Source organism: Mesorhizobium waimense (genome assembly GCF_003601975.1).
GTDB lineage: Bacteria > Pseudomonadota > Alphaproteobacteria > Rhizobiales > Rhizobiaceae > Mesorhizobium > Mesorhizobium waimense.
Genome location: NZ_QZWZ01000035.1, coordinates 1 through 56,014, shown reverse-complemented (window position 1 = coordinate 56,014; position 56,014 = coordinate 1). Strand labels below are relative to the sequence as shown.

Here is a 56,014-nt window from a genome sequence, read left to right as displayed (position 1 = left end):
TCTTCGCCGCGAGCGATCAGAGCGGGATCCGGTTGCGTCGACACTACCGGCGCAGGCAGAGCGGAAAAATGCCGCGCGAGATCGCAAAGGAGTGCAGGATCGACTGCCGTGGCAGCAAATGGCGATTGGTGGAAGCCCCGCCAACCTGCGAGTTTCGTTTCGCGAGCGGTGCATTTGCCGGAGGGTGAGTCGCCCGAGGGGTCGCTGATCGTTGTAGAACTGACCAGCAAGATCCTTTGAAAATTGCTACGTCTGACGGACCAAAGTCACTGCCGCTCGACCCCCAACGGCTGGGCGTCTGAAAAAACCAGGATGAAACCGTTGTCGTGCCGGGCACGCAGGACAGGTTTCGCGAAGCCGATATGGAGGCGATCGACGACGAGATCATCGCATTCCTCGCTAACCAAGAATGTTGCCGTGCCCGCGAACCCGTCTCGCCAGATTGCCGGTCCGGCGCCGATCCTGATCTTCGAATGGAATCAGCGCCGGGTAAGATCTCCATGCCTACTGCAACTTGGCCTGCAGCGCGTTGACGTCGTCGGTCGTCATTTCGCCGTCGGTCGTCACCTTGCCGTCGACGATCTTCCACAGGCGGAACGGGCCGGTGATGTCGCCGTATTTGTCGAAGGCGACCGGACCGATGACGCCTTCGTAGCGGATCGGCTTGCCGTCCTTGATCAGGCCGAGCGCCTTGGCGAACTCTTCCTTGCCGGCAAAGATCGGCGTGCCGGCCGGGTCGACGGCCTTGTACATCGCGTCCTTGATCTTGGCCGGATCCTCGGAGCCGGCAATGGCGATGGCCAGGCCGACGATGGCGCCGGCATCATAGGACCGGTCGGCCGCCGGATTCGACGGCTCGATGCCGGAAAACTCCTTGTAGTTCTTCATGAAATAGTCGGTGGAGGCGGTCGGGCTGGTGCCCGACGAAGTGCCATAGGCATCCTTGAGATAGTCGGCGCCGACGGATTCTATAAAGTCCGGGCTGTTCATGCCGTCATTGAGCAGGAACTTCTGCACGCCGCCTTGCGAAATCCAGGTTCGGGCGACGGTTGCGCCATCGACGGGCGTGCTGACGAGATAGAGCCCGTCCGGCTCGCCGGCCATGGCCGCGGTGACTTCAGAGGCATAGCTCGACTGCTTTTCATTGTAGGGCGTGTCGGAGACGATTGTGCCGCCGAGCGCTTTGTAAGCGCGCGAGAATTCGGCCACCATATTGACGCCGAAATCGTTGTTGACGTGGATGACCGACAGTTTCTTGAAGCCCTTGTCGATGGCGTATTTGGCGGCGGCGACGCCCTGCAGCGCATCCGAGGTGATGGTGCGGAAGAAGATGCCGTTGGTCTTGCCGTCGCGGCCGAGCGCTGTCAGCGTCGGCGAGGAGGACGCAGGCGAGACCTGGACGATCTTTGCCGGCGCGGTGACCGAGGTCAGGATCGGGATCGACACCGAGGAGATGATGCCGCCGATGATCACCGGCACCTTCTTGACCTGCACTAGCTGGGTCGCGGCGTCGACCGCAATGTTGCCCTGGCTCTGGCTGTCGCGCGTGTCGGTGGCGAGGTCGCAGCCGCGCACGCCGCCGGCGGCATTGATGTCGCGGAACGCCATCTCCACCGACTTGGCGCCGGCCTGGCCATATTCGCCGGCCGGACCGGTCAGTTCCATGACCAGGCCGACGGTGATCTTGCAGTCGGCGGCCTGCGCTGCATCGACTGCCGTCAGCAAAGCGAGCGCGGTGGTGATTTGAAGTAGTGTCTTTGTCATTGTTGTTCCCCTTTCGTTACTCGACTCTGATTTCGTCTCTGGAGCCTGTTCAGCCTTCCGGCACCTGCAGCCAGGTTTCATGCAGATGTCGCCATTCGACGCCGTTGGGCGCCGATGAACTGGTGGTGAATACCGCGCTGGACTGGCGGCGGCTGTGCTTGCCGCCGCGCAGCTGCGCCTCGATGTAGAGGACGATGATCGTATCGGCGGTTTGCCAGCCGGGACGGATGTCCTCGATTGAGATGGCAAAGCCATCGTCACAGGTGGCGCGGCTGTCCCTGACATGGTCGATAACCGCGTCGCGATCGAGGATCTGGCCGCTCGGCGCGATCATGCTGAAGCCTTCGCCCATGACGGTTTCGAAGCGGCTGAAATCTACTTTGCCGGCGCGCGCCTCGACGAACCAGTCGACGAAGAAGCGATGCAGATCGACGACCTCGGCACTGGCGCGTGAAAACAGGGAAGATTGTGCGCTCATATTCGGCCCGCGTTCAAATTGTAGTGCATGATCGAACCGTGGCGGCCATGACGGTCGCGCTCCAGCGTGTAGACGTCGCCGTGGGGGCCACCGCTTTGTGCGATGACGGCGGCAATCCGCGCCCGGTCGCCGGCGTCGAGCGCAACGTCCATGATCCCGGCGTTGGCAAGCGCATGCGCCTGGTTGCGGGCGCCGACAATGACGGCCGCCACGTGCGGCTGTTCGAGCACCCAGGCACTGGCGACGGTGGCGATGTCGACGCCATGGCGGTCGCCGACAGCCTTCAATGCGCCCAGCAGCGCCTGGAAAAGATCCCAGCCGCCGAAGTCGTCGATGATCAGCTTGTATTTGACCAGCGAGCGGTTTTCGAGCGGCGTCTGCGGCTCGGCGACACCAAGCCATTTGTCGCTCAGGAAGCCGCCCGCCACCGAACCGTAGCAGAGGAAACTGATGCCGTTCTGGGCGGCGAGTGCGGCAAGGCTGCCGGCCGGCCGCTGATCGAGGACGGAGTATTGCAACTGCTGGCTGACCAGCGGCACACCGGCCGCCAGGATCTCGGCAAGGCGTGGCGTGTCGAAATTGGTGGTGCCGATATTGCGCACCTTGCCTTCGAGACGAAGCTCGTTCAGCCAGCCCATGGCATCGACATAGCGAGGTTGCGCATAGTCCCACCAATGGAACTGCACGAGATCGAGCCGGTCGGTCTTCAGCCGCCGCAGCGACTGGTCGACGATGCCCCGGATATAGTCGCGGCTGATGCTGGCAAGCCTTTCGAGATCCGGCACCAGCTTGGTGTGCACCTTCATCTTGGCGGCGGCGTCGAGACCGCGCTCGCTGGCCAGCCGCAGGCGCGCTGCCCCTATCAGCTCCTCGACACCGGTGTAGATATCGGCGCAATCATAGGTCCGGATGCCGGCATCGAAGGTGGCTATCAGATCCGTCACCGCCTGTTCGCGGTCGATGGCGCCGTGCCCGCCTGCCAGCTGCCAGCCGCCGCGAATGACGCGCGAGATCGTGTAGCTCTGGCCGAGTTCGAAAGTCTGAGCGGTCATTTCCGGTCATCCTCCTTCGGCAGCGGCACTGCCGTCGTCTCGGCATGGCTGAACCGCCGCTTGCCGGTCCTGACGATTCTCAGCCGGCTGCCGCAGTTGGGATCGGGACAGGCGATTTCGGCGTCGGACGTCATCCAGTCGTTCTTGTGGGTTGGGCGCTGCTTGGCCGCCAGCAGCGGCAACACGGCCGCGATCGAATAGATCGAAAAGCCCTGCCCCGCCGGCATCGACAGCATCTCGCCCTTGAGCTCGAAATAGTCGCCAACCCTGGCACCGCAATAGATCGGCTTGCCCTCGGGGACGACCGCCTCGACGCGGAGATCGAAAAGTTCGAAACCGTCGTCGGCCACTCAGACCTCCACCAGGCTGAACGTGACATCGCAGGCACCGTTGCGGCGGATGACGCCGCAGGCGGCCGCCAGGTGCTCGCGCTCGTCGGGAAGCACCTGGGCGACGACGCTGCCTGCCAGCCATCCGATCGGGAACAGAAGGCGCGCGCCAGGCCCGTAATAGAGGCCGATATCAAAGATCGCATTGGGCGTTCCGGCCCACACGCGCGGCGGCACGTAGGACAGCACGATGTCACCCGGCTGCGGCGTCAGCGTCGCATTCTCCGCGGGCAAAGGCCGGGCATAGGCCTGGCCCTCAAGATCGGCAACGGGAACCGGACAGGAGATTTCGGGACCGGTCCACATCGCATGGATGCCGGCCACGAGGCGCGGCTTGTCGAGATAGGCCAGCAGGAAGGCGGCGTTGTCCGGCGCTTTCTCGGGCAGCAGCAGCGCCGTCACGGAAAGCTTTGAGCGCGGCTCGGTGATCCTGATGGCGGGCTTCGTCATATCGGCACTCAGCCTTTCGCGGCAGCGGACTGGAGCTTGTCGCGCAGGAAGGCGAAGGGCCGGCTGATGTCGGCCACCAGCGCCTCGCGCGCTCCTTGCGCATCCTGCCTGGCAAGCGCTGCGACGATGCGGCGGTGATAGTGGGCGGTATCGACCTCGCCGGCTTCCGAGAAGGCATAGATGGCGACGCGGATGCAGGGTCCGGATTGCAACCAGAGGCTCTCGATCATCGGGATCAGCACGGCCGACCCGCAGCAGCGGTAGATTTCGAAATGGAAGCTCTGGTTGAGTGTGGCTTCGCGGTCGATATCCTTCTTGTGCTTCAGCGCCCGCATCTCGTCCCACTCGCCGAGCATGGCTTCAATAGTGGCGATCTGGCGCGGGCCCATGCGTGTGGCGGCAAGCGCGATCGCTTCGCCCTCGATGAGCGAGCGGGCGCGCAGCAGATCGTCGATGCGCTCCAGGGTAATTGGCGGCACGCGCACGGAGCGGTTGGGCAGTGCTTCAAGCGCCTTTTCGGTGATCAGCCGGCCGAGCGCCTCGCGCACCGGCATGGTGGAGGTGACCAGCGCGTCGGCGAGGCCGCGGATGGTCAGCACCTGACTCGGCTCGAAAAGGCCGCCGATCAAAGCCCGGCGCAATTCCGAATAGACGCGATCCTGCACGGTCTCGCGGCCGACCGGAGTGAGCTGGGCTGCGATCGTTTCGTTGTTCCGCTCGATGGCAGCCTTTTGCATGGCATTCCCGGTCTGGCCCGTTTTCGGCTTGCGGAGAAAATTAAAGCCGATTAGCGTGATCAACGCAAGTGTGATCACAAATCAAAAATCAGAATGCGGCAGCGACCGCTCGGCCAGGGATGCATGAGCGAGACAATCGAACGGCAGGACGAGATTCGTGCAGCTGTTCTGGCGGCGAAGAACGTCGTCAGGCGTTTCGGCGGGCTCGTGGCAGTCAACGATGTCTCGTTCGACGTCTGGCCGGGCGAGATCCTCGGCCTGATCGGGCCGAACGGCGCCGGCAAGACGACAATGTTCGACCTCCTCGCCGGCAGCATCCTGCCGACAAGCGGCGATATTTTTCTCAATGGCGTCCAGGTGTCGGGCGAAGCGGCGCACCGCCGCATCGAGCGCGGTCTTGGCCGCACCTTCCAGATTCCCCGGCCGCTGCCCAATCTGACGCTGATCGAAAACGTCATGCTGGCCGCGCAGGGGCAGGCTGGAGAAAAGTTGCTCGCCAACTTCCTTGCGCCGCGCCGCGTCGCCGCTGAAGAAAAGGCCGGCGAGAAAAAGGCCTTGGAGCTGCTCGAGCTGGTCGCGCTTACCCATCTTGCGCATGAACCGGCGCGGGTGCTGTCCGGCGGCCAGCGCAAGCTGCTCGAGCTCTCCCGCGTCATGATGGCCGATCCGGCGATCATCCTGCTCGACGAGCCGGCCGCCGGCGTCAATGCGAGCCTGCTCGAAGTCATCATCGACCGCATCCGCGACATCAACGCGCGCGGCATCACCTTCCTGCTGATCGAGCACAATATCGATATGGTGACACGGCTCTGCCACCGCGTGCTGGTCATGGCGAGCGGCCAGCTTCTGTGCGAAGGCACAGCGGACGAGGTGGCGCGCGATCCACGCGTCATCGGGGCCTATCTTGGAGGCGCGGCATGAGCGAGGCCGTTGTCGAAGTCCGCGACCTCGAAGCCGGCTATGAGCCCGGCGTGCCGATCGTGCGCGGCGCCTCGATCACCGTCGGCAAGGGCGAAATCGTCGTCGTGCTCGGCCCCAACGGCGCCGGCAAGTCGAGCCTGATCAAGGCCATCGCCGGGCTGGTCCCGATCACCGGCGGCACAGTGCTGCTGGACGGCAAGGATATTACCGCTGCACCCGCCCACACCATGGTCCGCCTCGGCCTCGCCTTCGTGCCGCAGACCGAAAACATCTTCCCGCTGATGTCGGTCGAGGACAATCTCAAGGTTGCCTGCGGCATCATCGAACGGCGTGAAATCCCTGCCCGCATCGAAGAGATGTATGCGGCCTTCCCCGACCTCGTGCGCCAGCGCCGGACCACCGCCGGCAATCTGTCGGGGGGGCAGCGGCAGATGCTTGCCGTCGCCCGGGCACTGATCGTCCATCCGAAGGTTCTGGTGCTCGACGAACCGTCGGCGGGCCTATCGCCGAAATTCGTGGCGATGGTGTTCGAAATGCTGGCCGGCATCCGCAAATCCGGCGTCACAATCCTTTTGGTCGAACAAAACGCTAAGGCAGCGCTTGCCATTGGCGATCGCGCCTATGTGCTGGTCGAGGGCAAGGACCGGCACGAAGGCATCGCCTCCGAACTGTGGAACGATCCGGTCGTCGCCGAACTCTATCTTGGTCAGCGGTCCCGGCGCACAGGAGGCGCCGCATGAGCCTACAATTTGTCGTCGACGGACTGCTGGCGGGCTCAATGATCGGCCTCGGCGCCATCGGCGTGACGCTGACATATTCGATCTTGCGCTTTTCGAACTTCGCGCATGGCGACTTCATGGCCTGGGGCACTTATGCGACGCTGGCCGTCGTCGGCGCCATCGGCGCCATGTTCGGAAAGATCGCGCCGATCGCACCGCTGTCCTTCGGCTGGCCGCTGATTGTGGCGCTCATCCTCGGCGTGGCCCTCACCGGCCTTCTGGCGCTGCTGCTCGACTTTGTACTGTTCGCGCGGCTGCGGGCGAAGGGCCAAGCGATCATTGTGGTGATGGCGAGCTTTGGTGCTTCGATGGCGCTCAGAAGCCTGCTCGAATTCGTCTTCACCTCGCGCCCGACGTATTTCAGCCGCGCCATCCAGATCGCCATGCCGGTCGGCTTCGGTATCCGCATCACCCCGGACCAGATCGCCCTGCTGCTGCTGACCTCCGTGCTCGTTCTCGGCGTGCATCTGCTGATGACGCGCACGCAGACCGGCCGCTCGATGCAGGCGTTGAGCCAGAATGCGGCGCTCGCTCGCATTGTCGGCATAGACGTTGCCAGCGTGGTGCGCTTCACCTGGATCATCGGCGGGGCGCTGGCCTGCATTGCCGGGGTGATGATCGGCATCCTTATCCAGATCCGGCCGTTCATGGGCTTCGACATGCTGCTGCCGATGTTTGCCGCCGCCATCCTGGGTGGCATCGGCAGCGTGCCCGGCGCCGTTCTCGGCGGCCTGATCATCGGCCTCGCCGAAGCCGGCGCCGTGCAACTGATCGGCGCCGAATGGCGCGCGGCCGTCTCCTTCATCATCCTGATGGCGGTTCTTTTCGTGCGGCCCATCGGACTTTTCGGAGTGAGGGAACGCTGATGGATCTGCTCGGCTATGGCGCGTTCTTCCTGACCACGGCGCTGATCTTTTCGCTGGTCACGCTCGGCCTCAATCTGCAATGGGGGCTGACCGGGCTGTTCAATGTCGGGCTCGCCGGCTTCGTCGCCATCGGCGCCTACACCTCAGCGCTGCTGACCACGCCCGACGATGCCGCGCGTCTTGGCGGCTTTGGCCTGCCAATTCTGATCGGCTGGCTCGGCGCCATGATCGTCGGCGGTGTCGCTGCCGCGCTTACCGGCATCGCCACGCTGCGGCTCAAGTCGGACTATCTGGCGATCACAACCTTTGGCGTCGCCGTCATCGTGCAACTCGTCGCGCTCAACGCGCAGAAGCTGACCGGCGGCCCGTTCGGCATCGGCTTCATTCCGCGCCCATTTGGCAGCCTTGCCGAAACGCCGCTGCTGTTCAACTTGTCGAACCTCGCCGTTGTCTCAGCGGTCACGCTGATCGCCTATCTTGCCTTGGAGCACCTGTCGCGCAGCCCGTGGGGCCGGGTGCTGAAGGCGCTGCGGGAAGACGAGCGGGCGGCGATCTCGCTGGGCAAAAGCGCGCGCTTTTACCGTGTCCAGGCTTTTGCCGTCGGCGGCGCCATCATGGCGCTGGCCGGCGCGCTGCAGGCGCACTTCACCGGCTTCATCGCGCCGGACAATTACCTGCCGATCCTGACCTTCCAGGTTTGGGTGATGCTAATCGTCGGCGGCTCCGGCAGCAATCTGGGCGCCGTCGTCGGCAGCATCCTGGTCTGGGCGATATGGGTCGGGTCGGGCACGTTGACCAGCGTGCTGTTCCCACCCGAACAGCAGGCACGCGCCGCCTCGCTGCAGATCGTCGCCATCGGCGTGATGCTGTGCATCATCCTCCTGCTCAGGCCGAACGGCCTGTTCGGCGACAGGCCGTTGCATGTGCGGTTCGGAAAGCAGGCGAAGGTTGTCGCGGGCGAGAGCAGCCCCGGGTCATGAATGCTTTGGTCCGGCAGGAAGCGCATGGCGCTTCGCTCTGGCATGCCGCCAGTCGCAATCGCCGCGACCGGCCCGCACTGCAACGCAGCCTCGACGTCGACCTTGCGATCGTCGGCGGTGGCTTTTCCGGCCTCTCGACCGCGTTACACGCCGCCGCGAGAGGGCTTTCAGTCGCCGTTCTCGAGGCCGAAATCATCGCCTGGGGCGCGACCGGCCGCAATGCCGGCTTCGTGGTGCCGAACTTCGCCAAGATGGACCCGGTCGACATCAATGCCCATCTCGGACCCGAGCGTGGCGAACGGCTGATCGATTTCGCCGCCGGCAGTGCCGACCTCGTCTTCGGCCTGATCAAGCAACACGGCATCGAATGCGACGCCTTGCGGAGCGGATGGATACAGCCGGCGCATTCGCCGGCCGCTTTCGAAAAGGTCAAATCGCGCGCCAGCCAATGGGCGGACCGCGGCAGACCGACTGTTGCGCTGGACAGCCGGGAGACCGAGGCCCTGACGGGCGCTCGCGGCTATGCCGGCGGCTGGATGGACCGCTCGGGCGGCGTGCTCAATCCGGTGGAGTACGCGCGCGGACTGGCCGATGCGGCGGAGAAGGCCGGGGCGCTCATTTGCGAACATTCGCTGGTCACCGCGATCGATCGCATCGCGGACGGCTGGATGGTGAGGACGGCTTCAGGGTCGGTGCGCGCCGGAAAGGTGCTGATTGCCACCAACGCCTATGGCGGACCGCTGAACCCGACTCTGCAGCGAACCTATTTTCCGCTGAAGGTCTTCCAGATCGCGACGGCGCCCCTGCCGCGCGACGTGCGCGCGCGCCTGCTACCCGGCGGGCAAGGCGTCGGCGACACCAGACGCAATCTCTTTACATTCCGCTTCGACGGCGAAAACAGGCTGATCAGCGGCGGCATGCATGTTTTTGGAGCCGGCGCCGACGCGCGGGTGCCGCGCACAATCCGCCAACGGCTTGCCAGGCACCTCGATCTCCCGGAAATCCCGCCGCTTGAATACAGCTGGTCGGGAATGGCTGCCGTCGAGCCCGATTTCCTGCCGCGCCTCGTTGATCTCGGGCCGGGCCTGATCGCCGGCTTTGCCTGCAACGGCCGCGGCATCGCCATGACGACGGCCATGGGCAAGGTGCTGGCGGATTGGGCTGGCGGGACCGAACTCAGCGATCTGCCACTTCCGTTCGCGCCGCCTTCGCCAATTCCCTTCCATGGCCTGATGCGGCACGCACCGAACATGCTGCTCGCCTGGAGCACTTTGCGCGACCGGCTTGAGCAGGGCAGGCCAAATTAGTCCCAAAATTGACAGATGGGGATCGGTCGCAAAGCAACTCGTCCGTTGGGTCCGGGTTTTGCAAATGAATTCGCATGGGGTTGGGCCCTTGACAGCTTTAGTGCTTCGCAGAAAGTTGTTGGCCGTCGAGATGTCAGCGGAGCCGGTCGTAGCTTTTCCGCAAGGCGACACTGGCCGTTCGAGAAGCGTCTAGAAGGTTCGCGTCGCCTGCCGACTTCAATGAAGTTCTCCGCGGAATTTTGCTCTGCCCGACGGCGCGACGGCCAGGGACAATGCGGCGCTCGTAGCCGCGACCAAACGCGTCCTGACCGCTTGCGGTGTCAAGACCGCCCAAGCTGATGACTTGCGCGCCGCTTGGTCGATCCAGCGCTGACCCTCGCCCTCGTACCTTTGATGGAGGTCTTGACCGCACGCCATTTCCACAAAGTCCTGTCGATCCCGCTTGACCTTCCAGCAACTGGAACGCTTAGCGTTGGGGAAGGTCATTTGGCGGGGCCTTTCCATCGACATCGAGGAGCGAAAAATGCATCGACGCGGTTTTCTGGCGGCAGGCCTGGCAACGGTTCTGGCGGGCCCGCGCGCGCTGGCGCAGATGAAGATGGACGACATGTCCGGCATGGACCCGATGCCGGGCATGAGTGGTCACGCCGGCCATGACATGGGCGCCACGTCGCAAGGTACGACCTTGCTGCCCGAGGGCGCGGCGCTGCGCGAACTGCCGCTGTTGGCCAACGAGGCCAGGCGTCCTGGCCTGTTCAAGGCGAGGCTGACGGCCGAGCCTGCTGTCGCGCGTTTTGCCGAGGGACAGGACACGCCGATCCTCGCCTATAACGGCCAGAGCCCAGGCCCGCTGATCGAGGCCTTCGAGGGCGACCGTGTCGAGATCACCTTCGCCAACCGCATCGGGGAGGAAGCCAGCACCATCCACTGGCACGGCATGCCGGTGCCTGCCGACCAGGACGGCAACCCGATGGACCCGGTGGCAGCGGGCACTGACCGCATCTACGCATTCGTCCTGCCGGAAGGCAGCGCCGGCTCCTACTGGTACCACCCGCACCCGCATGGCAAGACGGCCGAACAGGTCTATCGCGGCCTCGCCGGCGCCTTCGTGGTCAAGTCCAAAGTCGATCCGGTTCCGGCCGAATATGGCGATACTGTGCTAGTGCTGACCGACCTTCGGCTGGCCGCCGACGGCTCGATGCCCGGCAACACCATGAGCGACCTGATGAACGGCCGTGTAGGCGACCATGTGCTGGTCAACGGCCAGAAGAACCCGCAGCTTTCGGTGGCGGAGGGCGCCAGGCGGCGGCTCAGGCTCTACAACGCCACCAATGCGCGCTTCCTGAAACTCGCCTTCGACGGCGCGCCGATGACGATCATCGGCGCGGATGGCGGGCTGATCGAGGCGCCGGTGGCGGCCGAAGACATCCTGATCGGCCCGGGCGAGCGCATCGAGCTGGTCGTCGCCTTCGACAGGCCCGGCCCCGCCACCTTGAAGACGCTGCCCTATGATCGCGGCTGGATGGGCCCAGGCCGCCCGGCCGATGCCGGACTGACGTTGCTTACGGTCAATGTCTCCCAGACACCGGCAGAAGTGCTGCCGCCGCTGCCCGAGCGGCTGCGGCCGATCGCGCCGCTCCCGGCCCCGGCCCGTAGCCGGCGCCTCGTCTTCACCGAGACCATGGCGATGAATGCCAGCGGCATGGAGATGGGTTTCCTGATCAACGGCAGGGCCTTCGACATGGCGCGCGTCGACATCGTCACCAAGGCCGGCGAGACCGAACTCTGGGAGATCGTCAACCAGGCCGACATGGACCACCCCTTCCACGTCCACGGCACGCAGTTCCAGGTGATCGCGCACGAGCGCGACGGTACGGTCTCGAAGCCGCGCTACCTTGCCTGGAAGGACACCGTGAACGTGGCGCGCGGCGAGACGGTGCGGCTCCTGCTGCGCCAGGAGCGGCCGGGGCCACGTATGTATCATTGCCACATCCTCGAGCACGAGCAGCTCGGCATGATGGGCGTCCTCGACGTGCAGGCATGAGGTTCGGCGCGGCGTCTGGAGTGGCCGTGTTGGCGCTCGCGCTCGCCTCACCGGTTGTCGGGGCGGAAAGTGCCATCGTCGCCGCGCGTCAAGCCTCGATGAAGGAGATGGCGGCGGCGGCGAAAACCGTTGCCGAGATGTTCGATGGCAAGCGCGCCTATGACGCCGCCGGCTTCCGGGCGGCGGCCGCGGCGCTCAGCGCCCACACCGGCCCTGCCCTGATCACCGAATTTCCCGAGGGCACGGTGGGCGCACCGTCCGGCGCCAAGGTAGAGATTGACCAGGCCCGGCCGGAATTCGAGGCGCTCGCTCGCCATATCGGCCGGCTCGCCGCAGCACTCGCCGCCAAGGCCGACAAGGCGCCGGCCGAAATCAGCGGCGACATGCGGATGGGGGCAGGCTTGCCGATGGATGGCGGCAGCCTGCTCGGCAAGCGGCCGAATGCGGAGGAAGCCGATCCGACCAAACTGCCGGCGGAGCATCTGTTGCATCTCATCTTGCAGGACTGTTCGAGCTGCCATTCTAAATTCCGGCAGAAGAAGTGAGAATTGGCGCGATCGCACCGGCCCGGCTCTAAGCCGCGATGGAAGGAGAAACTGACCACGCGCACCTCGAATTCACCGCTGCGACCAAAGCATCTTCCCCTTAACGGCTCGGCTGGTGTTCCATCCCAAACTCCGGGCTCGGCAGTTCTGAGGCTGCCTCCAGCCAGGCCATCATATTGTTCCGGCCTGTGGCTCGCCCGTCCCGGCCTGCGGACTCCAGCGAACACTCAGCCGCGCCGCGGCTTGCTGCGCAATATCTGCCCAAAGCGGAGTCTCCTGACGCGACTGCAGCAGCGGATTGTGATCCGCAGGCTCAAATTACAGCTCGATGTAGCGCTCTCCCGCTACCAAAACTCCTTAAACTATTGAAATATTAGCTGCAAAGCGCTCGCCCATGGGGTTGTTCATCTGCGCTACGCTGTCACGCCTCACTGATGCAAATGCTTTCTATTTGGCGGCGGCCTTCGTAAAGCGTTGCCGCCGCAAATGAAAGTAAGTGGGCCTACCTGCAACCCTGTCCGCGCCTCAATTGAGCGTCGCGGAAGAAGCCGCTGTCAATGTCAATATTGCTTTCGCTTGTACCTACAGAGGCAGTGCAAATTGGATCGCCTGATAAAAGCGAGAGCTCACGTCCACTTCCATATTGTCAATCACGCAACCACGGTTGAGAGATGCTCATGCCTCACAGCATCGTCGGGGTCTTCCGAACCTAAAGCTACGGTCGGTGAGAGGCCGAGCTATCAGAATCATGAAGTTGCTCCGTCGTTTTTTCCAACCGCTGGCGGCTGGACCTTGGGCGTGGCTTGCTTGGGCTGCTGCAGCTTGACAATATGGATTTCGTCGCCTTCTGCCAGTCCGTCAGGCGGAGTGGCGATGACCTGGTCGTCGGCAGCGACGCCCGAGCCCAGTTCGATCTCGTTGCCCAGGTCGCGGGCGATCGTTACCGTCTTGAAGGCGACGCGATTGTCCTGCGCAACGGTGGCGACGCGCAGGCCCCTCTCGTCGAAGATGAGCGCGCTGACGGGAATGCGGAACGTGCCCGCCACCCCGGCAAGATCCACCTTCACATTGGCATAGGCGCCGGGCATCAGCTCTCCCTTGGCATTGTCGACGGAAAGCTGCATCTGCGTCGTACCGGACGTGATGTCGACTGACCGAGCCGAGGCGACGACGGTGGCCGGGAAGCTGCGGCCCGGATATTCCGGCACAGAGACAGTGGCCTGCGAACCCAACTTCACGTCCGGCGCGTAGTTCTGCGGCACGTTGATATAGACGCGCAGCGTATGTACATCCGACACCACGAACATCGCCCGCCCGGCGCTCGAACCGGCCGATATAAGCGAACCGATATCGGTGTTGCGCGCAGTGATGAGGCCGTCGAACGGCGCGGCGACCGTCTTGTAGGCGGACAGCACCTCAAGGCGCTCGACATTGGCCTCGCCGGAATTCACCGCGGCCTGCTTGCTGGCCAGGTCCGCCACGCGCTGGTCGATCTCCTGCTGCGCGACGGTCTGGGATTCGAGCAGCGGACGCTCACGCTTGAGGGTGACGTCGGCCAGGACCTCGGCCGATCTAGCGTTGGCGAGGTCGGCCTTGGCCTGCAGCAATTGCTGGTCCTGGTCGGGGGCCTCGATCTCGGCCAGGGTCTGCCCCGCCTTGACGCTGGCGCCGATATCGACCTTCCAATCCTTCACATAACCGCTAACGCGGGCATAGATCGGTGCGCTGTCGTTGGCCTGGAGCCGTCCGGGCAGATTGAGGCTGACGACGCCAGGCTTGGCGTTGAGCGTCACCAGTGTAACGCTGGGTATCGCCTGCGCCTCCGTCCATTGCTGCAACTCGACCGCGCTCTTTTGGCGAGCGCTGATGCCGGTGTAGACCAGGGCCGCGGCACCGGCGATGGCGACGACGCCGAAAATGCCGAGCCCTACCCGTGAGCGGCCGGGCTTGCGCTCGGAGGACGTCACCTCGGCTGTCCTAGCCGTGTCGAGTGACTTGGCTGTGTCAGGTATCCTGGAGGCTTCATGCCCGTTGTTGGCGTCGTGCTCCGGCATGGGAGCTATTTCGGCGGTGGTGTCGAGATTCTGCGTGGTGTGCTCAAGCATGATGCAAGGTCTCCGAAGGCGCGGCAGCCGGCTTGGCTTCTCGCTTGTGGACGAGGCTGAAGACAACGGGCACGAAGAGCAGCGTTGCCATGGTTGCGAAGATGAGGCCGCCGACCACGGCGCGCCCGAGCGGCGCGTTCTGCTCGCCGCCCTCGCCCAAGCCGAGAGCCATCGGCGCCATGCCGATGATCATGGCGAGTGCCGTCATGCAGACTGGCCGGAAGCGGACGAAGCCGGCTTCGAGGGCGGCGGCGATGGGGTCGCCCAGTTCCGCCAGGCGTTCGCGGGCAAAGCTGATCACGAGCACGGAGTTGGCGGTCGCCACGCCCATGCACATGATCGCGCCCGTGAGGGCAGGCACCGACATCGGCGTCTGCGTGACAAACAGCATCCAGACGATGCCGGCAAGGCCGGCCGGTAGCGCCGAGACGATGACGAAGGGGTCCGACCAGGACTGGAAGTTCACGACGATGAGCAGATAGATCAGCACGATGGCGCCGAGCAGGCCGAACAGCAGGCCGGCGAAAGCGCTGTTCATGGTCTGCACCTGACCGAGCAGGGAAACGGAGCTGCCCTTCGGCAAGTCGGTGGCGGTGTCAGCAAGGATCTTGTTGATATCGGTGGCGACGGCTCCGAGGTCGCGCCCCTGCGTGGTGGCGTAGATCTGCACCATCGGCACGATGTTGTATTGCGAGACGACTGCATTGCTGACCGTGCGCCTCACATTGGCGACGCCGCCGAGGATGGGCAGCGTCCCGATGCCGGCCGCGGTGATCGGCGTCGTCTGCAGGGCGCCCAGCGTATCCACCTGATATTGCGGCGTCTGCATCACGATCGGATAGGACACGCCGTTCTTGGGGTCGAGCCAGTAGGTCGGCGACACCTGGCTCGAACCGGCGAGGTCGACGACGAGGCTGTTGGTGACGTCCTTCTCGGTAAGGCCGATATATTCGGCCTGGGTGCGGTCAACATCGACGTTCAGTGTCGGATTGGCCTGCGATTCCTGGATGCGGGCATCGGCAACGCCGGGAATGTGGCGCAGGCGACCCAGCACGAGACTGGCATATTTGAAGTTCGCCGACAGATTATTGCCGCGCACCTGGATATCGACAGGTGCTGGTGCACCGAAATTCAGGATCTGGCTGATAATGTCGGCCGGCAGGAAGGCGAAGGTCACGCCCGGGAACCGGCGCGGCAGCTCCTCGCGCATCTTGCGGACGTATTCATCGGTCGGTCGGTGGTCTTGCGACAGCTTGACCTGGATGTCGCCATCCTGGGAACCGATCACGCCTGTGTTGTTGTAGGCCAGATTGATGCCCGAGACCGGGACGCCGATATTGTCGACCAAAGTGTCGAGCTGGTCGGGCGGAATCAGCTGGCGGATTGCCTTTTGGATGTCGGCGAACTGGTTAGCGCTCTCCTCGACGCGGGTGCCGATGCTAAGGCGCACATGCATCAGGATCTGCCCGGTGTCGACAGCGGGGAAGAAATTCCGTCCCAGATAGGGCGTTAGCAGGAAGGACGCCATGACGCAGGCCATGAAGCCGGCAACGAACACAAAGCGATAGCCGAGCACCAGCTCCAGCAGGCCGTGATAACCGACACGGATGCGTTCGAACGTCGCCTCGAAGCCACGCTGGAACAGCACCAGCGGGTTGTAGCTGCGCGGCTTGCCATGCACCCCGTGATCGACATGCGGCTTGAGCAGGTAGTTGCACAGCGTCGGGACGAAGGTGCGCGAGAGGATGAAGGAAGAGATCATCGCGAACATCACTGCCTCGGCCATCGGCACGAAGAGGAAACGAGCAATGCCGTCGAGGAAGAACATCGGCACGAAGACAATGCAGATGCACAGCATCGAGACGAAGGCCGGCGTCACGATCTGCTGGGCACCGTCGAGGATCGCCGTCCGTACGTCCTTGCCGTGTTCGAGATGCCAGTTGATATTCTCGATGGTCACCGTCGCATCGTCGACGAGGATACCGACGGCGAGCGCCAAGCCGCCAAGCGTCATGATGTTCAGCGTCTCGCCGGTCATCGACAACGCGATCACCGAACCGAGGATCGCCAGCGGGATCGACGCGGCAATAATGATGGTGGAGCGCCAGCTGCCGAGGAACAGCAGGATCATGATGCTGGTAAGTGCGGCCGCAATTACGCCTTCGCGCGCCACGCCGGTGATGGCGCCGCGGACAAAGAGCGACTGGTCGCCGAGCAGCGACACCTGAAGATTGTCGGGCAAGCTCGCTCGCAGCAAGCCGAGTTGATCCTTAATGCCCTGGATGATCGCGAGCGTCGAGACCGATCCATTCTTGAGAACCTGAAGCAGGACCGAGCGGGTGCCGTTGACATGCACGATGTTGGTTTGCGGTGGATTGCCGTCGCGCACCGTCGCCACGTCCTTCACATAGACAAGCGCCCCGTTCGCCGACTTGATCGGCAAATCGGCGAGGTCGGTCAGCGAAGATGGAGCATCGTTGAGCTGCACCGAATATTCGTAGCGACCGATCTTTTCGGTGCCGACCGGTGTGATCAGGTTCTGGGCGGCCAGCGCATTGGCGACGTCCTGCCCCGACAGACCCCGTGCCTGCAGTGCGTAGGGGTTAAGGTCGATCTGCACCTGGCGGGTCTTGCCGCCGAACGGATAGGGAATGGCGGCGCCCGGCACCGTCGTAAGCGGCGTGTGGATGGTCTGGAGGCCAAGGTCAGCCAGGGCCTGCTCGGTCAAGCCCTGCCCCGAGAGGGCAATCTGCAGGATCGGTACGGTGGAGGCGTTGTAGTTGAGGATCAGGGGCGGTGTTGCACCGGCCGGCATCTGCTTGAGCACGGTCTGCGCCACCGCGGTGACCTGCGCATTGGCTGTGCGGATGTCGACATTCGGCTGGAAGAACACCTTGATGATGCCGAAGCCGTTATAGGAGGTGGATTCGATATGCTGGATGTCGTTGACGGTGGTGGTCAGCGAACGCTGGAACGGCGTTGTCATGCGGCCCGACATCTGATCGGGCGGTAGGCCTGTATATTGCCAGATCACGCTGATCACGGGGATACGGATATCGGGGAAGATGTCCGTGGGGGTGCGCAGGGCCACGAGCGGGCCGATGATCAGGATCAGCAGCGCCAACACGATGAAGGTGTAGGGCCGGCTGAGGGCAATGCGGACGAGTGCAATCATGAAACAATGCCTGAGGCGAACCAATGACGCGCATAGGTCGCCTCAACCCTTCAGGTTTTCTTACTCGCGCCATTTGGCAACCGGTCGTTTGCCTTGGCCGGTTCAGTGTAGATGCCACCCGGCGGAAGGGCCTTGAGCTTGGTTTCGTCGTATGTGTCGCCAAACGCAACGTAGAAGGTTCCCGACAGGATCGTCGCGAAGCGGGAATCGGGGTGCGACAGCGGCATGATGCGTTTGTGCGGCTCGAGCCGCAGCAACACGGTATGCAATCCAGGCTTCGTCGGATCCACATGGAGCACCGAGGCGCTCTGGCCGCTGACCTGGGACATGCCGGTCGTCTCGGATGCGCTCCGGGTGATGGAGAGTTGCTGGGGCGTCGCAACAAAGAGTGGCATTGGGGCGTCCGCTGCCTGGACTGCATCCATTCCCGCTAGCGACAGCAAGACCGCGGCGAACATCAGGTACCGGAAAGCCGACTTCATCGATCACTCCTTGGTCGAAAGGCAACTCTTACGGGAGCCGACCAACTCTCTATTCAACTTCGCCTGGGCAAGCAGTGCCTTCTGCCTGCCAGCCCGAATATCGACATCCGCTCCAGCGTGGGTCCGATCGCGCGTCCCGACAGCCATCGATGTCTGCTCATCGATCGGCAGGCACGCAGCCCGCGCACCGGTTCCACATGGTGGCGTTAAGAGCAGAGGCGTTCTGAGCGAACCATCACCCACAAGGTTGGACGCGTCTAATTTGGAAACGCTGGAACTCTCATCACCACGGTGAATAATGTGCGGCTTCACCCTCAACTGGGGTGGTCGGTCTTCTAAGCCAATATGCTGAAGCGGAACGCCACTCGCGTGCGCAGGGCCGTGAGCGGGCCGATGATCAGGATCAGCAGCAGGAGGGCTCTCCTCGCTCAGCCACAGTAGCGAAGCCGGAACTGGTAGTTTGATGAGTGTGGGGAAAGGCGGTAGCGCTCTCCCGCTACCAAACTCCTTAAACCATTGAAATAGATGAATAATTTATGCGCAAGGATAGCGCTTCCGTTTGAAATTGAACAATAATTTCAATGCGGCACCCCTAGTTTCCCCGCGCGCAAGTAATTTCAGAGGCGCTGAAGAGCAGCGCATGTTTCTTCCTGAACGCCCGCGCAATCTGATCACCGGGGGTTTCATGAGATAGGGAAGCGTTGTGGGACTGCTGGTCGAGAGGACAACCTCCACCGGCGTGCCGACAGGCAAGTCCGGCAAGGCAAGCCTGCACGACGATCAGCTCGAGACGCCAGCGGGCCAGTTCTGTTGCTTTTCACTTTGATCGGCCATGTCTTTGCCGCGTGCGACAAAGCGGCGCCAGCCGCCGAATGAGGAGATGTCGGAGGCACCGTCCAGGCCCGCGGTTTCGACCAGAAAACCCTTGGCAGGGGTGCCGTCGTCGAGCTCAATCGTGCCGATGCCGAGCGGCGGCGGGATGGCGGCGACGAAACGCCCGAACGCGTCCGGTTCCAGCCGCCAGACCTCGACGTCGATCCGCATGCCGCCATCGGCAACGCGGATCAGGCCGGGCTTGGGCACGGGCTGGCCGGCCAGCGCATAGAGCTTGTAGGCGGCGGCGGTCCTGGTCGCGCGCAGGAAATGCGCGCCGAGCTGGTTGAGCTGGCCGTTGAGCGGCATGCCCGACAGATGCGCGCCGACCACCACCAGGTCGATCATCCCATCGCGGGCAGGCTGGGCGGCCGGCTGCAGGCCGGGCTGCGGCCAGCCCGTGGCGCCGAGCGGAAGGCCGCTCGCCGCATGCAGGTCGCGGGCGAGCATCGCCGAGAGCGCATCGCGGCCTGCCGGCGCCAGCAAGGTGACGCTCATCGGCAGGCCGTCGCCGCGCCTGCCGGTCGGTACGGCGATGCCGCACATGTCGAGCAGGTTGACGAAGTTGGTGTAGGTGCCGAGCCGGCTGTTGGTGGTGATCGGATCGGCCAGAACGGCGTCCAGCGCATAATGCGTCGGGGCGGTCGGCACGCAGAACAGGTCGACCGAGGCGATGACCGGGGCGAGCTTCGCCTTGTAGGCCTGCAAGGCGTAGAGGCCGCGGAAGGCGTCTGCCGCCGACAGGTTCCTGGCGCCGCCGATGATCTTGCGCGTCACCGGATGCAAGGCCGCTTCGTTGATCTCCATGAAATCGCGGATCGCCGCATAGCGCTCAGCCACCCAGGCGCCCTCGTAGAGCAGGTTGGCGGTGGCGTAGAAATCGCCGAAGGGGATTTCGACCAACCGGCAACCGAGCCGCGATAGCATGGCAAGCGAAGCGTCGAAGCCGGCCTGCATCGCCGTATCGCCGAAGAATTTCAGGTCGGCCTTTGCCGGGATACCGACGCTCAGCACCGGCGGGCGCATGGCGAGCGGCTGGACGGCGACGTCGCGCGAATAGGCATCGGCAGCGTCGCGCGCAGCGGCGACCGTGAACACCCTATAGGCGTCATCGACGGTCAGCGCGAACACCGAGACGCAATCGAGCGTGCGGCAGGCCGGCACGACGCCGGTGGCCGACAGCGCGCCGACCGTCGGCTTCAGCCCGACGATGTTGTTGAGGCCGGCCGGAATGCGGCCGGAGCCGGCCGTGTCGGTGCCGAGTGCGAAGGAGACAATACAGCGCGCCGTCGCCACCGCCGACCCCGAGGAGGAGCCGCCTGGCACCAGCGCCTCGTCGATGGCGTTGCGCGGGATCGGCCAGGGCGTACGCACGCCGACGAGGCCGGTGGCGAACTGGTCGAGATTGGTCTTGCCGACGACCAGCGCACCGGCCGCCTTCAGCCGCGCCACCACGGTGGCGTCTTTCTCGGGCCAGTAGGTGTATTCGGCGCAGGCCGCCGTCGTCGGCATGCCGGCGACGTCGATGTTATCCTTGACGGCGAAAGGAATGCCCCAGAGCGGCTTAGCCACGGGATCGAACGGGCCGAGTGTTTCGGCTGCGGCAAGCAAATCTTCTTTGGGCGCAAGGTGGATGAAGATGCCCGGGTCGTCGGCCGCTTCGATGCGGGTGTAGATCGTCGCGATCACGTCGCCAACGGCGAGGCCTCCCCGATAGGCTTCGTGCAGGCGCCCGACGTCGAAGTGAATGTCGCTCATTTGGCCTCCCCCAGAATGATCACCGGCAGATCCCACTGGATCAGCACGACGCAGCCGTTCTTTGTCCACACCGAATGCTCGGTACCGACCGGATTGAGGATCACGCTGCCGGCAGGATAGTCGCCGTTCTCGTCGCTCTGGGTGCCTTCCAGCACGACGATGGTTTCCAGCCCGACATGGCGGTGGCGCGGCACGTTGGCGCCGGGCAAGTATTTCAGGATCGCGACCGAGGGTTCGACCGGCCCGCCCTTCAGCAGCCAGTGCACCGTGATGCCGTCGCGGAAATGTTCGAACGCCAGATCGTGCCAGCCGCCGTCGAGCAGGCCGGCAAAGGCAAGATTAGGCATTGGCAATTCCCTCGAGCACCTGGTCGGTCGTCGCCGTCCAGCCGACGATGGCGCCTTGCGCTTTGATCATGGCGATCGCCGCCGCCTTGAATTCGGGAAAGTAGCTTTCCGTCGCGTCCTCGGCGAGCAGGCACTCATAGCCGCGGTCGTTGGCCTCGCGCATCGTCGTCTGCACGCAGACTTCGGTGGTCACGCCGGCAAAGACCAGCTGCTCGGCACCGAGTTTTTTTAGGTCGTCACCGAAGCTGGTCGCATAGAACGCGCCCTTGCCGGGCTTTTCGATCACGATCTCGCCGGGCAGCGGCGCAAGCTCGTCGAGGATCGCCGTGCCCGGCTCACCGGCAATCAGCACGCGGCCCATCGGGCCGGCATCGCCGATGCGGATCGACGGATTGCCGCGGTTGCGCTTGGCCGGCGGCAGGTCCGAAAGGTCGGGCCTGTGGCATTCCATGGTGTGGATCACCGGCAGGCCGGCGGCGCGAAAACCTTCCATCAGTTTCTTCACGGTCGGCACGATCGCCACGATCCGGCTGACGTCGTTGCCGAGGCTGGCGCCGAAGCCGCCGGGCTCGGCAAAATCACGCTGCATGTCGATGACGACCAGCGCCATGGTGCGCGGCTTGAAGGCGAATGGAAATGGCTGCGCTGCGATTTCAGCCATCAATGATGTCCCGCCATATGCTCGCCGATCGTCTGCACGCTCGCCTGCGCAATCGGCGTCTCGTAGACCAGCGCTCCGTCGGACATGACGAGGATGCGGTCGGAGAGCTCCAGCAGCTCGTCGAGGTCCTCCGACATCAAAAGCACGGCGGCGCCCGCATTGCGCGCCTTCATGATGCGGGCGCGGATCTCGGCCACGGCCGAGAAGTCGAGACCGAAGCAGGGGTTGGAGACTATCAAAAGGTCGACCTCGCCGGTGAGTTCGCGGGCAAGCACGGCGCGCTGCACATTGCCGCCCGACAGCGAGGCGATCGGCGAGGACAGCGAGGCGGTCTTGACCTTGAACTGCTCGACCAGACGGGCGCTGAACGACCTGATCGCACTGGCGCTGATCCAGCTCACCGGCTTGCCGTTGCCGTCGATGTCGAAGGTGCGGAAGGAGATGTTCTCGGCCACCGTCATCTTCGGCGCGCAGGCGTTCTTCAGCGGCTCCTCTGGGATGAGGCGGACATTGAGCGCCCGCGCCTCGGCACGCGTCGCCGCATAGGCGATGCCGCGCACCATGACTTCGCCGGCATCGCGCGGGCGCTGCCCGGCCAGCACTTCGAGGAACTCCTTCTGGCCGTTGCCGGAAATGCCGGCGATGCCGACGATTTCACCGGAGCGCACGCCGAGATCCTCTATGCGGATCGACTTCAGCCCGGTGCGGTCGGGTGCCTTCAATGCTTTCACCTTGAGCATGATCTTGGCGTCCGGCTTCGGCTCGGCGCGGCTGTCGAGCGCGGCGATCGGCTGGTCGCCGATCATCATCGCCGCCATCTGCCTGTGGTCGAGGTCGGCGACGCGGCCGGTGCCGGTCAACCTGCCCTTGCGCAGCACGCTGACGTCGTCGGCGAACGCCGTCACCTCGTGGAATTTGTGCGAGATCATCAGCACGGTGAGGTCGCCCGCTTTGGTCATGGCGCGCACCAGGCCCAGCACTTCCTGTGCCTCGCCGGGCGTGAGCACCGATGTCGGCTCGTCCAGCACCAGGAAGGAGCGGCCGAGATAGAGCTGCTTGACGATCTCCAGCTTCTGCTTCTCGCCGGCGGCAAGCTCGGCCACTTTGACGTCGAGCGGCAGCTTGAACGGCATTCGCTCCATGAACTGAGCAAGGCCGGCGCGCTCCTTGCGCCAGTCGATAACGCCGGGCACTTTTTCGCGCGAAATGACCAGGTTCTCGGCACCGGTCAGCGACGGCACCAGCGTAAAATGCTGGTAGACCATGCCGAGGCCGAGCGCCGAGGCATCCCTGGGGCTGGCGACCGCCACCTCGCGGCCGTCGACGAGGATGTCGCCAGAGGTCGGGTGATAAAAACCCATCATGCATTTGACCAGCGTCGACTTGCCGGCACCGTTCTCGCCGAGCAGCGCGTGGAAGGAGCCGGCCGGCACCTTGACCGAGACATCGTCGAGCGCCGTGAAGGCGCCGAAGCGCATGGTCATGCCGATGGTCTCGACGCCGACCGCCTTGTTGTGGGTGGTTGCGCTCATCGCGATGTCCTCACGGCAGCTGGGTGACGAGCGAGGCTGCGTTCGACACCGCGCCGAAGACGCCGCCCTGCATCTTGATCATCTTGATGGCGGCGAGATGGTTGCCGTAGTCGGTGGCGCCGCAGCAATCCTCCAGCATGACGCATTCGAAGCCGCGGTCATTCGCCTCGCGCATGGTGGTGTGGACGCAGACGTCGGTGGTGATGCCGGTGAGTACAATGTTGTCGATGCCGCGCTGGTTGAGGATCAGCTCCAGGTCGGTGGCGCAGAACGAGCCCTTGCCCGGCTTGTCGATGATCGGCTCACCCTCGGCCGGATAGAGATCGGGGATGATGTCCCAGCCCGGCTCGCCGCGCACCAGGATGCGCCCGCACGGGCCGGGATCGCCGATGCCGGCATTGATGCGGCGCGAGCGCCAGCGCTTGTTGGCCGGCAGGTCGGCAAGGTCGGGCCGGTGGCCCTCGCGGGTGTGGATGATGGTGTAGCCCTTCTCGCGCATCGCCGACAGCACCGACTTGATCGGCTCGATCGGGGCGCGGACCAGCGACAGGTCGTAACCCATGTGGTCGACATAGCCGCCCGGTCCGCAGAAATCGGTCTGCATGTCGATGATGATCAACGCCGTGTTGTCGGGCCTGAGATCGCCATTATAGGGCCATGGATAGGGATCGGCCTCGATGTAGCGCTGCCCGGTTCTGGCGTTCATGGCAAAACCTCCGGTCTCATTTGGTGATCGACAGTTCGCCCGGCGCGCCGGCGAGCGAACGGCTCGGCGACGAGGTGGCGATCATGATGACGAGGGTGAGGATGTAAGGCGCGGCGTAGAACAGGTAGTAGCCTTGCGTGACGCCGACCGACTGCAGCGCGGGGCCGAGCGCGCCGGCGCCGCCGAACAGGAGTGCTGCGGCAAAGCAGCCGAGCGGGTTCCAGCGCGCGAAGATGACCAGCGCCACCGCCATCAGCCCCTGCCCCGACGAGATGCCTTCGGTCCAACTGCCCGGATAGTACAGCGACAGATAGGCGCCGCCGATGCCGGCCAGCGCGCCGCCGATGCCGGTGGCGGCGAGCCGCACCGTGGTCGGATTGAGACCCATGGCGCGCGCGGCGTCGGAACTGTCGCCGACGACGCGCAGGATGAGGCCGGCGCGGGTGTTGCGGAAGGCCCACCACAGGAACACCGCCAGTGCGGCGCCGATCAGGAACAGCACATTGACGTCGAGTGCTGCCTGCACCTGCGGAATGTCCGACCAGGCACCGAACGGAATGGCCGGCAGGTCGGGCGCCGAGGGCTGAATAAAGGGCTTGCCGAAGAAGAAGGCGAGGCCCGAACCGAACAGCATCAGAGCGATGCCGATGGCGATGTCGTTGACCTTCGGGAATTTGCAGATCCAGCCGTGGAACAGGCCGAAGCAGAGGCCGGCGAAGGCGGCGGCGATGAGGCCGAGCCAGGGCGAGCTTGTCTCCACCGCCACCGCATAGGCGGACATGGCGCCGAACACCAGCGTGCCTTCGAGGCCAAGGTTGATGCGGCCCGAACGCTCGGTGATGGCTTCGCCGAGCGAGACGAAGATGAAGGGGGTGGAAACGCGGATAGCGCCGCCGAGGATGGCGAGCGGTACGCCCCAGAGGCCGATCCCGGTGGCGTCCATCAGCTGCCCCTTTTCCAGAGGTCGGGATTGAAGGCTTTGAAGCGGCCGTAGAAGGTCTCGCTGAACAGGATGACGACGAACAGCATGCCCTGCAGCACCAGCACGGTGGCGTCGGGCAGGTCCATACGGCGCTGGATCAGCCCGCCGGAGGCATCGATGCCGCCGAGCAGGAAGGCGACCGGGATGATGGCCAGCGGATTGTGGCGAGCAAGGAAGGCGACGAGGATGCCGGTGTAGCCATAGCCGGCGGCGAGCGAGGCGTTGGCGCTGCCCTGCACCGCCGCGACCTCCAGCATGCCGGCGAGACCTGCGAAGGCGCCGGCCAGCCCGGTGAAACCGACGATCAGCGAACCGACGTTAAGCCCTTGCACCTGGGCCGCCCGAACATTGCCGCCGGCGATGCGGGCGGCAAAGCCCCAACGGGTCTTTTCGATCAGAACCCAGGACAGCACGCAGGCGACGACGCCGACGGCAAGCCCCCAATGCACCTCCATGCCCGGCATGTTGTCGATGCGGTAGATGTCGGCCAGCGGCTGGGTCGAGGGCTTGTTGAGCGAGGCCGGGTCGCGCAGCGGCCCTTCGACCATCTGGTTCATCAGGGCAATCGCGATATAGGCCATCAGCAGGCTGGAGATGGTCTCGTTGACGGCGCGGTAGTGGCGGAGCGCGCCGACGGCACCGATCCAGATGCCGCCGGCGGCCATGCCCGCCACGCCCATGACGAGAATGACAATGAAGGAGGGGGCGCCGCTGAGCGCCGTGCCGGCTGCCGCGGCGGCGACGCCGCCGAGTACGATCGCACCCTCGCCGCCGATGACGACGAGGCCGAGCCGGGCCGGCAGCGCCACGCAGAGCGCCGCCAGTAGCAGGGGAGCGGCGCGCGACAGCGAGTTCTGGACCGAGAACCACGAGCCGAAGCCGCCGCGCCACATTGTTTCATAGAGCTGGATCGGCGACTTGCCGACAGCCAGGATGAACAGGCTAAACAGCACCATGCCGACGACCAGCGCCGCGAGCGGAATGACGAAGGCTTCCGCCCGCCGGGCAGTCCATTCGAGCGCCGCCGGATAACCCTTGACGCCGAGCATTGCCGGCGCATCCGCGCTGCTGACCGTATCGGCCATGGTTGCCATCCCCTCGGTGAGTCGTGTTCAGGCGGTCGAGCCGACGACGCCCTCGACGAGATAGTCCATGCTTTCGAGCTCGATGGCGGTCTCGGCGAAGGCCTGGCCTTCGGTCGCGACGACGACGCCCTTATTGCTCTTCAGCGGGCCCTTGATGACGGAGAAGCCGCCCTTCATCATTTCGGCCAGCGTGGCGTCGAACTGCTTGCGCGCCGGCTCACTGACGGCGGGGCCGAGCGGGCTCATCTTGACGAAGCCGTCGGCCAGTCCGCCGCGAGTGAAATTGGGTAGCGGCTTGCCGGCGATGAGGTCGTCGACGAACATCTTGTAGACCTTGGCCCAGTTCCATTCGGCGCCGGTCAGGTACTTCTCGGGCGCCAGCGGGCTCTGGTTGGCGTGGTAGCCGCAGACGAAGGCGCCGCGGCCGGCAGCCGTCTCGACCACGACCTTGGGGCTGTCGACATGGCAGGTGATGACGTCGCTGCCCTGGTCGACCAGTGCGTTGGTGGCTTCCGCCTCCTTGACCGCCAGCGACCACTCGCCGGTGAAGATCACCTGGCAAGTGATCGTCGGGTCGACCGAGCGCGCGCCAAGCAGGAAGGAGTTGATGTTGAGCAGCACCTGCGGGATCGGCTTGGCGGCGACGAAGCCGAGCTTCTTCGACTTTGAGGTGTGGCCGGCGACGACGCCGTTCAGGTACTGGCCCATGCCGATATAGCCGAAAAAGGAGCCGGCATTCATCGGATGCTTGTCCTTGTTCCACATGCCGCCGCAATGGCGGAACTGGACGTCGGGGAATTTCGCGCACATGGCCAGCATATGCGGGTCGAAATAGCCGAAGGAGGTCGGGAAGATCAGCGAGGCGCCGTCGAGGTTGATCATCGATTCCATCGTCTTCTGGACATCGACCGTCTCGGGGACGTTCTCTTCCTCGACGATGGAGATGCCCTCGACGCCCTTCAGCGCGGCGGCGCCCTCGGCATGCGCCTGGTTGTAGCCATAGTCGTCCTTCGGCCCGACATAAATGAAGCCGACGGTGGCAGTGGCTGCGAATGCCCTGCCAATCGGAAAGGATGCCGAGGCCAGCCCAAGCGCGGCTCCGGCGGCGGAGGTCTTGAGCAACTGGCGGCGGCTAAGCATGAATCTGTCGGTCATCTCTTATGCTCCCCTGTAGGACCCTTTCCGGGTCGGTTGATGCCTTCTCAACAAAGTGCATGCAATCACCGTGCCAGTTCAAAAGATGGAATTTTATAAACAAAATCAATGATCACTTCAAAGGTTCCTGCTCACGCCAAAGGCAATTGCATGCACTTTTTGCCTTGAAAATAGCCAGTTTGACAGGCAGATTAAAATAGACGCATAGAGAGGTATTATCGGCGGGGCTGATGCGGTCGGCTCCACAACCGGGACGGAGGAGATTTGTCAGGGAAGCGCAGCTTGATCAGGTCGGGCACGACCGTTGATCAGATGGTGAGGGCGATCAGCGACCGCATCGTCACCGGCTTCCTGCGCCCGGGCGAAAAGCTCGACGAGACCTCGCTCGCAGCGCGCTTTGATGTCTCACGCACGCCCGTCAGGGAAGCGCTCGGCCAATTGAGCGCCATAGGGCTGGTCGAGCGGCGGCCCAACCGGGGTGCCATCGTCGCCGTTGTGACGCAGGAGCATCTTGCCTCGATGTTCGAGAGCATGGCCGAACTGGAGGCGATATGCGCTCGCTTCTCGGCCGAGCGCATGACCAGCGGCGAGCGCCGCTCGCTCGAGATCGAGCATCAGGCTTCGGCGCGGCTGGTGCAACTCGGTGCTGAAGAGGACTACGAGTATTTCAACACCGAGTTCCACACCCGGCTCTATCGCGGCGCCCACAACGCCCATATCTACGAAATGACGGTGATGACGCGGAGCCGGCTGGCGCCGTTCCGCCGCGCGCAATTCATGCTGCCGGGGCGGCTCGCCAAATCCTGGCAGGAGCACGACGCCATTGTCACCGCAATCATGCGTGGCGACGGCAATGCCGCTGGCAAGGCTGCCAAGGATCACGTCTCCATCGTCAGCGAGGCCAGCGCTGTGTTTGCCGTTGGCGACCAAATAAGAGCCGCGCCACAACACCAGTGATGTCTTTCCGAAAAAGGTTTCGGGTGGTTCCAACCCGACCGCACAGGTTGTGGCACCGCAAAATCGGTGCCGTCATGACCAGCACCGTAGGAAATATCGCAAGGTTCCGGAATGTGGGCAAAGGCGGTAGCGCTCTTCCGACACGAACCCCGGAGGGAGTGCGTCAATCAAGCTTTTCCCACAATGTGTCCTGACATGCCAACTTCCTGGACAAGCGCAAGCAATTCGGCTGGAGGTGCGAGACAGAAAGTTCGAAAAGCTTCGAAGAACCACAGCCTAACTGGATGCCAAGCGAATAGATTGGTTCCGCGAACTTCCTTTCATTACCGCTGCAGTAATTGTTTTGTCAGTAAATCAAGAATCTGCCTGAAGGCATCGAAGGCTTCGCCTCGTTTCCAGTCGCAGTTCGACAGCATCAGATTCAGGGCCGCTTTTGGTCATGTGGGGCCTAGACATGGTCTCGGTGCGACAAACGTCGATTTGACCTATGTGTCCCGTGAGCAGGCACTTCCATCCGTCCCATAGCAATGCACTTCATGCCCCATGAACGAGCGTGAGAAGCAGTGCGCCTGCGGCGCAAAGCGCTTGGAGGCTCGTGGCCGCTACCAACGATCGAAGGAGGTTATCGCTCATGGATCTAGTCAAATTTCTAACCCCGGATGAGGTCGCAGAACGCTATCGTGGGGAGATTTCTCCCGGCACATTAAGAAACTGGCGCTCAATGCGCGTCGGGCCGAGTTTCGTTAAGATCGGCAAAGCTGTTCTCTACCCCATTGCAGAATTGGATGCCTGGGACGAACAGAACCGCGTCGCTTGTCGTGCAATCAAAGCGACTCATCGAAAGCTAGGATGATCAACGGTGATGGTCTCGTTGGCGCATCCACCACCTGCCCCAGTCATCGGCAAGAACGGCAACGCCTCGATGAAGGGCCTGCTGCTGATCTGATCCCGAGAGATTCGCAGCGGCAAAGTCGACATTTTTGCCTCATCCACAACCGGCTCTAGAATTTCGATCGCAAATCAAGCTATGATGCCCTTGGCATTTCCCCGGACGGCTTCGCGCCCCTGGAATGCCGGGAGGAACGGGACATGGCCGTAGCGCTTGTACTCGTTTTAGTCGTTGTGGGCTCAGTCTTGTTCCACTTGCTGAGCCCATGGTGGTGGACGCCGATTGCCTCGAACTGGGACTATATCGACCACACCATCATCATAACTTTCTGGATCACCGGCGTCGTCTTCGCCGCCGTCGTTCTATTCATGGCCTATTGCGTGTTCCGCTTCCGTCATCGGGAAGGCAACCGCGCGGCTTACGAGCCCGAGAACAAGCGACTCGAATCGTGGCTGACGATCGTCACCGCGGTCGGGGTGACAGCCCTGCTGGTCCCCGGCCTGTTCGTCTGGAGTCGTTTCGTCAACGTTCCAAGCGACGCGACCGAGGTCGAAGTCGTCGGCCAGCAATGGCAGTGGAGCTTCCGCTTGCCCGGCAAGGACGGCAAGCTCGGCACCTCCGACACCAGCAACGTCAGCGCTGAAAATCCGCTCGGCGTCATCGCCAGCGATCCCAACGGCCAGGATGATGTCGTGGTCGAGGCGGCCGATCTGCACCTGCCGGTCGGCAAGCCGGTCAAGATGCTGTTGCGCTCGATCGATGTGCTGCATGATTTCTACGTACCGGAATTCCGCGCCAAGATGGACATGATCCCGGGCTCGGTCACCTATTTCTGGTTCACCCCGACCAGGACTGGAACCTTCCAGGTCCTGTGCGCCGAGCTTTGCGGCCAAGGGCATCCTTTGATGAATGGCGTGGTCATGGTCGATACGCAGGAAGATTACGTCGCCTGGCTCGGCGAGCAGCAGACTTTCGCGCAATTGTCGGCGCCCCAGCAGACAGGATCGGCAGACCCAGCGCCGGCAGGAACCGTGGCGCCAGGTTCGAGGATTTCGGCAAAGCTCGAAACGGTCGAGGCCCGCTGAAAGGACACGGAGGTGTTCCTATGGTCGATATCACGCCTGCAGACGCAGTCCCGCCGGCCGAAGTCGGGGAAATGGAGCTTTACCACCCGCACAGCTGGTGGACGAAGTACGTTTTCTCACAGGACGCCAAGGTTATCGCCATCCAGTATTCGGCGACGGCGACGGCAATCGGTATGGTGGCGCTGGTACTGTCCTGGCTGATGCGGCTGCAGCTCGGCTTCCCTGGCACCTTCGACTTCATCACCCCAGAGGCCTATTACCAGTTCATCACCATGCACGGCATGATCATGGTGATCTACCTGCTCACGGCGCTCTTCCTGGGCGGCTTCGGCAATTATCTGATCCCGCTGATGGTCGGCGCTCGCGACATGGTTTTTCCCTATGTCAACATGCTGAGCTACTGGATTTACCTGCTAGCCGTTCTGGTTCTGGTGTCGAGTTTCTTTGCGCCCGGCGGACCAACGGGTGCCGGCTGGACGCTCTACCCGCCGCAAGCCATCATGACCGGCACGCCAGGCGGCCAGGATTGGGGCATCATCCTGATGCTGGTCTCACTGATCCTGTTCATCATCGGCTTCACGATGGGCGGCCTGAACTATGTCGTGACGGTGCTGCAGGCCCGCACGCGCGGCATGACGCTGATGCGCCTGCCGCTGACGGTCTGGGGCATCTTCACCGCCACCGTCATGGCGCTGCTCGCCTTCCCGGCGCTGTTCGTCGCCTGCGTGATGATGTTGTTTGACCGTGCGCTCGGCACCTCCTTCTTCATGCCGGCGATCGTCGAGATGGGCGAACAACTGCAGCATAGCGGCGGCAGCCCGATCCTGTTCCAGCATCTGTTCTGGTTCTTCGGCCACCCCGAGGTCTACATCGTGGCACTGCCGGCCTTCGGCATCGTGTCCGATCTGATCAGCACCCATGCGCGCAAGAACATCTTCGGCTACCGGATGATGGTCTGGGCGATCGTCGGCATCGGCGCGCTGAGTTTCGTGGTCTGGGCGCACCACATGTATGTCAGCGGCATGCACCCCTATTTCGGGTTCTTCTTCGCCACCACGACATTGATCATCGCCGTGCCGACCGCCATCAAAGTCTACAATTGGGTGCTGACGCTGTGGCGCGGCGACATCCATCTCACCATACCGATGCTCTTTGCCCTGGCCTTCATCGTCACCTTCGTCAATGGCGGGTTGACCGGCCTGTTTCTCGGCAACGTCGTCGTCGACGTTCCATTGTCCGACACGATGTTCGTCGTTGCTCATTTCCATATGGTCATGGGCGTCGCCCCGATCCTCGTGATTTTCGGCGCGATCTACCACTGGTACCCGAAGGTCACCGGTCGGATGCTGAACGAGACGCTCGGCCAGTTCCATTTCTGGGTCACGTTCCTCGGCGCCTATCTGATCTTCTTCCCCATGCACTATCTTGGCCTGGTGGGCCTGCCACGGCGCTACGCCGAACTGACCGACATGACGATAATGACGGAATCGGCCCACCATCTGAACTCGTTCATTAGCATCATGGCGTTCATGGTCGGCTTTGCTCAGATAGTGTTCCTGTTCAACCTGATCTGGAGCATCCGCCATGGCCGCGAGGCCGGCGGCAATCCCTGGCGCGCAACGACGCTGGAATGGCAGACAGCCGAAACACCGCCAACCCATGGCAATTTCGGCAAGGATCTGCCGATCGTCTATCGCTGGGCCTATGACTACAGTGTGCCGGGCGCCAAGGAGGATTTCATTCCGCAGAACGTGCCGGGCTCCTTCGGCACCTCCAAGGAGCCGGCATGAGCGTCATCCTGGTCTTCCTGCTTGTGGTCGTCGGCTTTATCGGATGGTGGCTTTCGCATCAGCGACTGATGTCGAAGCCATGGCTGGAGCAAGGCATGGCCGGGGATTTTGTCGCCCTGGACCGCTCAGCGCTGCCGACGGCCAAGATCGGCCTCGGTGTCTTCCTCGCCGTTGTCGGCTGCCTGTTTGCATTGTTCACCAGCGCCTACTTCATGCGCATGGCGCTGTCGGACTGGCAGCCACTGCCGCTGCCGCGCCTGCTCTGGCTCAACACCGGCGTGCTGGTGCTCAGCAGCGTCGCGCTGCAATGCGCCGTGGTCGCGACGCGCAGAGGCCAATTGGAAACAGTCAGGCTCGGCCTCGTCACCGCCGGGATCACGACACTCGCCTTCCTGGTCGGACAGCTCGTGGCATGGCGGGAGCTGAGCACCGACGGCTATCTGCTGAGTTCCAATCCGGCCAACAGCTTTTTCTACCTGATAACCGGCATGCATGGCCTGCACATACTGGGAGGGCTGGTCGGTCTTGGCAGAACGACCGCCGGCGCCTGGAACGGAGCCCGGCCGGAGCGGCTTCGTCTCGGCATCGAACTGTGCGCCATGTACTGGCATTTCCTGCTTTTCGTCTGGCTCGCCATCTTCGCGCTGCTGGCCGGCTGGGCCGCCACGTTCATCGACATTTGCCGACAATTGCTGACCTAAGGGATCAAGCGGATGGCAGAAACGACACTGACGCATATCGGCCAAACGGAGCCCCGGCCCGCCGGCTGGCAAGGCATTGCCACCGACTGGTCCTCGGATCAGCGGGCCTTCAAGAACGTGTCCTGGGGCAAGGCCATGATGTGGATCTTCCTGCTCAGCGACACCTTCATCTTCGGCTGCTTCCTGCTCTCCTACATGACGGCACGCATGTCGACGCGCGTGCCGTGGCCCAATCCGAGCGAGGTCTTTGCGCTGCACATAGGCGGCTCGAATGTTCCGCTGATCCTGATCGCAATCATGACCTTCGTACTGATCTCGAGCAGCGGGACGATGGCCATGGCGGTCAATTTCGGCTATCGCCGCGACCGCCGCAAAACCGCAATCCTGATGCTTCTGACCGCGCTATTGGGTGCGACCTTCGTCGGCATGCAAGCCTTCGAATGGACCAAGTTGATCAGCGAAGGGGTCCGTCCCTGGGGCAATCCGTGGGGCGCGGCACAGTTCGGTTCGACTTTCTTCATGATCACCGGCTTCCACGGCACCCATGTGACGATCGGGGTGATCTTCCTGATCATCGTGGCGCGCAAGGTCTGGCGCGGAGACTATGACATCGGACGGCCCGGCTTCTTCACCAGCCGCAAGGGTCACTACGAGAGCGTCGAGATCATGGGGCTCTACTGGCACTTCGTCGACCTGGTCTGGGTGTTCATTTTCGCTTTCTTCTATCTTTGGTGAGAGGCTGGTCTTGTTGAGAGGAAGATATGGCTGAAGCAACCGCAAACGGCCTCGGACAACACCCGCAGAACACGGGGCATGCGCATGACGCAGCCACCGCCAGCGTTGCCCCTGCCGAGGTCCATCAGGAACACCCGATCAAGCTCTATCTGGTGGTCTGGGCGTGGCTGTTCGTGCTCAGCGCCTGCTCCTACATGGTCGATTATTTCGGCCTTCAGGGCTATCTCAGATGGTCGCTGATCCTGATCTTCATGATGCTCAAGGCAGGACTGATCGTCGCCGTCTTCATGCATATGGCGTGGGAAAGGCTGGCGCTGTCCTATGCGATCATTCTGCCGCCGATACTGGTGCTGGTGTTCGTGGCCATGATGGTCCTCGAAGCCGATTACACGCTTCTCACCCGGGTGACATTTTTCGGGAGCGGACCCTGAAATCTAGAGCCGGGTGAGATCCAGCAGCCGCGACTTCAGTTGTGCGCGGATGCTGCTTGCCGCTCGGCTGCCTTGAAACAACCGGCGGCTGGTCCATTTTCCAGATATCGGAAGCGACATCGGGAGAATGACTGCTCTCGTTTCCCGCGCGTCGCGAACTCCGGCAATGGAGGCCCAAGATGACGATCGCCAACAGACTGAAGGACTATATAGACGGCAAGGGAATTTCCTACGACACCGTCGCGCATCACCGCACATCCACAACCAGGCAGTCCGCCATAGCTGCGCATGTGCCAGGCAGCATCATGGCCAAATCGGTGGTCGTTCACCACGAACTTGGCTATGCACTGGCCGTGGTTCCAAGTACCCACAGGATCGAACTCGGCGCGTTGCAGGACGTCATGGACAGGCGTCTTGGTCTCGCCTCCGAAGACGAAGTGGTTTCGCTTTTCGCCGATTGCGACATCGGTGCCGTCCCGCCGATCGGCGCGGCCTACGATGTGCCCGTCATCGTCGATGAGAGCCTTCGTGCCGCCGACGATGTTTATTTCGAGGGCGGTGATCACAGGACGCTGGTGCATGTCAGCGGCAAGGATTTCCGCGACCTGACCGTGGACGCACGCCAAGCCCGCTTCAGCCATCCGGCTTACTGACAAGCCCTCGCCAGGCGGCCCGCACCGGCCCTTTCGCCGGTGCGGGCAGGCGGGACGTCCTCAATCGGCAGGTCTGGCAGGCGGCGACGAATCCACCACCTTGCGATAGACATGCCAGGTGGCATGGCCAAGGACCGGCAGCACAACGGCCAGCCCCGCAAATACCGGCAACGAGCCGATGATCAGCGCGATGGCGACAATCAGCCCCCACACAGCCATGACGATCGGGTTTGCCAGGACCACACGCACCGAGGTGTGGATGGCTTCGTAGGCGCCGACGTCACGGTCGAGCAGCAGTGGGAAAGCAACCACCGTTGTGCACAACACCACCACAGCAAACGCGAAGCCGATGGCGTGTCCCAGGATAATCAGCGTCCAGCCGCGACCCGTGGCGAATACTTCGTTAATGAAGCTGGATAGCGATTCAGGCGGCGCCGGACCGAAGAGCTGTTGGTAGAACAGCTGCGCGGTCAAAAGCCAGGCGATGAAGATCGAAAACAGCATGATTCCGACCGCCGCGATGGCCGGCAGCGCCGGAGAATTCCTGACCTCGAAGGCGTGTCTCCACGAAGTATCGAGGCCGGCTTCCCGCCGGCGGCTGATCTCATAGAGGCCGATCGCAGCGAACGGGCCGATGAGCGCAAAGCCGGACACCAGCGGAAACAGCAGCGGCAACGCATTGGCGCCCGATGTCCAGGCGGCGAGCACGACGCCCACCAGCGGATAGATCAGGCAGAGAAAAACGATGTGCGACGGTTTGATCATGAAATCATCGACGCCACGCCTGAGCGCATCAAGAAGGTCGGAAACACCGATTTTTCGAATTTTGGTATGTTCCAGCGTTTCGCTGGCGCCTGCTATCACGTGAAAACTTGTCATGCCCGTTCCTCCAGACCAGGTCCGGTAAGGTCGCGGTTTCACGGTGCATCGTTCAGCGTGACTGGCCACGCGAACCGCGACCTGCACCGCAAACAACATACTCTCCTGCAGGGGATTTGTCGCCCTTTGTTGAAAATGGCTGGGGCGGCCACGCTAGCTCTGGAGGCTCTTCTTCGATATTCTATGCAGGTGAACGGTGAAGGTCATGTCATGGACACAAGGACTGTTCTCATACTGGGCCTCGGCATAGTGATTCTGCTGCTGCTGGGATTCTGCGCTCTGCCGATGTGATGTGAGCCCGGATTCAAGATCTTCGTGCAGCAAGAGCCGACCCGGCAATACCGCTCGGGCCGTCAATCGCCGGCTGAAACAAGCGCGCGCGTTGCGATCGTGTCGGCAAGCAGCATCGCGAAGATCGCAAAGAGATAGAAGATCGAATAGGCAAACAGCGTCTTGGCGGGCCTCATCTCCTTGCCGGGAGCCGCCAGAACCTTCCACGCGTGCCAGATGAAGCCGGCGCCCAATGCGGTCGAAGCGATCCCGAAATATGCGCTGGCGAAACCGAAGAGCCACGGCAGCACGCCGATCGGCGTCAGAACCAGGGAATAGGCGAAGATCTGTTTTCTCGTCGACGCCTCGCCGGCAACGTTCGGCATCATGGGTATGCCCGCGTCGGCGTAGTCGCCGACCTTGAACAGCGCGAGGGCCCAGAAATGCGGCGGCGTCCAGAGGAAGATGATCAGGACCAGGATGAGGCTTTCGACGCCGACGGCGCCGGTCGCCGCCACCCAGCCGATGACAGGAGGAAGGGCGCCCGCAGCACCGCCTATGACGATGTTCTGCGGCGTCGAGCGCTTCAGCCACATCGTATAGATCACGACATAGAAGAAGATGGTGAAGGCCAGCAGCGATGCGGCAAGCCATCCCACCAGCACGCCGAGCGTCATGACCGACAGCGCCGAAAGCACCAGGCCGAAGCCAAGCGCCTCGCCTGGCGTGACACGGCCGGACGGCACCGGCCGCTTCGAGGTGCGCGACATCAACGCGTCGATATCCGCGTCGTACCACATGTTGAGCGCCCCGGCCGCTCCGGCTCCAACCGCGATGGCGCTGATTGCGATCACGGCGATGACCGGGTTCATCATTACCGGCGCCAGCATCAGGCCGACGAAAGCGGTGAAAACGGCAAGCGCCATGACACGTGGTTTCAAGAGCGCGAAGAAATCCCCGGCCGTCGCTTCCGAGAGGCGGGGGCCGGTGTCCTCGAGGTGGCTTTCCCGGGTCGACATGTTAGCCGGTGAAGATCAGACTTACGGGGAGAACTGCTTCAGATAGGCGATGACGTTGGCGACGTCCTCGTCCTTCTTGAGACCTGGGAACACCATCTTGGTGCCTTTCACCATGCCCTTGGGATCGTGAAGGTAGCTCGCCAGCGTCGGTTCGTCCCATTTGACGCCGGATGTGCCGGCCGCGACCATGGCTTCGGAATATTTGAAATCCGGATGCGTGCCGGCCGTCCGGCCCATGACGCCGTGCAGCGACGGACCGATCTTGTTCTTGTCCTCGTCCGCGACGTGGCAAGCCTTGCATTTCGTGAAGACCTTCTCGCCTGCAGCGGCGTCCTGTGCCTGCGATTGGCCTGCGAAGAAGGTTGCGACGAAAACGACGACTAAAAACGCGACTGCGCGCATTGGCATTTCCTCCCTGATCGTCCTCCGACGATCCGCGCGTGCCAGTTCTTTCGCCGGCATGCGCCCTTGCACCACAGAGCAGAATGTCCGCTCCTCCCTTGTGGAATTGCGACATCTGCATACCACAGAATCAGGGTGGCAGGTAGAGAACTCAATCAATGGTTGGGGATACGCGATCAGGGTGGCGCGGTGTTGCAGGTTCCCGCGATCTGGTCGACCGCCTCGCCAAGCCCTGCAAGGTCGAAGTCGGCCTCTCCCCCTGTTGCGCCGTGGCCACAGGGCGCACAACGAAAAAGGCCGCCCGAAGGCGGCCTTTCACGATTTGATCGACGTGCCGAATTACTCGGCGTTCTTGGCTGACTTTTTCTTCGGCGCGGCCTTCTTCTTGGGTTCTTCCGCCTCGTCGGCAGTTTCAGGCTTCTCAGCCTTCTTTGCAGCGACCTTCTTCGCCGGCTTCGCCTTGGCCGTCTCGGCCTCCTCGTCGTCGGCCATCAGTTCTTCCTTGCTGACTTTGACGTCGGTGACCGAGATCTGGCCGAGCAGATGGTCGACGACCTTCTCCTCGAACATCGGCGCGCGCAGTGTGTTCAGCGCTTCCGGGTTGCTGCGGTAGAATTCGAAGGCTTCCTGCTGCTGGTTGGCAGGATAGCGGCGCACCTGCTCGAACAGGCCGCGCTGCAACTCCTCGTCCGAAACGGTGACGCCGGCCTTCTCGCCGATCTCGGCCAGGACCAGGCCGAGGCGCACCCGGCGCTCGGCAAGCCGCATATATTCGGCGCGCGCCTCTTCTTCTGTCGTCTCTTCGTCGGCGAAGGTACGGCCAGCGGCTTCGAGATCGCGGTTGACCTGGCTCCAGATGTTGTTGAACTCGGCTTCGACCAGCTTCGAGGGCGCCTCGAACGAATAGGAAGCATCGAGCTGGTCGAGCAACTGGCGCTTGACCTTCTGGCGCGTCATCGAACCGAACTGGTTCTCGATCTGGCCGCGCACGACCTCGCGCAGGCGCTCCAGCGATTCCAGGCCAAGGTTCTTGGCCGTCTCGTCATTGATCTCCAGCGCGCCGGGCTGGGCCACTTCCTTGACGGTGACGTCGAAGGAGGCTTCCTTGCCGGCCAGATGTGCCGCCTGGTAGTTCTCGGGAAAGGTCACGGTTACGAGCTTCTCGTCGCCGGCCTTGGCGCCGATCAGTTGGTCCTCGAAGCCCGGGATGAATTCCTTGGAGCCGAGCACCAGCGGCTGGTCGTTGCCGGCGCCGCCAGCGAAGGCCTCGCCGCCGATCTTGCCGACATAGTCAATGCTGACGCGGTCGCCCTCGGCGGCCTTGCCGGTTTTCGGCTCGTAGCTGCGTGCCGATTCGGCGATGCGCTTGACCTGCTCGTCGATTTCCGAATCCGGAACGTCGAACACCTGGCGCGTCACCTTGATGTCGGAGAAGTCCTTGATCTCGATCGCCGGGATGACCTCGTAGTTCAGGCGGAACTCGAAGTCGGCACCGCCGGCCAGGATCTTCTCGGCCTCTTTCTCGTCCTCGGTCATGATCACTTCGGGCTGCATGGCGGCCTTTTCGCCGCGCCCGGTGATGATCGAACGGGTCGAATCGTTAAGGATCTCGTTGACAACTTCGGCCATAAACGACTTGCCGTAGACCTTGCGCAGGTGCTGCACCGGCACCTTGCCGGGACGGAAGCCGTTGATGCGGACTTTGTTACGGGCATCCGAAAGCCGCGCCATCAGCTTGGCTTCCATGTCACCGGCCGGCACGGTGATCTTGATCTCGCGCTTGAGACCGGAGTTGAGCGTTTCGGTGACCTGCATCGTAAAACCTTTGTTTTCACCAATGAGACTGCCACGGCCTCTGCCGTTCACAGCCTGCCGGTATAATCCTGCCGGAAATGGCTTTTGGTACGGAACCTGGCGATTTGACCGTAGTCAAATCCTCCTAAACTGCGCTCCAAAATGTGAATAAGTCTTTGTTTTTCCTACTTCTTATCACATTCTGCAGAAGCGGATCGTCGCATCCCGTCACATTCGACACGCCTTTTGTCACAGGCGAGGCTAATTTTCAACTATCTTCGCGTTTCCGTGTTTGACCGGCATTTTGGCTCTGACATTGACAGAATGATGGCTACATGGGATTGCCGGGCGACGCGGATGTGGCGGAATTGGTAGACGCCCTGGATTTAGGTTCCAGTGCCGAAAGGCGTGGGGGTTCGAGTCCCTTCATCCGCACCAAAAACTGAGCATCGGCTCGCCATTAATAAAGCCCTACGACTAGGCGACGCGCAAAACAGTGTCGAGATTGATGTCGTGCCGACGCCGTCAGTTCAATTGTCATGCTTCACTCAAGTTCCAGACGAACGGTCACGCAGACTGGCGAAGAGAGAAGCATGCGGAGCGGCTGGCCGTGTCTAATAAAGCGGTTCCTCGAACAACGTCTTGTCGCCGTCCATCAACGCCTTGATCTGTGGGGTGCCGTTGGCTGCGATCGCGACACGGACGGCGAACGGCCGCACCCGCATGTCGTTCTGGATCGCCATGCCCTCGCCTTCCGGCAGATAGAAGCGCTCTATGCCGTAGTCCGGCGCGATCGAACCTCCCTCTTCGCGCAAACTCCAACCCTCGCCAACGTGTCCGACAATATCGGCTTCATCGGAGGCGGCAGGCGTCGGCGCCTGACCAAACCAGGCCGTTGTCGGCTGCCAATAGCCGTCGGCGCCCTTTTTCAGCCTGATCACGATCGAGGTGTCGTCGCTCGAGAACTTGTCGGCCGGGATGTTGGCGATCAGCTTTACCGGAATACGCGATATCTCGTAGCCAAGCAGAATAAAGTCGCCGCGCAGGAGGTCGCGAGGGTCGATCGGCTCGACCTTCAAAAGCACTTCCTTGCCGTCGCGCAGGATCGCTGCCCTACCGGCGATGATCCAGCTCAAAAAGCCGATCTGGACGAGCGCCAGCACCAGCGCCGAGATGACAAGTCTTTTCCCGGTCATCACACTGCCACTCCTTCGGCGCGCGGCGCCTTCATGCGTTTCTCGATGCGAATGATGACAAGCGCCAGGATGCCGAGAAGCACAGCAGCGGCCAGGAAGAAGCCTGCGGTGTCGAGCATCGACTGCAGCAGCACGACATAGATGATGGCGAGTTCGAAGGCGAAGCCAGCATAGGCAACCCAGCGCAGGCCCCGGCTCTCACGGCCGCCCAGCATGATCGCCGCGACAATACCGGCCAGTGCAACCGCCGAGGCAATGGCGAAGCCGCTGTCGTGGCTCGCGTCATTGGCAAGTTCGAACTGGAGCATCGCCAATCCTGTGAGGAAGCCGATTAAGGCGTGCAAGGGCAACCGGCCGCCGAGTTGGACAATCCGATCGACGGGCTCGGCGGCAAAAACTGCCACTGCAAAGAGCAGCGCCGAGACGATCGTCAACGGGATGGCGACCTGCAGCGTGTCATAGTCAATCACGAACAGCACAAGATAGCAGAGCACCGACAGGATGATCAGGTGCCGCGCCGCCTGGCTGCGGGTCCAAAATGAAATGGCGAACAGCACGATGGCCATGGCGACGAACAAATGTGGAAATTCCGTACGCCTGAAATAGTCGAATCCTTTGAGGAACAGCCAGGCGTCGGCGATGCCGACGGAAGCGACGGTCAGCGGGTTCGAGCGCAATGCCACCGCCGCCAGCGCCGTGCCGGCGCCCCAGGTGATCAGCGCCGATGCCTCGTCGCCGGTCAGGTGATACATCTGGCCGATCAGCGCGATCGAGCCGCCGAACGCCGCCGCGGCGATGATCCAGAGTGCCTCGCCGATCGCCGCGTGGTCGCGTGTCTTCAGCAGCGCGCCACCGACATAGCCGGCCAGGATGATGGCGAAGAGTGCGGCGACCCGCGCCAGCCGCGGAATGGCCTCCCAATTGGCGGCGACGAAGATCAGAATGGCAGCGCCAAATAACAGTGCCGCCATCATCGCCAGAATCGAACCGAAGCTCAGCGATCTCCGTTCACTGGCTTCGATGTCGCGCCTCAGCGCATCGGCCGTCGGCCCGTCGATCAGCCCAGTCTCAAGCCATCGCGCAATGTCCGATTTGGCCCGCGACGCATAGCTCGCCATGTCGTTTCCCCCAAGCTTGGTCTTTTTTTCAGCCGAGCCGGCCAAGCCGTTGACGCTACGCCATTTTTCGATTCGGGTTTCTTTGTGTTCGAGACATGAACGCGCGTTAATGGTGCATTGCACAATTTGCATTGCTGCCATGCAGCGATAGCGCTTTTAAATCGATATGACCCCACCTATCTTCACGGCATACAGAAAGACGGAATGATCCGAAAGAAAGACGAAACGAGAATACCATGAACCTGATCCGCAACTATCGCAACTGGCGCCGCTACCGGAACACCGTTTCCGAGCTGAGCCGCCTGTCGAACCGCGAACTGAACGACCTCGGCATCGGCCGCAGCGACATCCACTACGTCGCCCGCAAGGCGGTCTAATCCTCTTCGGGCCGCAAATGGTCCGAACCAGTTTTGAAAAAGAGAACGACAATGAACCTGATCCGCAACTATCGTAACTGGCGCGTCTACCGCGACACCGTTAACGAGCTGGGTCGCCTTTCGAACCGCCAGCTCCATGATCTCGGCATCATCCGCGACGAGATCAAGACCGTCGCCCGTAAGGCGATCTAAGTACAAGAATTTCGCCAGGGTCGACCTCCTCCCCGACCCTGACGAATACGGTCAGCCTTCACCTCCTCCCGAGGGTTGACCAACAAAACGGCGCCCGCCGCACCTCCTCCCGCGGCGGGCGTTGTTTCCCAAAAGGGTTTCGCCTCTTTTCAAAATGGCGAAAGAGATTTCGTCAAAGCCGACCTCCTCCCCGGCGATGACGAATACGGTCGATCTTCACCTCCTCCCGAGGATCGACCACCAAAACGACACCCGCCGGACCTCCTCCCCCGGCGGGTGTTGTGTTTTTGGGCCAGGCTTCCGACCCATCGGCTCCTCCGCCCCAGCCGGCCAATTGCAATCGCAGCTACAAGCGATTATTCCGGCGCTCATGAGCAAAAATCCCATTCACATCGTCGGCGGCGGCCTCGCCGGCTCCGAAGCGGCCTGGCAGGCGGCCGAAGCCGGTGTTCCCGTCGTGCTGCACGAGATGCGTCCGGTTCGCGGCACCGATGCGCACAAGACCGACGGGCTGGCCGAACTCGTCTGTTCCAACTCCTTCCGCTCCGACGATGCCGAAAGCAACGCTGTCGGCCTGCTGCATGCCGAAATGCGGCTCGCAGGCTCGCTGATCATGAGCGCCGGCGATGCAAACCAGGTGCCTGCGGGCGGCGCGCTCGCCGTCGATCGCGACGGGTTTTCGCAGGCCGTGACCAGGAAGCTCGAGGCGCACCCGCTGATCACGATCCAGCGCGAGGAAGTGCCGGGCTTGCCGCCGGCGGAGTGGGACCAGGCGATCATCGCCACCGGCCCGCTGACGGCACCATCGCTCGCCCAGTCGATCGCGGAAGCAACCGGAGCCGATGCGCTCGCTTTCTTCGACGCCATCGCGCCGATCGTGCATTTCGACACGATCGACATGGACATCTGCTGGTTCCAGTCGCGCTACGACAAGGTCGGGCCTGGCGGCACCGGCAAGGACTACATCAACTGCCCGATGGACAAGGAACAGTATCTTGCCTTCGTGCAGGCGCTAGTCGAGGGCCAAAAGACCGAATTCAAACAATGGGAAGGCACGCCCTATTTCGACGGCTGCCTGCCGATCGAGGTGATGGCCGAGCGTGGCGTCGAGACGCTGCGCTACGGCCCGATGAAGCCGATGGGGCTGACCAATGCCCACAATCCGACGGTAAAAGCCTATGCCGTCGTGCAGCTTCGCCAGGACAATGCGCTGGGCACGCTCTACAACATGGTCGGTTTCCAGACAAAGCTGAAGCATGCCGAGCAGGTGCGCGTCTTCCGCACCATCCCCGGGCTCGAAAATGCCGACTTCGCCCGCCTCGGCGGGCTGCACCGCAACACCTACATCAATTCGCCGACCCTGCTCGATCAATCGCTGCAGCTGAAGTCGCGGCCCGGCCTGCGCTTCGCCGGCCAGATCACCGGCTGCGAAGGCTATGTCGAAAGCGCCGCGATCGGTCTGCTCGCCGGGCGCTTCGCCGCCGCCGAGCGGCTCGGCCATCAGCCATCGCTGCCGCCGCTGACCACCGCGTTCGGCGCGCTGCTCAACCACATCACCGGCGGCCACATCGTCTCGGACGACGAGCCGGGAAAACGCTCCTTCCAGCCGATGAACGTCAATTTCGGCCTGTTCCCGCCCGTAGAAGCACCGAAGACCGAAGGCAAACGCCTGCGCGGCAAGGACAAGACCGTCGCCAAACGCCGCGCCGTGACGTCGCGCGCACTGGCGGATTGCAGGGAGTGGCTGGGGTTGGCCGCTCGGGCGACCGAAGCGGCGGAGTAGCTACTCGGCCGGCTCGACACTAGCCGCCGGCAATCCCGGCTTGCCCGCCTCACCCGGATTTCGCCTGACATAGGCCGCCTTTAAACTCTCCGAAGTCTCGCGCGAACCGTCATGGCTCCAGCCCGGCGGCTTGATCAGATAGTTGATGCGATCGCTGAGCGAGAGACCCGGTGCCAGCGCATCCTTGAACATGCCGATCCACTCGTGAAAAGCCACTTTCAGCGGATTGAAAGTGCCGATGTTCTTGACGATACCATAGCGCGGCCGGTCTTCTTCCAACTCCTCGACGAAGGTTCCGAACATGCGGTCCCAGATGATCAGCGTGCCGGCAAAGTTGGCGTCGAGATAGCGCGGATTGGTGGCGTGATGGACGCGGTGATGCGAGGGCGTGTTGAAGATGAATTCGAACCAGCCCCACATCTTGCCGATGGCCTCGGTGTGGATCCAGAACTGCCAGACGAGGTTGAAGCCGAAGGTGAAGGCGATGACGGCCGGATGGAAGCCGAGCAGCACCAGCGGCGCCTGCAGCACGAACATGAAGGTGAACAGCCCCGTCCAGCTTTGCCTGAGCGCCGTCGACAGATTGTAGTGCTGGCTGGAATGGTGGTTGACGTGCTCGGCCCAAACCCAGCGCACCCGATGCGCGATGCGGTGATAGACATAGTAGCGCAAATCATCGAGCAGGAAGGCGGCCAAAAATACCCAGGCCGAGAGACCGAGATTGAAGAAGCGGAACTGCCACAGCCAGAGCAGCGCCCAATAGGAGACGACGCCGAGCAGCAGCCCGGCAACGACATTGCCTGTGCCCATCATCAGGCTGGTCAACGTGTCGCGTGTCTCGAACGATCCCTTGGCGCGGCCGGTGCGCACCAGCCACAATTCGATCAGGATCGCGCCGACGAAGAACGGTATTGCAAGCTGAGTGACCTGCGGAAAATTGTAGTCGTCCATCACGCGGCCTCCCTGGCCCGGTTTGGATTCTGCGGCCCGAGCGCTGCCGTGATGGCCTCGACATCCGCCCTGTCGGCGACGGCGAAATGCCCGCCCTTCCAGGTGAAGTCTGCGAGCTTGAGAAGAATGGCGCCGCCATCGTCGACATCAAGGGCAACGATGTCGCTGGCCGTGACGATGCGGGTCAAAAAGCAGTCGCCGATGCTGTGGACGATGCCGGTGCGCCCTCTCCCGAGATCGAGAAACGCCGTCCTGGCGTCCACCGTCAGCCGAACCGTCGTCGCCACTTCGTCGGGAAAATCCTCCGCGAAACGGCTCAATGCTTGATCCGCACCGGCGAGCGTCGCGCTCTTGGTGCCACCGGTGAAATGCACGGCCGCTACCGACTGCGCAATGCCGAAGACGACAAGTGCAACCAGCACAGGCAAGCTCATGAAGCCATTCTCCTCCAGGCCAGCGGATGTTTTTCGCGCTCAGCTTCGACCCGGCGGGAGTCCTACCATGATTGACGTTTACGTCAAAGGGGCGGCCAGCCTTTCGATGCGCGGCGCAGCAGCAGCCAATGCCGGCGCAAGGCTGATAGCCGCACCACGCGATCGAGCGGCGAATGGCTTTCTATCCTGTCGAGATAGCCGCGAGACAGCGCAAGCGGCAGGAAAGCCGGGCGCAGCGAAGTCGGCAATGCCGAAGCACCCTGTTCGAAGGCCGCAAGATGTTCCCGCGCCAGCGCGATCATCGCCTCGACGGCACGCTTCGCGGCCGGACCGCCGTCGTCTTTGACGAACTCTTCCGGCGAGGAGCCGGCCGCCGCAAGGACATCCGTCGGCACGAAGCATTGGCCGCGCCTGCGATGCCGCGGCAACAGCAGCAAAAGACCGGTCATCGCCTGCGCGCAGCCCGCCCTCCCTGCCAGGTCGGCAAAGCGCGGGGCCTCGGTCGGATCGAGCACCATCGCCGCGAACTGGAGCAGCGCTGCTGCCGTCTCGCCGCAATAGCCTTCGAGGTCGGTACGCGACGGCATCGGATCGTCGTAGAGATCGAAAATGCGCGCTTCGAGCATGTTGTCGAAGGCCGGCTTCGGCAGGCGGTGGGCGGAAATCGTCGCCTTCAGCGCGTCGGCGAGAGGATGGCCGGTCCCTACCCCATCGGCGGCAATGACATCGCGCCACCATTGCAGCCGCACTTCTCCTGGAAGCGGTTCGTGGATGCGATCGCGAACAGACGCGATCTCGGCATTGAAGGCATAGAGCGAAAACAGCGCGTCGCGCCTGTCCGCCGGCGCGTAGAGCGCGCTGACATAGCGGTCGTGGTCGGCGGAGCGCACCGCGTCCATGACGATTTTGGCGGTATTGGACACGGTCAGTCGACGGCGATGAGCGCTGCGGCAACGGCGCGCTCCTCGGCCAAAAGCACATTGTAGGTCCGCACGGCAGCCCCCGTCGACATCGGGTCAGCCGAAATCCCAGCCTCCTTCAGCGCCGCACGCAGCGCCGTCGGCAATGGCTTCAGATCCTTGCCGGTGCCGACCAGCAGGATCTCGACCTTGCCGGCCTCGGCCAGGAGCTTGCCGAAATCCGCCGCCGTCAGCGCCAGCGGATCGGCTGGCTCCCAGCCATGGATGCCGGACGGCAGGCACAGCAGCGAGCCGCGATGCGACATGTCGGCGAAGCGGAAGCCGCCATTGCCATAGGCCTCGATCGGCGCCCGGCCGGGGAAATGCGCCTCGCGGATGACGATGCCTTTGGCCACTGGCGTGGCCGTCAGGTCGCCACGGCTTTGCCGCCGTTCACCGGCTTCTCCTCGTCGGCGGTCGCGGCCTGCGGCCGCAACTTGAACAGGATCAGCAGCGGCGCGGCGATGAAGATCGACGAATATGTGCCGAAGACCACGCCGAACAGCATTGCCAGCGTAAACGAGCGGATCACCTCGCCGCCGAATAGCACCAGCGCCAAAAGCGCCAGGATGGTCGTCACCGCGGTCAGCGTCGTTCTCGACAGCGTCTCGTTGATGGCGTTGTTCAACAAATGCGGCAACGGCATCTTCTTGTATTTTCGCAGATCCTCGCGGACACGGTCATAAACGACGATCGTATCGTTCAACGAATAGCCGATGATGGTCAGGATCGCCGCCAGCGACGATTGGTTGAATTCGAGACCGGTGATGACGAAGAAGCCAAGTGTCATGACGATATCGTGCACGGTGGCAATGATGGCGCCGACCGCGAACTGCCATTCGAAGCGGAACCAGACATAGACCAGGATGCCGATCAGCGCGACAAGCATGGCGATGGTGCCTTGCTTGGCGAGTTCGCCGGAGACAGTCGGCCCCACCACTTCGACGCGGCGGAAATCATACTGGTCCTGCAGTTCGCCTCGTACCTTGTCGATAACCGTCTGTTCGGCGTTCTCGCCGCCGTCCTGCGTGCCGACGCGTATAAGCACGTCGGTCGGCTCGCCGAACTGCTGCACCTGCACCTCGCCGATGTTCAGCTCCGTCAGCCTGCCCCGGATATCGGCAAGATCGGCGTTGCCATTCTTGGCCTGCACCTCGATCAGCGAGCCGCCCTTGAAGTCGATGCCGTAATTGATGTCGACGGTCATGAACAGCACGACAGACAGGATCGACAGCACAGTCGACAGCGCGAACGTCCAGCGGCGGATGCCCATGAACGGAACTTTCGTCCCGGGCGGAATGAAGGTCACCGGTGCCCGCGGCAATTCCTTCGGGCGGGCGCGGCGAAGCCAGATCGACACCAGCAGCCGGGTGAAGGTGAAGGCGGTGAAGACAGTGGTCAGAATGCCGATGGCGAAGGTGATGGCGAACCCCTTCACCGGTCCGGTGCCGATCCAGAACAGCACCAGTGTCGCGATCAGCGCCGTGACGTTCGAATCGACGATGGTCGCCAGAGCCTTGGTGAAACCGGTGTCGATCGCCTGGATCACCGAGCGGCCGCTTCGTCGCTCCTCGCGAATGCGCTCATAGATGAGAACGTTGGAATCGACCGCCATGCCGATGGTCAGCACGATGCCGGCGATGCCAGGCAAGGTCAGTGTGGCGCCGAGCAGCGACAACAGCGCGATGATCATCGCCACATGCACCGCCAGTGCGACGTTGGCCAGGAAGCCGAGGAAGCCATAGGCGACGAACATGAACGCCACGACCAGGATCGAACCGATGATACCGGCAACCTTGCCGGCATGGATGGAATCCTGACCGAGGCCCGGACCGACGGTGCGCTCTTCGATCACGGTCAGCGTCGCCGGCAGCGCGCCGGCGCGCAACAGCACTGCCAGATCGTTGGCGCTTTGCGCCGTGAAATTGCCGGAAATCTGTCCGGAACCGCCCAGGATCGGCTCACGGATCACAGGCGCCGAGATCACCTGATTGTCGAGGACAATGGCAAACGGCTTGCCGACATTCTGTGATGTCGCCTGGCCAAAGCGCGACGCGCCCTTGGAATCGAAGGTGAACGAAACCACCGGCTCGTTGGTCTGGGAGTTGAAAGTCGCTTGCGCATCGGCCAGGTTTTCACCTGAAACGATGACGCGGTTCTCGATCAGATACGGGACCGGCGGATCGTCCTGCGAATAGAGGACCGTGGAGCCAGCCGGCGGACGGCCGTTGAGCGCATCCTGCACCGGCATCGACTGGTCGACCAGCTGGAAGGTCAGCTTGGCGGTCTGGCCGAGGATTTCCTTCAGCCGCTGCGGATCCTGCAGACCCGGCACCTGGACCAGGATGCGGTCGTCGCCTTGCCGCTGCACGATCGGTTCGGTCGTGCCGAGCTCGTTGACACGGCGCTCGACGACTTCGATCGACTGCGTCAGCGCCGTCGAGGTGCGGTATTTTATGCCGGCGTCGGTGACCGAGAATTTAAGCAGGCCGGGCTCAGAGTCATCCAGCGTCATCTCCTGGACGGAGCCGCCGGTGAACAGACCCGCTGCCACCGGAGTGGTCAATGGCTTCAGTGCCGTCTTGGCGGCATCGATCTGAGCGGGATCGGAGATGCGGACCTGCACGGTGCGGCCCGATCCGGCAAGGCCGGTATAGCCGACCTTGGCGTCGCGCAGCAGCGTCCTGATCTCGTCGCGCGTCGTCTGCAGCCTGTCCTTGATCAGGTCGTTCGGATCCATCCTGAGCAGGATGTGCGAGCCGCCCTGAAGATCGAGACCGAGCGTCATCTGCCGCTTCGGCACCCAGTCGGGAAGCTTGGCCAGCGTGCTGGCGGGGAACAGATTGGGCGCGGCCAGGACCACTGTGGCAGCCACGGCCAGCCAGATCAGGATCATCTTCAGGCGCGAGAAATAGAGCATGTCTGTCGTCCGTTCAGGCGTACAAGCGGCTGCGTTCCGCCTGGAATTGGGTTATTTCTTGGCGTTCTGGTTCGCCACCGGCTCGCCCTTGACGCGCACGTCGGCGATCGTCGAACGCAATGCGGTCACCTTGGTGCCGCCGAGGTCGATCTCGAGCTCGTTATCATCGATCACCTTGGTCACCTTGCCGACGAAGCCGCCGCCGGTCACGACCGTATCGCCGCGGCGCACCGCCGCGAGCATTTCCTGGCGCTTCTTCAGCTGTGTGCGCTGCGGCCGGATAATCAGAAAATACATGATCACGAAAATCAGGACAAACGGCAAAATGCTGATGAACATGTCTGGCGAGGCGCCGACGCCCTGGGCGTATGCCGGTGTAACGAACATCAAGAAACTCCTGGATGGTGAAAACCGCCACAAGGCGGCCCCGTGAAATTTGGCCGGAATATAGTCGGTAAAGTTCCCAATGCAACTGCGCTGGCGGGCAAATCCGCCGCTTTTCCGGCCGTTGGCCCCGTGTTAGAGCATGGTCGCCGAAAGCCGGACGCGACTTCTGGAAAAGATCATGCTCCGACAAAAGGTTGCAACCGGTTCTTATCCCGCCGCGAAAGAGTGGATTTCCGCCCTGCGCGCTTCTTGAAGCCAGAACAAAAAGACCAGACATGACCGACAATACCATTGACGCCCTGAACCGGAAGCTCGACCGCCTGATCGAGGCGATTGCCCGCCTCGCCCCGCCGCCGGTGCCGCAGACCGATCTGGCCGCGGCAGATTGCTTCGTCTGGCAGGCCGATCCCGGCTATCTGGAACCGGTGCGCAAGGTCAATCGCGTCGACATCGGCTTGATCCGCGGCGTCGGCCGGGTGCGCGACATCCTTGTCGACAACACCGAGCGCTTCGCCGCCGGCTTTGCCGCCAACAATGTGCTGCTGTGGGGCGCGCGCGGCATGGGCAAGTCCTCGCTGGTCAAGGCGGTGCATGCCGCGGTCAACGCTTCCGACAAGCTCGACCTGCCGCTCAAGCTGATCGAAATCCACCGCGAGGACATCGACACGCTGCCGAAGCTGATGGGATTGCTGAAGGCCGCCCCCTTCCGCTTCATCCTGTTTTGCGACGATCTGTCGTTCGACCATGACGATACGTCTTACAAGTCGCTGAAGGCGGCACTCGAAGGCGGCGTCGAGGGCCGCCCTGCCAATGTCATCTTCTACGCGACGTCCAACCGACGGCATTTGTTGCCGCGCGACATGATCGACAATGAGCGCTCGACCGCCATCAACCCGTCCGAAGCGGTCGAGGAAAAGGTCTCGCTCTCCGACCGTTTCGGCCTCTGGCTCGGCTTCCACAAATGTTCGCAGGACGAATATCTCGACATGATCGATGGCTATGTCCGCCATCATGGGCTGACAATCGATCCCGACACGCTACGCGCCGAGGCGCTGGAATGGGCAACGACGCGCGGCAGTCGCTCGGGTCGCGTCGCCTGGCAATTCACCCAGGATCTCGCCGGCCGGCTCGGCAAGACGCTCAAGGACTAGCAACCGCTATCTGAAACCGAGGGAGATGTAGCCAGGCTGTCACAGGCGCCAGAGTGCCCGAGGGTAACGTTCTTTATTTGTTCCCGAGCTTGTGCCATTTTCCATCGCTCTGGCGACTCGAAGGCTGAAGGGGAATGCTATTGGAAAGCAAGGGCGCAGCATTTCGCAGGCTTCATGAGGAACCGGGCGCGTTCGTCATTCCCAATCCTTGGGACGTCGGCACGGCGCGGATTCTGGCAGCCATGGGTTTTCGTGCCCTCGCCACCACCAGCGCCGGCATGGCGTTCTCTCTCGGCGTCGCCGAGGGGCAGGTCTCGCGGGGGGACACTCTAAGCCATTGCCGGTCCATCGTGGCGGCGACACCGCTCCCCGTCTCGGCCGATCTCGAAAAAGGCTTCGGCGACAGTTCGCAAAGCGCTGCCGAGACGATCCAGGCCGCTGCCGGCATCGGCCTGGCCGGATGTTCCCTCGAAGACCATACCGGCAGGCGCGACGATCCGATCTACAGCTTCGCGCTCGCGGTCGAGCGGATCGAAGCGGCCGCGCAGGCGCGCCGTGCACTGCCGGATGATTTCGTCCTGACGGCACGCTGCGAGAACTTCCTGTGGGGGCGGCCCGACCTTGATGACACCATTCGCCGGTTGCAAGCCTTCGAGAAGGCCGGAGCCGATGTGCTCTACGCGCCAGGCCTGCATGACCTCGGCATGATCCGCACGGTCTGCGGCGCGGTGACGAAACCGGTCAATGTCGTGATGGGCATGCCTGGCGCGACGTTTGGTGTAGCCGAACTGGCGGACGCCGGCGTCAAGCGGATCAGTGTCGGCTCGGCGCTGGCACGGCTCGCTTTTGGCAGCTTCGTGCGCGCCGCGCGGGAGATGAGATCAGCAGGGACCTTCCGGTTCTCTGAAGAAGCCATGGGCTTCGCGGAACTGGAGGGCTTCTTCACCGGATCGACAAAGGCCTGAGAGCCTCGCCGTGGGTCTGGGCCGAAACTGCGTTTGTGCCCAATGCGGCTCAGGGCCGCGAGCGACTGAAAAAGCCCGCCCCTTGCGGAGCGGGCTGAGCCGGCAGGCCGGACTGGAGGTCAGACGGCCCACAATCGTTTTTTGTTCTATTCGAGATAGCCCGACGGATCGACCGGGGCCGAGTTCTTGCGCACTTCGAAGTGCAGCTTCGGCGAGTCTGTCGTGCCGCTCATCCCCGACAGCGCGATCTCCTGGCCGCGCTTGACCTTCTGGCCGCGCTGCACCTCGATAGACCTTGCGTGGCCGTAGACGGTAACCAGCCCGTTTTCGTGGCGCACCAGGACGGTGTTGCCGAATTCCTTGAGCCCGTCGCCGGCATAGATGACGACGCCGTTCTCGGCCGCCTTTACCGGCGTACCTTCGGGAACCGCGATGTCGACGCCATCCTTGCCGGAACCGAAGCTGGAGATCACGCGGCCGCGCACAGGCCAGCGCATCTTGCCGATGCCCGTCGCATTCGGTGCCACCGCGTCGTCGTCCTCGGCCTGCTGAATGACCTTGGCATCCTTCTTCGGCGGCGTGTAGGACGCCAGCGTTTCGGTCGGCTTGGCCGCCGGCTGCGTGGTCGCGGTCGTCACCGGATCGACCTTGACCGGCTTGGCGGCAGCGACTGTCACTGTCCCGCCAGCCGGAACCTTCAGCGTCTGGCCGATCTTGAGCAGGCCGTCCTGCATGCCGTTGGCCTGCTTGAGCGCGGTCACGCTGACGCCGGTCTTCCTGGCAATGGCAGACAGCGAGTCGCCTTGCTGGACAGTGTAGGTGCCGCCGGCGCCTGCCGGCTTGGCCGCGGCCACCTGCGTTGCAGGCTTGGCGGTCTTCGGGTCACTCGCGGCGGCCGAGGCGTCGACCTGCGCGGCGGACTTGCCGTCCTTGAGCTTAGGCTGCTGCGGCAGCACGGCGAGTTTCTCCGGCGCGGTAGCCGGCGCCTTGGGGCCGTTCGCCGGCTTGGTGTCGGCAATCTTCGCCTGCGTCGCCTTGCTCGAATAGGCATAGGCCGGGATGACCAGCTTCTGGCCCGTCTTCAATCCCTTGGTCGCGCTCAGCCCGTTGACCTTCATGATCACATCGGCCGGCACCTTATAGCGCTGCGCCAGGCCGGAGATGGTCTCGCCGTCCCTCACCACGATCTCGGTTGCATGCGGCGTGCCGCCCGCCGTCGCCATTTTCGGCGCATCGGGCTGTGCGTCCTTGAACGGCTTTGCCGCCGGGGCGACAGTGCCGGTGGTCGTCCTATCGATATGCGTGGCGGGAGGCGCCAGCACCGGGGCCGAGGCGGTGCGCACCGGCTTTGCGGCGGGCGCCAGTGCCGGGGCCGGCTGCGAGACCGGCGGCAACTGCTGCACCGAAACCGGTTCCAAGCTGGAGCGGCTGACCGACTGGGTGTGGCTGCCATCGACCGGTGCGGGTGCGGGAGATGCCGCGACATCGCCCGGATAAGGCTGGGCGGCATCCTGCTTGTTGATGATGGCGCGCTGGTTGTTGGTCGAGGAGGTGAAGACGTCGTCGACACCGTTGAACCGCGCGACCTGGGAACTGCATCCCGCGGCGGCGCCTGCAATCATGAGGACGGCGCAGCCACGCGCCAGATTGCGTCCGTTTGCCTTCAAAACACTGAATTGCATCGCACTAACCCGCACAGACCCGGTACAAACTAGGCATGATTAAAGCGCGTTAATGTTACTGGCCGGTTAACCCCTTAGAATCTGGCGAAAATTTTCTTAAAACATTCGAGGAAGGCCAGGGTGCATTGAGATTCATGTCAGGCCGTGCCGAAAAGGTGGGTTCCGAGAACTTAAAGTAAGGAGACCGCCTGCACCTATATAACGGCGGCGACGCTGCGCATGATCGGCTGCAGCCGCACGATGCCGATGTCCTCGCGCTCGAAGCGGCTGCCGACCTTGGTCAGCTTGGCCACCACCTGTTCGCCCTCTTCCGGGCCGATCGGCGCGATGACGATGCCGCCGCTCGACAACTGGTCGAGCAGGAAGCGCGGCAGGCTGTCGAAGGCAGCCCAAGCGACGATGCGATCGAACGGTCCCTCATTGGGCAATCCATTGGACCCGTCCGCCTGCCGGGCAACGACATTGCCGATGGCGAGCGCTTCGAAGCGCTGCCTGGCCTGCTCGGTTAGCGTCTTGTAGCGGTCGATGGTGACGACGCGCGCCGCCAGCCGCGACATCACTGCCGCCGTGTAGCCCGACCCGGTACCGATCTCGAGCACCCGGTTGCCCGGCTCGATGGCTAAAGCCGCGATCACTGCCGCTTGCAGGTCGGCGCCCTCGATCGCCTCGCCGCACTCGATCGGCAGCATGCGGTCCGACCAGGCGATCGCATGAAACTGCCCGGACAGGAAGCCGCGTCGCGGCGTCGCCTCGAAAGCCGCGATCAGTGCCTTCGGCACCGCGCCCCGGCCGCGCAAGCGCAGCAGGAAGGCAGCAAAACCTTCGCGGTCGTCGAGTGGCAGGGTCATGAAAGCGCCTTGGTCAGTTGGTCGCGGATTTCGTGGGCGGTGAGATCTAGCTGCAGCGGCGTCACCGATACCAGCCGGTTGCGCATGGCGTGGAGATCGGTGCCCTTCTTGCCTTCGACCGGCTCGCGGCCGAAGCGCAGCCAGTAATAAGGCAGGCCGCGCCCGTCGCGGCGCTCGTCGACCCACAGGCTGTGCACGAGCTTGCCTTGCGAGGTCACGACGGTGCCGGCGACTTCTTCGGGAAGGCAGTTCGGAAAATTGACGTTGAGCAGCACGCCGTCCGGCAGCGGCATGGCGACAAGCTTGTCGAGCAGCGCCGGCGCCAGCGTTTCGGTGGTCTCGTAGGGAACGACGCGATCCTCGCCGACATAGGAGTAGGCCTGGCTGAGCGCGATCGAGCGGATGCCGAGCAGCGCGCCTTCCATGGCCCCGGCGACAGTGCCGGAATAGGTGACGTCGTCGGCAATGTTGGCGCCGGAATTGACACCGGACAGGATCAGGTCCGGCGCTCCCGGCAGGATCTTCTTCACGCCCATGATGACGCAATCGGTCGGCGTGCCGCGCACGGCAAAGTGCTTTTCGCCGATCTTGCGCAGCCGCAGCGGCTCCGAGATCGACAGCGAATGCGCATAGCCGGACTGGTCCTGCTCCGGCGCCACCACCCAGACATCGTCCGACAGCGTACGGGCAATGCGCTCGAGCGACCCCAGGCCCTCGGCATGGATGCCGTCATCATTGGTAAGCAGGATGCGCATTATTTCGATTCGATCTTTGCCAGACCGCCCATGTAAGGCCGAAGCGCTTCAGGAATGGTTACGCTGCCATCCTCATTCTGGTAGTTCTCGATGACAGCAATAAGAGCACGGCCGACGGCGGTGCCCGAGCCGTTCAGCGTGTGGATGAAGCGGTTGCCCTTGCCGTCCTTGTCCTTGTAGCGGGCGTCCATGCGCCTGGCTTGGAAATCGCCGCAGACCGAGCAGGACGAGATTTCGCGATAAGCGTTCTGGCCGGGCAGCCAGACCTCGATGTCGTAGGTCTTGCGCGCGCCAAAACCCATGTCGCCGGTGCACAGCGTCATGGTGCGGAACGGCAGGCCGAGCCGCTTCAGCACTTCCTCGGCGCACGCGGTCATGCGCTCGTGCTCGGCGTTTGATGACTCCTGATCGGTGATCGATACCAGCTCGACCTTGTAGAACTGGTGCTGCCGCAGCATGCCGCGCGTATCACGCCCGGCCGAGCCTGCTTCCGAACGGAAGCAAGGCGTCAGTGCCGTATAGCGCAGCGGCAGTTTTTCATGCGCGGTGATGTCCTCGCGCACCAGATTGGTGAGCGGGACTTCGGCTGTGGGGATCAAGCCCAGCCTGCTGTCTCCATGCGGCGTAAAGAACAGGTCATCCTCAAATTTCGGCAGCTGCCCGGTGCCATAGAGAACCTCGTCGCGCACCATCAGTGGCGGGATCACTTCCTCATAGCCGTGCTCGGTCGTGTGCAGGTCGAGCATGAACTGGCCGAGCGCGCGCTCCATGCGCGCCAGCCCGCGCTTCAGCACCGTGAAGCGCGAGCCGGACAATTTCGCCGCGCGCTCGAAATCCATCATGCCGAGCGCTTCGCCGATCTCGAAATGCTCCTTTACCCAATTCGGTCGGGTCGGCACCGTGCCGACGGTGCGCTTGACGACATTTTCGTGCTCGTCCTTGCCGACCGGTACGTCGTCGAGCGGCACGTTGGGCAGCACCGCCAGCGCATCGTTCAGCGCCTTGTCGAGTTCGCGCTCGCGCGCCTCGCCATTCTGGATGAAGGCCTTGATCTCGCCGACCTCGGCCTTCAGCCTTTCGGCGAGCGCAGAGTCGCCCGAACGCATCGCATTGCCGATCTCTTTCGAGGCGGCGTTGCGGCGTTCCTGCCTGGTCTGCAGCTCGGTCAGATGCTCGCGCCGCGCCTCGTCCCTGGCAATCAGATCATCGACGGTGGATTGCGCGTCATCGGCCGACCACGAGCGCTTCACCAGCGCCTCGACAAGGGTCTTCGGGTTGTCGCGAATCCATTTTATGTCAAGCATGGTTTATCCGTCCTCAGCTAGGCCAGAGGGCGTAAACCGCATCCTTGATCGATGCAAGATCGGGCTTGGCGTCTTTTTCCGGCGGCCTAGAGCCTTTCAGGTTTTGACGGAAGCATATCCGGCGTTGTTGAAGTAGTTTGAGCATTCGTCGGGTTCTATGGTGGCGACGAGGTGTCCGATGTGTCGCCAGGTATCGGCGATGGTTCGCTTCTGT

The 56,014-nt window shown here is 63.1% G+C and carries 54 protein-coding genes, 1 tRNA gene and 1 pseudogene (1 of these 56 cut by a window edge); 22 read left to right on the top strand and 34 right to left on the bottom strand.

Translation table 11 applies throughout. The features are described 5' to 3' along the window. Positions 1-188 carry the 3' portion of a hypothetical protein gene (locus D3227_RS41870; protein ID WP_167480914.1) on the top strand. The gene continues 172 nt to the left of window position 1, outside the view, so 188 of the gene's 360 nt are visible here — the last part of the coding sequence; its start codon lies off the left edge, out of view; it ends in the stop codon at positions 186-188. Between the two features lie 316 nt (positions 189-504). On the opposite strand, the gene D3227_RS30290 is transcribed toward D3227_RS41870, so the two are convergent. The 6 genes from D3227_RS30290 to D3227_RS30265 are packed head-to-tail and all read right to left on the bottom strand — an operon-like array spanning position 505 to position 4,870. Beyond that, positions 505-1,764 (bottom strand): ABC transporter substrate-binding protein, encoded by a 1,260-nt coding sequence (locus D3227_RS30290; protein ID WP_120017884.1) that lies wholly within the window; start codon positions 1,762-1,764, stop codon positions 505-507. A 49-nt stretch (positions 1,765-1,813) separates the two neighbouring features. After that, positions 1,814-2,242 carry a DUF4440 domain-containing protein gene (locus D3227_RS30285; RefSeq protein ID WP_120017883.1) on the bottom strand — a complete coding sequence of 143 codons (429 nt, stop codon included), beginning with the start codon at positions 2,240-2,242 and terminating at the stop codon, positions 1,814-1,816. Beyond that, positions 2,239-3,294 carry an aldo/keto reductase gene (locus D3227_RS30280; protein ID WP_120017882.1) on the bottom strand — a complete coding sequence of 352 codons (1,056 nt, stop codon included), beginning with the start codon at positions 3,292-3,294 and terminating at the stop codon, positions 2,239-2,241. The genes D3227_RS30285 and D3227_RS30280 overlap by 4 nt, the downstream gene beginning before the upstream one ends. Further along, positions 3,291-3,644, bottom strand: coding sequence for a TIGR04076 family protein (locus tag D3227_RS30275; RefSeq protein WP_120017881.1), 354 nt, complete (start codon positions 3,642-3,644; stop codon positions 3,291-3,293). The genes D3227_RS30280 and D3227_RS30275 overlap by 4 nt, the downstream gene beginning before the upstream one ends. Continuing rightward, a complete protein-coding gene (locus D3227_RS30270; RefSeq protein WP_120017880.1) occupies positions 3,645-4,133 on the bottom strand; it encodes a DUF3830 family protein in 489 nt (162 codons plus the stop codon). It lies immediately after the preceding gene. Positions 4,134-4,141: 8 nt separating this feature from the next. Continuing rightward, the gene (locus D3227_RS30265) at positions 4,142-4,870 is read right to left on the bottom strand and encodes a GntR family transcriptional regulator (RefSeq protein ID WP_120017891.1); all 729 of its coding nucleotides are present in this window, start codon (positions 4,868-4,870) and stop codon (positions 4,142-4,144) included. A gap of 123 nt (positions 4,871-4,993) precedes the next feature. Here D3227_RS30265 and D3227_RS30260 point away from each other — a divergent pair, with 123 nt between their 5' ends. The 7 genes from D3227_RS30260 to D3227_RS30225 all read left to right on the top strand — a co-directional run bounded on the left by D3227_RS30260 (position 4,994) and on the right by D3227_RS30225 (position 12,312). Continuing rightward, positions 4,994-5,791, top strand: coding sequence for an ABC transporter ATP-binding protein (locus D3227_RS30260; protein WP_120017879.1), 798 nt, complete (start codon positions 4,994-4,996; stop codon positions 5,789-5,791). Further along, positions 5,788-6,531, top strand: a complete 744-nt coding sequence (locus D3227_RS30255) for an ABC transporter ATP-binding protein (protein WP_120017878.1) — start codon at positions 5,788-5,790, stop codon at positions 6,529-6,531. Before D3227_RS30260 ends, D3227_RS30255 begins: the two co-directional genes overlap by 4 nt. After that, entirely contained in the window at positions 6,528-7,436 is a 909-nt protein-coding gene (locus D3227_RS30250) for a branched-chain amino acid ABC transporter permease (RefSeq protein ID WP_120017877.1), read from the top strand. The genes D3227_RS30255 and D3227_RS30250 overlap by 4 nt, the downstream gene beginning before the upstream one ends. Continuing rightward, positions 7,433-8,416, top strand: coding sequence for a branched-chain amino acid ABC transporter permease (locus D3227_RS30245; RefSeq protein ID WP_167480915.1), 984 nt, complete (start codon positions 7,433-7,435; stop codon positions 8,414-8,416). The genes D3227_RS30250 and D3227_RS30245 overlap by 4 nt, the downstream gene beginning before the upstream one ends. Next, positions 8,413-9,723 carry an NAD(P)/FAD-dependent oxidoreductase gene (locus tag D3227_RS30240; protein WP_120017875.1) on the top strand — a complete coding sequence of 437 codons (1,311 nt, stop codon included), beginning with the start codon at positions 8,413-8,415 and terminating at the stop codon, positions 9,721-9,723. The genes D3227_RS30245 and D3227_RS30240 overlap by 4 nt, the downstream gene beginning before the upstream one ends. Positions 9,724-10,246: 523 nt before the next feature. Further along, the gene (locus D3227_RS30230) at positions 10,247-11,767 is read left to right on the top strand and encodes a multicopper oxidase family protein (protein WP_120017873.1); all 1,521 of its coding nucleotides are present in this window, start codon (positions 10,247-10,249) and stop codon (positions 11,765-11,767) included. A gap of 26 nt (positions 11,768-11,793) precedes the next feature. Continuing rightward, positions 11,794-12,312: a cytochrome c gene (locus D3227_RS30225; RefSeq protein ID WP_245451929.1), complete on the top strand. Its 519-nt coding sequence runs from the start codon at positions 11,794-11,796 to the stop codon at positions 12,310-12,312. Between the two features lie 746 nt (positions 12,313-13,058). Here D3227_RS30225 and D3227_RS30220 read toward each other — a convergent pair. The 11 genes from D3227_RS30220 to D3227_RS30170 form a co-directional block, all read right to left on the bottom strand. Beyond that, the gene (locus tag D3227_RS30220; RefSeq protein WP_425374568.1) at positions 13,059-14,279 is read right to left on the bottom strand and encodes an efflux RND transporter periplasmic adaptor subunit; all 1,221 of its coding nucleotides are present in this window, start codon (positions 14,277-14,279) and stop codon (positions 13,059-13,061) included. A 130-nt stretch (positions 14,280-14,409) separates the two neighbouring features. Further along, positions 14,410-17,592: an efflux RND transporter permease subunit gene (locus tag D3227_RS30215; RefSeq protein WP_120017871.1), complete on the bottom strand. Its 3,183-nt coding sequence runs from the start codon at positions 17,590-17,592 to the stop codon at positions 14,410-14,412. Positions 17,593-17,642: 50 nt separating this feature from the next. Next, complete coding sequence (locus D3227_RS30210; protein WP_120017870.1) at positions 17,643-18,074, bottom strand: cupin domain-containing protein; 432 nt, start codon at positions 18,072-18,074, stop codon at positions 17,643-17,645. Between the two features lie 780 nt (positions 18,075-18,854). Then, entirely contained in the window at positions 18,855-20,705 is a 1,851-nt protein-coding gene (atzF, locus tag D3227_RS30205) for an allophanate hydrolase (RefSeq protein WP_120017869.1), read from the bottom strand. Next, positions 20,702-21,052 (bottom strand): cupin domain-containing protein, encoded by a 351-nt coding sequence (locus D3227_RS30200; RefSeq protein ID WP_120017868.1) that lies wholly within the window; start codon positions 21,050-21,052, stop codon positions 20,702-20,704. Before D3227_RS30200 ends, atzF begins: the two co-directional genes overlap by 4 nt. Further along, a complete protein-coding gene (locus tag D3227_RS30195; RefSeq protein ID WP_120017867.1) occupies positions 21,045-21,713 on the bottom strand; it encodes a cysteine hydrolase family protein in 669 nt (222 codons plus the stop codon). The genes D3227_RS30200 and D3227_RS30195 overlap by 8 nt, the downstream gene beginning before the upstream one ends. Further along, positions 21,713-23,245, bottom strand: coding sequence for an ABC transporter ATP-binding protein (locus D3227_RS30190; RefSeq protein WP_120017866.1), 1,533 nt, complete (start codon positions 23,243-23,245; stop codon positions 21,713-21,715). The genes D3227_RS30195 and D3227_RS30190 overlap by 1 nt, the downstream gene beginning before the upstream one ends. A 10-nt stretch (positions 23,246-23,255) precedes the next feature. Then, positions 23,256-23,951: a biuret amidohydrolase gene (biuH, locus tag D3227_RS30185; protein ID WP_120017865.1), complete on the bottom strand. Its 696-nt coding sequence runs from the start codon at positions 23,949-23,951 to the stop codon at positions 23,256-23,258. A 16-nt stretch (positions 23,952-23,967) separates the two neighbouring features. Then, positions 23,968-24,894: an ABC transporter permease gene (locus D3227_RS30180; protein WP_120017864.1), complete on the bottom strand. Its 927-nt coding sequence runs from the start codon at positions 24,892-24,894 to the stop codon at positions 23,968-23,970. Continuing rightward, on the bottom strand, positions 24,894-25,982 hold the full coding sequence (locus D3227_RS30175) for an ABC transporter permease (RefSeq protein ID WP_425374567.1): 1,089 nt from the start codon (positions 25,980-25,982) through the stop codon (positions 24,894-24,896). Before D3227_RS30175 ends, D3227_RS30180 begins: the two co-directional genes overlap by 1 nt. Before the next feature lie 63 nt (positions 25,983-26,045). Continuing rightward, positions 26,046-27,173, bottom strand: coding sequence for a BMP family ABC transporter substrate-binding protein (locus D3227_RS30170; protein WP_120017863.1), 1,128 nt, complete (start codon positions 27,171-27,173; stop codon positions 26,046-26,048). Between the two features lie 282 nt (positions 27,174-27,455). Here D3227_RS30170 and D3227_RS30165 point away from each other — a divergent pair, with 282 nt between their 5' ends. From D3227_RS30165 to D3227_RS30130, 8 genes are all read left to right on the top strand, one after another. Continuing rightward, the gene (locus D3227_RS30165; protein WP_120017862.1) at positions 27,456-28,130 is read left to right on the top strand and encodes a GntR family transcriptional regulator; all 675 of its coding nucleotides are present in this window, start codon (positions 27,456-27,458) and stop codon (positions 28,128-28,130) included. Positions 28,131-28,761: 631 nt separating this feature from the next. Continuing rightward, positions 28,762-28,983: a helix-turn-helix transcriptional regulator gene (locus D3227_RS30160; protein WP_120017861.1), complete on the top strand. Its 222-nt coding sequence runs from the start codon at positions 28,762-28,764 to the stop codon at positions 28,981-28,983. Positions 28,984-29,219: 236 nt separating this feature from the next. Continuing rightward, entirely contained in the window at positions 29,220-30,104 is an 885-nt protein-coding gene (coxB, locus tag D3227_RS30155; RefSeq protein ID WP_120017860.1) for a cytochrome c oxidase subunit II, read from the top strand. A gap of 20 nt (positions 30,105-30,124) precedes the next feature. Continuing rightward, the gene (gene ctaD / locus D3227_RS30150; protein WP_120017859.1) at positions 30,125-31,894 is read left to right on the top strand and encodes a cytochrome c oxidase subunit I; all 1,770 of its coding nucleotides are present in this window, start codon (positions 30,125-30,127) and stop codon (positions 31,892-31,894) included. Continuing rightward, the gene (locus tag D3227_RS30145; protein ID WP_120017858.1) at positions 31,891-32,595 is read left to right on the top strand and encodes a cytochrome c oxidase subunit 3; all 705 of its coding nucleotides are present in this window, start codon (positions 31,891-31,893) and stop codon (positions 32,593-32,595) included. The genes ctaD and D3227_RS30145 overlap by 4 nt, the downstream gene beginning before the upstream one ends. Before the next feature lie 12 nt (positions 32,596-32,607). After that, on the top strand, positions 32,608-33,330 hold the full coding sequence (locus D3227_RS30140) for a heme-copper oxidase subunit III family protein (protein WP_120017857.1): 723 nt from the start codon (positions 32,608-32,610) through the stop codon (positions 33,328-33,330). Between the two features lie 26 nt (positions 33,331-33,356). Next, complete coding sequence (locus tag D3227_RS30135) at positions 33,357-33,761, top strand: cytochrome C oxidase subunit IV family protein (RefSeq protein WP_120017856.1); 405 nt, start codon at positions 33,357-33,359, stop codon at positions 33,759-33,761. 179 nt (positions 33,762-33,940) lie between these two features. Continuing rightward, complete coding sequence (locus D3227_RS30130; RefSeq protein WP_120017855.1) at positions 33,941-34,414, top strand: aminoacyl-tRNA deacylase; 474 nt, start codon at positions 33,941-33,943, stop codon at positions 34,412-34,414. Between the two features lie 60 nt (positions 34,415-34,474). On the opposite strand, the gene D3227_RS30125 is transcribed toward D3227_RS30130, so the two are convergent. From D3227_RS30125 to tig, 4 genes are all read right to left on the bottom strand, one after another. Next, positions 34,475-35,293 carry a DUF2189 domain-containing protein gene (locus D3227_RS30125; RefSeq protein WP_120017854.1) on the bottom strand — a complete coding sequence of 273 codons (819 nt, stop codon included), beginning with the start codon at positions 35,291-35,293 and terminating at the stop codon, positions 34,475-34,477. 353 nt (positions 35,294-35,646) lie between these two features. Continuing rightward, positions 35,647-36,582: a heme o synthase gene (gene cyoE / locus D3227_RS30120; protein ID WP_120017853.1), complete on the bottom strand. Its 936-nt coding sequence runs from the start codon at positions 36,580-36,582 to the stop codon at positions 35,647-35,649. 21 nt (positions 36,583-36,603) lie between these two features. Next, on the bottom strand, positions 36,604-36,984 hold the full coding sequence (locus D3227_RS30115; protein WP_120017852.1) for a c-type cytochrome: 381 nt from the start codon (positions 36,982-36,984) through the stop codon (positions 36,604-36,606). A gap of 339 nt (positions 36,985-37,323) precedes the next feature. Beyond that, positions 37,324-38,799 carry a trigger factor gene (gene tig / locus D3227_RS30110; protein ID WP_120017851.1) on the bottom strand — a complete coding sequence of 492 codons (1,476 nt, stop codon included), beginning with the start codon at positions 38,797-38,799 and terminating at the stop codon, positions 37,324-37,326. Positions 38,800-39,131: 332 nt separating this feature from the next. On the opposite strand from tig, the gene D3227_RS30105 reads away from it, so the two are divergent. Continuing rightward, positions 39,132-39,216: transfer RNA gene (locus D3227_RS30105), tRNA-Leu, on the top strand. 176 nt (positions 39,217-39,392) lie between these two features. Here D3227_RS30105 and D3227_RS30100 read toward each other — a convergent pair. Both D3227_RS30100 and D3227_RS30095 read right to left on the bottom strand, forming a co-directional pair. Beyond that, a complete protein-coding gene (locus D3227_RS30100; RefSeq protein ID WP_120017850.1) occupies positions 39,393-39,977 on the bottom strand; it encodes a GDYXXLXY domain-containing protein in 585 nt (194 codons plus the stop codon). Next, positions 39,974-41,092, bottom strand: a complete 1,119-nt coding sequence (locus tag D3227_RS30095) for a DUF2157 domain-containing protein (RefSeq protein ID WP_120017888.1) — start codon at positions 41,090-41,092, stop codon at positions 39,974-39,976. Before D3227_RS30095 ends, D3227_RS30100 begins: the two co-directional genes overlap by 4 nt. A 236-nt stretch (positions 41,093-41,328) precedes the next feature. Here D3227_RS30095 and D3227_RS30090 point away from each other — a divergent pair, with 236 nt between their 5' ends. The 3 genes from D3227_RS30090 (at position 41,329) to trmFO (ending at position 43,444) form a co-directional block, all read left to right on the top strand. Next, positions 41,329-41,469, top strand: a complete 141-nt coding sequence (locus D3227_RS30090) for a DUF1127 domain-containing protein (protein WP_006203483.1) — start codon at positions 41,329-41,331, stop codon at positions 41,467-41,469. A 51-nt stretch (positions 41,470-41,520) separates the two neighbouring features. Beyond that, a complete protein-coding gene (locus D3227_RS30085) occupies positions 41,521-41,661 on the top strand; it encodes a DUF1127 domain-containing protein (RefSeq protein ID WP_120017849.1) in 141 nt (46 codons plus the stop codon). 370 nt (positions 41,662-42,031) lie between these two features. Further along, complete coding sequence (gene trmFO, locus D3227_RS30080) at positions 42,032-43,444, top strand: methylenetetrahydrofolate--tRNA-(uracil(54)-C(5))-methyltransferase (FADH(2)-oxidizing) TrmFO (protein WP_120017848.1); 1,413 nt, start codon at positions 42,032-42,034, stop codon at positions 43,442-43,444. Here the strand turns inward: trmFO and D3227_RS30075 are convergent, their stop codons facing one another. The 6 genes from D3227_RS30075 to yajC all read right to left on the bottom strand — a co-directional run bounded on the left by D3227_RS30075 (position 43,445) and on the right by yajC (position 49,095). Continuing rightward, positions 43,445-44,395 carry a sterol desaturase family protein gene (locus D3227_RS30075; RefSeq protein ID WP_208646486.1) on the bottom strand — a complete coding sequence of 317 codons (951 nt, stop codon included), beginning with the start codon at positions 44,393-44,395 and terminating at the stop codon, positions 43,445-43,447. It abuts the gene before it with no gap. Then, a complete protein-coding gene (locus D3227_RS30070; RefSeq protein ID WP_120017846.1) occupies positions 44,395-44,829 on the bottom strand; it encodes a hypothetical protein in 435 nt (144 codons plus the stop codon). Before D3227_RS30070 ends, D3227_RS30075 begins: the two co-directional genes overlap by 1 nt. Positions 44,830-44,912: 83 nt before the next feature. After that, entirely contained in the window at positions 44,913-45,728 is an 816-nt protein-coding gene (locus D3227_RS30065) for a phytoene/squalene synthase family protein (protein WP_120017887.1), read from the bottom strand. A gap of 26 nt (positions 45,729-45,754) precedes the next feature. Further along, positions 45,755-46,144 (bottom strand): Mth938-like domain-containing protein, encoded by a 390-nt coding sequence (locus D3227_RS30060; protein ID WP_120017845.1) that lies wholly within the window; start codon positions 46,142-46,144, stop codon positions 45,755-45,757. A gap of 11 nt (positions 46,145-46,155) precedes the next feature. Further along, positions 46,156-48,708 (bottom strand): protein translocase subunit SecDF, encoded by a 2,553-nt coding sequence (secDF, locus tag D3227_RS30055; protein ID WP_120017844.1) that lies wholly within the window; start codon positions 48,706-48,708, stop codon positions 46,156-46,158. 51 nt (positions 48,709-48,759) lie between these two features. Continuing rightward, on the bottom strand, positions 48,760-49,095 hold the full coding sequence (yajC, locus tag D3227_RS30050; RefSeq protein WP_120017843.1) for a preprotein translocase subunit YajC: 336 nt from the start codon (positions 49,093-49,095) through the stop codon (positions 48,760-48,762). Positions 49,096-49,370: 275 nt separating this feature from the next. On the opposite strand from yajC, the gene D3227_RS30045 reads away from it, so the two are divergent. Together D3227_RS30045 and D3227_RS30040 are read left to right on the top strand one after the other, a co-directional pair. After that, positions 49,371-50,246, top strand: coding sequence for an ATP-binding protein (locus tag D3227_RS30045; RefSeq protein ID WP_120017842.1), 876 nt, complete (start codon positions 49,371-49,373; stop codon positions 50,244-50,246). Positions 50,247-50,380: 134 nt separating this feature from the next. Further along, complete coding sequence (locus D3227_RS30040; protein ID WP_120017841.1) at positions 50,381-51,211, top strand: isocitrate lyase/PEP mutase family protein; 831 nt, start codon at positions 50,381-50,383, stop codon at positions 51,209-51,211. Between the two features lie 146 nt (positions 51,212-51,357). On the opposite strand, the gene D3227_RS30035 is transcribed toward D3227_RS30040, so the two are convergent. The 5 genes and pseudogenes from D3227_RS30035 to D3227_RS30015 form a co-directional block, all read right to left on the bottom strand. Beyond that, positions 51,358-52,893 carry a peptidoglycan DD-metalloendopeptidase family protein gene (locus tag D3227_RS30035; protein WP_120017840.1) on the bottom strand — a complete coding sequence of 512 codons (1,536 nt, stop codon included), beginning with the start codon at positions 52,891-52,893 and terminating at the stop codon, positions 51,358-51,360. Positions 52,894-53,087: 194 nt separating this feature from the next. Continuing rightward, positions 53,088-53,741 carry a protein-L-isoaspartate(D-aspartate) O-methyltransferase gene (locus D3227_RS30030; protein WP_120017839.1) on the bottom strand — a complete coding sequence of 218 codons (654 nt, stop codon included), beginning with the start codon at positions 53,739-53,741 and terminating at the stop codon, positions 53,088-53,090. After that, positions 53,738-54,496, bottom strand: coding sequence for a 5'/3'-nucleotidase SurE (gene surE / locus D3227_RS30025; protein ID WP_120017838.1), 759 nt, complete (start codon positions 54,494-54,496; stop codon positions 53,738-53,740). The genes D3227_RS30030 and surE overlap by 4 nt, the downstream gene beginning before the upstream one ends. Beyond that, positions 54,496-55,800, bottom strand: coding sequence for a serine--tRNA ligase (gene serS, locus D3227_RS30020; protein WP_120017837.1), 1,305 nt, complete (start codon positions 55,798-55,800; stop codon positions 54,496-54,498). Before serS ends, surE begins: the two co-directional genes overlap by 1 nt. A gap of 96 nt (positions 55,801-55,896) precedes the next feature. Then, a pseudogene (locus D3227_RS30015) lies at positions 55,897-56,014 on the bottom strand (IS630 family transposase); the annotation flags it as partial.

Excerpts from the sequence above, each read along its gene's own strand:
- D3227_RS30030 (WP_120017839.1), bottom strand. The coding sequence starts at position 53,741 with ATGACCCTGCCACTCGACGACCGCGAAGGTTTTGCTGCCTTCCTGCTG.
- D3227_RS30090 (WP_006203483.1), top strand. The coding sequence starts at position 41,329 with ATGAACCTGATCCGCAACTATCGCAACTGGCGCCGCTACCGGAACACC.
- surE (WP_120017838.1), bottom strand. The coding sequence starts at position 54,496 with ATGCGCATCCTGCTTACCAATGATGACGGCATCCATGCCGAGGGCCTG.
- D3227_RS30035 (WP_120017840.1), bottom strand. The coding sequence starts at position 52,893 with ATGCAATTCAGTGTTTTGAAGGCAAACGGACGCAATCTGGCGCGTGGC.
- coxB (WP_120017860.1), top strand. The coding sequence starts at position 29,220 with ATGGCCGTAGCGCTTGTACTCGTTTTAGTCGTTGTGGGCTCAGTCTTG.
- D3227_RS30285 (WP_120017883.1), bottom strand. The coding sequence starts at position 2,242 with ATGAGCGCACAATCTTCCCTGTTTTCACGCGCCAGTGCCGAGGTCGTC.
- D3227_RS30125 (WP_120017854.1), bottom strand. The coding sequence starts at position 35,293 with ATGACAAGTTTTCACGTGATAGCAGGCGCCAGCGAAACGCTGGAACAT.
- D3227_RS30255 (WP_120017878.1), top strand. The coding sequence starts at position 5,788 with ATGAGCGAGGCCGTTGTCGAAGTCCGCGACCTCGAAGCCGGCTATGAG.
- D3227_RS30230 (WP_120017873.1), top strand. The coding sequence starts at position 10,247 with ATGCATCGACGCGGTTTTCTGGCGGCAGGCCTGGCAACGGTTCTGGCG.
- D3227_RS30070 (WP_120017846.1), bottom strand. The coding sequence starts at position 44,829 with ATGAGCTTGCCTGTGCTGGTTGCACTTGTCGTCTTCGGCATTGCGCAG.
- biuH (WP_120017865.1), bottom strand. The coding sequence starts at position 23,951 with ATGAACGCCAGAACCGGGCAGCGCTACATCGAGGCCGATCCCTATCCA.
- D3227_RS30045 (WP_120017842.1), top strand. The coding sequence starts at position 49,371 with ATGACCGACAATACCATTGACGCCCTGAACCGGAAGCTCGACCGCCTG.
- D3227_RS30160 (WP_120017861.1), top strand. The coding sequence starts at position 28,762 with ATGGATCTAGTCAAATTTCTAACCCCGGATGAGGTCGCAGAACGCTAT.
- D3227_RS30280 (WP_120017882.1), bottom strand. The coding sequence starts at position 3,294 with ATGACCGCTCAGACTTTCGAACTCGGCCAGAGCTACACGATCTCGCGC.
- D3227_RS30180 (WP_120017864.1), bottom strand. The coding sequence starts at position 24,894 with ATGGACGCCACCGGGATCGGCCTCTGGGGCGTACCGCTCGCCATCCTC.
- D3227_RS30250 (WP_120017877.1), top strand. The coding sequence starts at position 6,528 with ATGAGCCTACAATTTGTCGTCGACGGACTGCTGGCGGGCTCAATGATC.
- D3227_RS30210 (WP_120017870.1), bottom strand. The coding sequence starts at position 18,074 with ATGAAGTCGGCTTTCCGGTACCTGATGTTCGCCGCGGTCTTGCTGTCG.
- D3227_RS30135 (WP_120017856.1), top strand. The coding sequence starts at position 33,357 with ATGGCTGAAGCAACCGCAAACGGCCTCGGACAACACCCGCAGAACACG.
- D3227_RS30175 (WP_425374567.1), bottom strand. The coding sequence starts at position 25,982 with ATGCTCGGCGTCAAGGGTTATCCGGCGGCGCTCGAATGGACTGCCCGG.
- D3227_RS30190 (WP_120017866.1), bottom strand. The coding sequence starts at position 23,245 with ATGAGCGCAACCACCCACAACAAGGCGGTCGGCGTCGAGACCATCGGC.
- atzF (WP_120017869.1), bottom strand. The coding sequence starts at position 20,705 with ATGAGCGACATTCACTTCGACGTCGGGCGCCTGCACGAAGCCTATCGG.
- D3227_RS30215 (WP_120017871.1), bottom strand. The coding sequence starts at position 17,592 with ATGATTGCACTCGTCCGCATTGCCCTCAGCCGGCCCTACACCTTCATC.
- serS (WP_120017837.1), bottom strand. The coding sequence starts at position 55,800 with ATGCTTGACATAAAATGGATTCGCGACAACCCGAAGACCCTTGTCGAG.
- tig (WP_120017851.1), bottom strand. The coding sequence starts at position 38,799 with ATGCAGGTCACCGAAACGCTCAACTCCGGTCTCAAGCGCGAGATCAAG.
- D3227_RS30075 (WP_208646486.1), bottom strand. The coding sequence starts at position 44,395 with ATGGACGACTACAATTTTCCGCAGGTCACTCAGCTTGCAATACCGTTC.
- yajC (WP_120017843.1), bottom strand. The coding sequence starts at position 49,095 with ATGTTCGTTACACCGGCATACGCCCAGGGCGTCGGCGCCTCGCCAGAC.
- D3227_RS30200 (WP_120017868.1), bottom strand. The coding sequence starts at position 21,052 with ATGCCTAATCTTGCCTTTGCCGGCCTGCTCGACGGCGGCTGGCACGAT.
- D3227_RS30140 (WP_120017857.1), top strand. The coding sequence starts at position 32,608 with ATGGCAGAAACGACACTGACGCATATCGGCCAAACGGAGCCCCGGCCC.
- D3227_RS30260 (WP_120017879.1), top strand. The coding sequence starts at position 4,994 with ATGAGCGAGACAATCGAACGGCAGGACGAGATTCGTGCAGCTGTTCTG.
- secDF (WP_120017844.1), bottom strand. The coding sequence starts at position 48,708 with ATGCTCTATTTCTCGCGCCTGAAGATGATCCTGATCTGGCTGGCCGTG.
- D3227_RS30195 (WP_120017867.1), bottom strand. The coding sequence starts at position 21,713 with ATGGCTGAAATCGCAGCGCAGCCATTTCCATTCGCCTTCAAGCCGCGC.
- D3227_RS30265 (WP_120017891.1), bottom strand. The coding sequence starts at position 4,870 with ATGCAAAAGGCTGCCATCGAGCGGAACAACGAAACGATCGCAGCCCAG.
- D3227_RS30170 (WP_120017863.1), bottom strand. The coding sequence starts at position 27,173 with ATGACCGACAGATTCATGCTTAGCCGCCGCCAGTTGCTCAAGACCTCC.
- D3227_RS30130 (WP_120017855.1), top strand. The coding sequence starts at position 33,941 with ATGACGATCGCCAACAGACTGAAGGACTATATAGACGGCAAGGGAATT.
- D3227_RS30270 (WP_120017880.1), bottom strand. The coding sequence starts at position 4,133 with ATGACGAAGCCCGCCATCAGGATCACCGAGCCGCGCTCAAAGCTTTCC.
- trmFO (WP_120017848.1), top strand. The coding sequence starts at position 42,032 with ATGAGCAAAAATCCCATTCACATCGTCGGCGGCGGCCTCGCCGGCTCC.
- D3227_RS30040 (WP_120017841.1), top strand. The coding sequence starts at position 50,381 with ATGCTATTGGAAAGCAAGGGCGCAGCATTTCGCAGGCTTCATGAGGAA.
- D3227_RS30240 (WP_120017875.1), top strand. The coding sequence starts at position 8,413 with ATGAATGCTTTGGTCCGGCAGGAAGCGCATGGCGCTTCGCTCTGGCAT.
- D3227_RS30115 (WP_120017852.1), bottom strand. The coding sequence starts at position 36,984 with ATGCGCGCAGTCGCGTTTTTAGTCGTCGTTTTCGTCGCAACCTTCTTC.
- cyoE (WP_120017853.1), bottom strand. The coding sequence starts at position 36,582 with ATGTCGACCCGGGAAAGCCACCTCGAGGACACCGGCCCCCGCCTCTCG.
- D3227_RS30085 (WP_120017849.1), top strand. The coding sequence starts at position 41,521 with ATGAACCTGATCCGCAACTATCGTAACTGGCGCGTCTACCGCGACACC.
- D3227_RS30065 (WP_120017887.1), bottom strand. The coding sequence starts at position 45,728 with ATGGACGCGGTGCGCTCCGCCGACCACGACCGCTATGTCAGCGCGCTC.
- ctaD (WP_120017859.1), top strand. The coding sequence starts at position 30,125 with ATGGTCGATATCACGCCTGCAGACGCAGTCCCGCCGGCCGAAGTCGGG.
- D3227_RS30095 (WP_120017888.1), bottom strand. The coding sequence starts at position 41,092 with ATGGCGAGCTATGCGTCGCGGGCCAAATCGGACATTGCGCGATGGCTT.
- D3227_RS30290 (WP_120017884.1), bottom strand. The coding sequence starts at position 1,764 with ATGACAAAGACACTACTTCAAATCACCACCGCGCTCGCTTTGCTGACG.
- D3227_RS30145 (WP_120017858.1), top strand. The coding sequence starts at position 31,891 with ATGAGCGTCATCCTGGTCTTCCTGCTTGTGGTCGTCGGCTTTATCGGA.